General features: G+C 34.8%; 54 protein-coding genes and 1 tRNA gene (2 of these 55 only partly in view). 38 read left to right on the top strand and 17 right to left on the bottom strand.

What is annotated here, in order from left to right:
* From Q0893_RS02320 to Q0893_RS02285, 8 genes are all read left to right on the top strand, one after another.
* Positions 1–300, top strand: the 3' portion of a protein-coding gene (locus Q0893_RS02320; protein ID WP_298901163.1) for a hypothetical protein. The gene continues 231 nt to the left of window position 1, outside the view; only the last 300 of its 531 coding nucleotides appear in the window; its start codon lies beyond the left edge, outside the window; it ends in the stop codon at positions 298–300.
* A gap of 132 nt (positions 301–432) precedes the next feature.
* Positions 433–1,545 carry a WG repeat-containing protein gene (locus Q0893_RS02315; RefSeq protein ID WP_299272212.1) on the top strand — a complete coding sequence of 371 codons (1,113 nt, stop codon included), beginning with the start codon at positions 433–435 and terminating at the stop codon, positions 1,543–1,545.
* A gap of 43 nt (positions 1,546–1,588) precedes the next feature.
* A complete protein-coding gene (locus Q0893_RS02310) occupies positions 1,589–1,969 on the top strand; it encodes a hypothetical protein (RefSeq protein ID WP_298901166.1) in 381 nt (126 codons plus the stop codon).
* Positions 1,970–1,976: 7 nt separating this feature from the next.
* Entirely contained in the window at positions 1,977–2,498 is a 522-nt protein-coding gene (locus tag Q0893_RS02305) for an endonuclease V (RefSeq protein ID WP_299272653.1), read from the top strand.
* 299 nt (positions 2,499–2,797) lie between these two features.
* Positions 2,798–3,229, top strand: coding sequence for a TIGR02594 family protein (locus Q0893_RS02300; protein WP_366915877.1), 432 nt, complete (start codon positions 2,798–2,800; stop codon positions 3,227–3,229).
* A gap of 17 nt (positions 3,230–3,246) precedes the next feature.
* Positions 3,247–3,678 carry a phage holin family protein gene (locus tag Q0893_RS02295; RefSeq protein ID WP_299272210.1) on the top strand — a complete coding sequence of 144 codons (432 nt, stop codon included), beginning with the start codon at positions 3,247–3,249 and terminating at the stop codon, positions 3,676–3,678.
* Between the two features lie 91 nt (positions 3,679–3,769).
* Positions 3,770–4,378 (top strand): hypothetical protein, encoded by a 609-nt coding sequence (locus tag Q0893_RS02290; RefSeq protein ID WP_298901170.1) that lies wholly within the window; start codon positions 3,770–3,772, stop codon positions 4,376–4,378.
* 27 nt (positions 4,379–4,405) lie between these two features.
* Positions 4,406–5,044 carry a peroxiredoxin-like family protein gene (locus Q0893_RS02285; RefSeq protein WP_299272207.1) on the top strand — a complete coding sequence of 213 codons (639 nt, stop codon included), beginning with the start codon at positions 4,406–4,408 and terminating at the stop codon, positions 5,042–5,044.
* Between the two features lie 62 nt (positions 5,045–5,106).
* Here Q0893_RS02285 and Q0893_RS02280 read toward each other — a convergent pair whose 3' ends face one another.
* The 5 genes from Q0893_RS02280 to Q0893_RS02260 all read right to left on the bottom strand — a co-directional run bounded on the left by Q0893_RS02280 (position 5,107) and on the right by Q0893_RS02260 (position 12,659).
* Positions 5,107–6,972, bottom strand: a complete 1,866-nt coding sequence (locus Q0893_RS02280) for a M1 family metallopeptidase (RefSeq protein WP_298901172.1) — start codon at positions 6,970–6,972, stop codon at positions 5,107–5,109.
* A 16-nt stretch (positions 6,973–6,988) separates the two neighbouring features.
* Entirely contained in the window at positions 6,989–8,608 is a 1,620-nt protein-coding gene (locus Q0893_RS02275) for a S8 family peptidase (RefSeq protein WP_298901173.1), read from the bottom strand.
* Positions 8,609–8,615: 7 nt separating this feature from the next.
* Positions 8,616–9,476, bottom strand: a complete 861-nt coding sequence (locus Q0893_RS02270) for an MBL fold metallo-hydrolase (protein ID WP_298901174.1) — start codon at positions 9,474–9,476, stop codon at positions 8,616–8,618.
* Between the two features lie 130 nt (positions 9,477–9,606).
* Complete coding sequence (locus Q0893_RS02265) at positions 9,607–11,814, bottom strand: SulP family inorganic anion transporter (protein ID WP_298901175.1); 2,208 nt, start codon at positions 11,812–11,814, stop codon at positions 9,607–9,609.
* Positions 11,811–12,659, bottom strand: a complete 849-nt coding sequence (locus Q0893_RS02260; protein ID WP_298901176.1) for a universal stress protein — start codon at positions 12,657–12,659, stop codon at positions 11,811–11,813. Before Q0893_RS02260 ends, Q0893_RS02265 begins: the two co-directional genes overlap by 4 nt.
* Positions 12,660–12,795: 136 nt before the next feature.
* Between Q0893_RS02260 and Q0893_RS02255 the strand changes: the two genes are divergently transcribed.
* Positions 12,796–14,643, top strand: coding sequence for a sodium:proton antiporter (locus Q0893_RS02255; RefSeq protein WP_298901177.1), 1,848 nt, complete (start codon positions 12,796–12,798; stop codon positions 14,641–14,643).
* Positions 14,644–14,733: 90 nt separating this feature from the next.
* On the opposite strand, the gene Q0893_RS02250 is transcribed toward Q0893_RS02255, so the two are convergent.
* The 4 genes from Q0893_RS02250 to lepA form a co-directional block, all read right to left on the bottom strand.
* Entirely contained in the window at positions 14,734–15,477 is a 744-nt protein-coding gene (locus Q0893_RS02250; RefSeq protein WP_298901178.1) for a hypothetical protein, read from the bottom strand.
* 23 nt (positions 15,478–15,500) lie between these two features.
* On the bottom strand, positions 15,501–16,265 hold the full coding sequence (locus Q0893_RS02245) for a hypothetical protein (protein ID WP_298901180.1): 765 nt from the start codon (positions 16,263–16,265) through the stop codon (positions 15,501–15,503).
* Positions 16,266–16,366: 101 nt separating this feature from the next.
* Positions 16,367–17,872, bottom strand: coding sequence for a LytTR family transcriptional regulator DNA-binding domain-containing protein (locus Q0893_RS02240; protein WP_298901182.1), 1,506 nt, complete (start codon positions 17,870–17,872; stop codon positions 16,367–16,369).
* Positions 17,873–17,968: 96 nt separating this feature from the next.
* Positions 17,969–19,765: a translation elongation factor 4 gene (gene lepA / locus Q0893_RS02235; protein WP_298901183.1), complete on the bottom strand. Its 1,797-nt coding sequence runs from the start codon at positions 19,763–19,765 to the stop codon at positions 17,969–17,971.
* Between the two features lie 155 nt (positions 19,766–19,920).
* On the opposite strand from lepA, the gene Q0893_RS02230 reads away from it, so the two are divergent.
* Complete coding sequence (locus Q0893_RS02230) at positions 19,921–22,335, top strand: outer membrane beta-barrel family protein (RefSeq protein ID WP_298901184.1); 2,415 nt, start codon at positions 19,921–19,923, stop codon at positions 22,333–22,335.
* A 7-nt stretch (positions 22,336–22,342) separates the two neighbouring features.
* Here the strand turns inward: Q0893_RS02230 and Q0893_RS02225 are convergent, their stop codons facing one another.
* On the bottom strand, positions 22,343–23,458 hold the full coding sequence (locus tag Q0893_RS02225) for a hypothetical protein (protein WP_299272201.1): 1,116 nt from the start codon (positions 23,456–23,458) through the stop codon (positions 22,343–22,345).
* A gap of 45 nt (positions 23,459–23,503) precedes the next feature.
* Between Q0893_RS02225 and Q0893_RS02220 the strand changes: the two genes are divergently transcribed.
* From Q0893_RS02220 to dusB, 3 genes are read left to right on the top strand one after another with little or no spacing between them, the layout of a single operon-like run.
* The gene (locus Q0893_RS02220) at positions 23,504–24,748 is read left to right on the top strand and encodes a M28 family peptidase (RefSeq protein ID WP_299272199.1); all 1,245 of its coding nucleotides are present in this window, start codon (positions 23,504–23,506) and stop codon (positions 24,746–24,748) included.
* Complete coding sequence (locus tag Q0893_RS02215) at positions 24,749–25,138, top strand: DUF4345 domain-containing protein (RefSeq protein ID WP_299272197.1); 390 nt, start codon at positions 24,749–24,751, stop codon at positions 25,136–25,138.
* Positions 25,139–25,177: 39 nt separating this feature from the next.
* Positions 25,178–26,170, top strand: coding sequence for a tRNA dihydrouridine synthase DusB (dusB, locus tag Q0893_RS02210; protein ID WP_298901188.1), 993 nt, complete (start codon positions 25,178–25,180; stop codon positions 26,168–26,170).
* A gap of 1 nt (position 26,171) precedes the next feature.
* Here the strand turns inward: dusB and Q0893_RS02205 are convergent, their stop codons facing one another.
* Both Q0893_RS02205 and rbfA read right to left on the bottom strand, forming a co-directional pair.
* The gene (locus Q0893_RS02205; RefSeq protein ID WP_366915878.1) at positions 26,172–27,305 is read right to left on the bottom strand and encodes an FtsX-like permease family protein; all 1,134 of its coding nucleotides are present in this window, start codon (positions 27,303–27,305) and stop codon (positions 26,172–26,174) included.
* Between the two features lie 103 nt (positions 27,306–27,408).
* Entirely contained in the window at positions 27,409–27,804 is a 396-nt protein-coding gene (gene rbfA, locus Q0893_RS02200) for a 30S ribosome-binding factor RbfA (protein WP_299272195.1), read from the bottom strand.
* A gap of 125 nt (positions 27,805–27,929) precedes the next feature.
* On the opposite strand from rbfA, the gene mce reads away from it, so the two are divergent.
* Positions 27,930–28,331 carry a methylmalonyl-CoA epimerase gene (mce, locus tag Q0893_RS02195; protein WP_298901526.1) on the top strand — a complete coding sequence of 134 codons (402 nt, stop codon included), beginning with the start codon at positions 27,930–27,932 and terminating at the stop codon, positions 28,329–28,331.
* 60 nt (positions 28,332–28,391) lie between these two features.
* Positions 28,392–28,465 (top strand) — tRNA-Ile (locus Q0893_RS02190).
* A gap of 231 nt (positions 28,466–28,696) precedes the next feature.
* Here Q0893_RS02190 and Q0893_RS02185 read toward each other — a convergent pair.
* Entirely contained in the window at positions 28,697–30,739 is a 2,043-nt protein-coding gene (locus tag Q0893_RS02185; RefSeq protein WP_299272192.1) for an adenylate/guanylate cyclase domain-containing protein, read from the bottom strand.
* Between the two features lie 113 nt (positions 30,740–30,852).
* On the opposite strand from Q0893_RS02185, the gene Q0893_RS02180 reads away from it, so the two are divergent.
* The 6 genes from Q0893_RS02180 to Q0893_RS02155 all read left to right on the top strand — a co-directional run bounded on the left by Q0893_RS02180 (position 30,853) and on the right by Q0893_RS02155 (position 42,034).
* The gene (locus Q0893_RS02180; protein WP_299272189.1) at positions 30,853–32,694 is read left to right on the top strand and encodes a sigma 54-interacting transcriptional regulator; all 1,842 of its coding nucleotides are present in this window, start codon (positions 30,853–30,855) and stop codon (positions 32,692–32,694) included.
* Between the two features lie 175 nt (positions 32,695–32,869).
* Complete coding sequence (locus Q0893_RS02175) at positions 32,870–33,421, top strand: OsmC family protein (protein WP_298901192.1); 552 nt, start codon at positions 32,870–32,872, stop codon at positions 33,419–33,421.
* Positions 33,422–33,684: 263 nt separating this feature from the next.
* Complete coding sequence (locus Q0893_RS02170; RefSeq protein WP_299272184.1) at positions 33,685–37,161, top strand: 4Fe-4S binding protein; 3,477 nt, start codon at positions 33,685–33,687, stop codon at positions 37,159–37,161.
* Between the two features lie 186 nt (positions 37,162–37,347).
* Positions 37,348–38,094 (top strand): hypothetical protein, encoded by a 747-nt coding sequence (locus Q0893_RS02165; protein ID WP_298901195.1) that lies wholly within the window; start codon positions 37,348–37,350, stop codon positions 38,092–38,094.
* 145 nt (positions 38,095–38,239) lie between these two features.
* The gene (locus Q0893_RS02160; protein ID WP_299272181.1) at positions 38,240–41,266 is read left to right on the top strand and encodes a two-component regulator propeller domain-containing protein; all 3,027 of its coding nucleotides are present in this window, start codon (positions 38,240–38,242) and stop codon (positions 41,264–41,266) included.
* A gap of 18 nt (positions 41,267–41,284) precedes the next feature.
* Positions 41,285–42,034 (top strand): LytTR family DNA-binding domain-containing protein, encoded by a 750-nt coding sequence (locus tag Q0893_RS02155; RefSeq protein WP_299272178.1) that lies wholly within the window; start codon positions 41,285–41,287, stop codon positions 42,032–42,034.
* A 253-nt stretch (positions 42,035–42,287) separates the two neighbouring features.
* On the opposite strand, the gene Q0893_RS02150 is transcribed toward Q0893_RS02155, so the two are convergent.
* Positions 42,288–42,515: a hypothetical protein gene (locus tag Q0893_RS02150; RefSeq protein WP_298901198.1), complete on the bottom strand. Its 228-nt coding sequence runs from the start codon at positions 42,513–42,515 to the stop codon at positions 42,288–42,290.
* Positions 42,499–43,089 (bottom strand): riboflavin synthase, encoded by a 591-nt coding sequence (locus Q0893_RS02145; protein WP_298901199.1) that lies wholly within the window; start codon positions 43,087–43,089, stop codon positions 42,499–42,501. The genes Q0893_RS02150 and Q0893_RS02145 overlap by 17 nt, the downstream gene beginning before the upstream one ends.
* Before the next feature lie 60 nt (positions 43,090–43,149).
* Here Q0893_RS02145 and pdxA point away from each other — a divergent pair, with 60 nt between their 5' ends.
* The 17 genes from pdxA to Q0893_RS02060 all read left to right on the top strand — a co-directional run bounded on the left by pdxA (position 43,150) and on the right by Q0893_RS02060 (position 56,806).
* Entirely contained in the window at positions 43,150–44,196 is a 1,047-nt protein-coding gene (gene pdxA / locus Q0893_RS02140) for a 4-hydroxythreonine-4-phosphate dehydrogenase PdxA (protein ID WP_298901200.1), read from the top strand.
* Between the two features lie 72 nt (positions 44,197–44,268).
* Positions 44,269–44,811 carry a DUF177 domain-containing protein gene (locus Q0893_RS02135; RefSeq protein ID WP_299272650.1) on the top strand — a complete coding sequence of 181 codons (543 nt, stop codon included), beginning with the start codon at positions 44,269–44,271 and terminating at the stop codon, positions 44,809–44,811.
* A gap of 8 nt (positions 44,812–44,819) precedes the next feature.
* Positions 44,820–45,023 (top strand): 50S ribosomal protein L32, encoded by a 204-nt coding sequence (gene rpmF, locus Q0893_RS02130; protein ID WP_040279531.1) that lies wholly within the window; start codon positions 44,820–44,822, stop codon positions 45,021–45,023.
* Between the two features lie 180 nt (positions 45,024–45,203).
* On the top strand, positions 45,204–46,199 hold the full coding sequence (locus tag Q0893_RS02125; protein ID WP_298901201.1) for a beta-ketoacyl-ACP synthase III: 996 nt from the start codon (positions 45,204–45,206) through the stop codon (positions 46,197–46,199).
* A gap of 37 nt (positions 46,200–46,236) precedes the next feature.
* Positions 46,237–46,722, top strand: a complete 486-nt coding sequence (gene accB, locus Q0893_RS02120; protein ID WP_298901202.1) for an acetyl-CoA carboxylase biotin carboxyl carrier protein — start codon at positions 46,237–46,239, stop codon at positions 46,720–46,722.
* A 101-nt stretch (positions 46,723–46,823) separates the two neighbouring features.
* Positions 46,824–48,176 (top strand): acetyl-CoA carboxylase biotin carboxylase subunit, encoded by a 1,353-nt coding sequence (accC, locus tag Q0893_RS02115; protein WP_298901203.1) that lies wholly within the window; start codon positions 46,824–46,826, stop codon positions 48,174–48,176.
* A 188-nt stretch (positions 48,177–48,364) separates the two neighbouring features.
* On the top strand, positions 48,365–48,955 hold the full coding sequence (locus Q0893_RS02110; RefSeq protein ID WP_299272171.1) for a hypothetical protein: 591 nt from the start codon (positions 48,365–48,367) through the stop codon (positions 48,953–48,955).
* A 5-nt stretch (positions 48,956–48,960) separates the two neighbouring features.
* Positions 48,961–50,070, top strand: coding sequence for an FAD-binding oxidoreductase (locus tag Q0893_RS02105; protein WP_299272168.1), 1,110 nt, complete (start codon positions 48,961–48,963; stop codon positions 50,068–50,070).
* On the top strand, positions 50,070–50,519 hold the full coding sequence (locus Q0893_RS02100; protein ID WP_298901206.1) for a 3-oxoacyl-ACP synthase: 450 nt from the start codon (positions 50,070–50,072) through the stop codon (positions 50,517–50,519). Before Q0893_RS02105 ends, Q0893_RS02100 begins: the two co-directional genes overlap by 1 nt.
* A 56-nt stretch (positions 50,520–50,575) precedes the next feature.
* On the top strand, positions 50,576–51,715 hold the full coding sequence (locus tag Q0893_RS02095) for an NAD(P)/FAD-dependent oxidoreductase (RefSeq protein WP_367180626.1): 1,140 nt from the start codon (positions 50,576–50,578) through the stop codon (positions 51,713–51,715).
* A complete protein-coding gene (locus Q0893_RS02090; RefSeq protein WP_298901207.1) occupies positions 51,712–52,425 on the top strand; it encodes a methyltransferase domain-containing protein in 714 nt (237 codons plus the stop codon). Before Q0893_RS02095 ends, Q0893_RS02090 begins: the two co-directional genes overlap by 4 nt.
* A gap of 1 nt (position 52,426) precedes the next feature.
* Positions 52,427–53,479, top strand: a complete 1,053-nt coding sequence (locus Q0893_RS02085; protein ID WP_298901208.1) for a type III polyketide synthase — start codon at positions 52,427–52,429, stop codon at positions 53,477–53,479.
* On the top strand, positions 53,473–54,270 hold the full coding sequence (locus Q0893_RS02080) for an SDR family oxidoreductase (RefSeq protein WP_299272163.1): 798 nt from the start codon (positions 53,473–53,475) through the stop codon (positions 54,268–54,270). The genes Q0893_RS02085 and Q0893_RS02080 overlap by 7 nt, the downstream gene beginning before the upstream one ends.
* Before the next feature lie 3 nt (positions 54,271–54,273).
* Entirely contained in the window at positions 54,274–54,711 is a 438-nt protein-coding gene (locus Q0893_RS02075; protein WP_299272160.1) for a hydroxymyristoyl-ACP dehydratase, read from the top strand.
* Entirely contained in the window at positions 54,708–55,979 is a 1,272-nt protein-coding gene (locus Q0893_RS02070) for a beta-ketoacyl synthase (RefSeq protein WP_299272157.1), read from the top strand. Before Q0893_RS02075 ends, Q0893_RS02070 begins: the two co-directional genes overlap by 4 nt.
* A gap of 3 nt (positions 55,980–55,982) precedes the next feature.
* Positions 55,983–56,237 (top strand): acyl carrier protein, encoded by a 255-nt coding sequence (locus Q0893_RS02065; RefSeq protein WP_299272154.1) that lies wholly within the window; start codon positions 55,983–55,985, stop codon positions 56,235–56,237.
* Complete coding sequence (locus Q0893_RS02060; RefSeq protein WP_299272152.1) at positions 56,234–56,806, top strand: 4'-phosphopantetheinyl transferase superfamily protein; 573 nt, start codon at positions 56,234–56,236, stop codon at positions 56,804–56,806. Before Q0893_RS02065 ends, Q0893_RS02060 begins: the two co-directional genes overlap by 4 nt.
* A gap of 1 nt (position 56,807) precedes the next feature.
* On the opposite strand, the gene Q0893_RS02055 is transcribed toward Q0893_RS02060, so the two are convergent.
* Positions 56,808–57,515 carry a DUF434 domain-containing protein gene (locus Q0893_RS02055; RefSeq protein ID WP_299272149.1) on the bottom strand — a complete coding sequence of 236 codons (708 nt, stop codon included), beginning with the start codon at positions 57,513–57,515 and terminating at the stop codon, positions 56,808–56,810.
* A gap of 22 nt (positions 57,516–57,537) precedes the next feature.
* On the bottom strand, positions 57,538–57,671 hold the 3' portion of the coding sequence (locus tag Q0893_RS02050) for a hypothetical protein (RefSeq protein WP_299272146.1). The gene runs 478 nt beyond the window's last position; only the last 134 of its 612 coding nucleotides appear in the window; its start codon lies beyond the right edge, outside the window; the stop codon is at positions 57,538–57,540.

Here is a 57,671-nt window from a genome sequence, read left to right as displayed (position 1 = left end):
GGTCTTGATGAGCAAGGCATACCAAAGTATAAAGATATTAACACCAGAAAGGCGCAAGACATTGAACCAATGACTGTGGAATCTGAAATACTAAATGATGTCAGAAGTGTTACAGTGCGTTTTAAACAACCTCAATCAAATGTATTTATGTGGATAGAAACAGAGTTAGAGGGCCTGGATTATATTAAAGAAGGGGAAACTCAAATAACTTATCGCGTTACAGACAGTCCTATAGCCCACGTTGAAGCTATAGAGCAAGGTTTTACCATACATGTTAATAAAGACAAGATAATTTACTAACCCCGATAGCGCGGATTTGTAATCCGTGCCAATAAATGATTTATAAAAAGCACACATTTTAAATGTGTGCTTTTTTTAAAGCCAAATTGTCTTAATTTTAGAACGTGTTTATAATTTAAGCCTCAACAATTCATGACAGACGATTTTTTAGAGCAATACTACCAACAATCGCTTAACCAACCGGTACCTTACCGCAAAGGCAAACTTTGGGGCTACGCTAATATTTGGGGCGATATACTTATCGACCCACAATATGATAAGGTGGATTTTTTTTATCAAACAGAGCTTTCAGATCTAGACAGTTATCGCGCTCTAGTTAAAAAGAACGGACGTTTTTATGTCATTAATAAAGACAATATCAAATGCTCTAATCAGTACAAAAATGCTGAGGTTGTAGATCCTTATGATACCGAATTTGTCTTTTTCGAAGTGACCTCTAATAGCAATACAATTGGTGTGTTTTTTAAAGACCAACTTATTTTAGAGCCTATCTATGACGAAGTGGAAGCCGATAACCAATACCTAAAAGTAAAACGAGACGATAAATATGGGCTGGTAGATTATAACGGAGACTTCATTATCCCTCTCGAGTATGACGCTATTGAAGCTGCAACAGACGAAGAAGAATTAAGACTATTAACCCATTGGGACATAACGCTTAATGGGGAGACTTCTCGTGAATCTATCGTAAACAATACAGGAATAGGCATCACAGGCGAAGACATTTTTGACGATGACTTTTTTAGCACTATGGTTACTTCAATTACAAAAGAAAGCAATATTTTAAATCGTATTTCTAATGGTGATAAACATGGTGTACTCCTGATAAAATCCAATAAAACCATCAAGCCCGAATACGATGCTATAGAGGTCGCTTATAGAATGTTATACGAAGAACCAACTCAGGTTAAAGATTATAACGCCATGGGACAAAAGGTGTTGTTTATTGTTGAAAAGGAAGGTAAATTCGGACTTATAGATGAAGATTCAAACGTTATTTTACCTACGGAAATGGATAGCATAAATAACAATGGCTATGATGTTTTTAAATTAGAGAGAAACCAGCAAAAAGGCATGTACAACCATGCTAAAAAAGCGCTTTTTTTTACGGATTATGACGAGATATCTTTTCCAGAATTTATTGACCTAAACGCCAAAGAAGATTATAGAATATATAAGATTAAAATGGAAAACGGAGACTTTGATTATATTGGAGAAAACGGTATCAAATATTACGAGAATTAATAAAACTAATTAAATAGAACTCTTACGTATCACTATTAAAAATATGACCTATACATATACAAACAATTTTGGCGAAGAAGCAAAATTTAGTGATTTAAACCATTTGCAAGATGTTTTAAATAAACCCTATCACAGTTGGGAAGAAGGTTCAGGGGATTCGGCAATCCATATTGACGATCAGCAGCGTTTGATATTTTTTAAAATTAAAGAAGGTATATTTATTATGCAGCACCCAGACTATCTCTCACCTACGATTAATAATGATCCTATTAGTATGCATAAACATTATGTTGGAGGGCAAGAAATGAGTATCTCTAGCGCAAATCTATGTCACAAAACCATAGCCTATCAAATACTAAAAGACTTTATCGAAACAGGACAGCTGTGTGATGACTACGAATGGGCAGAAATAACCACAGAATAATAATTTAATCCGTAAAACAACAAAAATGTATCTCGCCTTAGACGTTCACTATAAAGATAACTACGCCAAAAGTGTAGGTGTCACCTTTTTAACCAAAGATGATGAGACACCTCAAGAAACACTTATTAGCACTTTAGAAGACATAGCGCCTTATCAACCAGGCGAATTCTATAAACGCGAATTACCTTGTCTGCTAGAGGTAATTTCGAAAGTAAATCGTAACGACTTACAGGCTATTTTGGTTGATGGTCATGTGTATGTCGATAATGATGGTCAGTTTGGTTTAGGTGGATATTTATATGAGGCATTACACAACCAGGTTCCAATTATTGGTGTGGCTAAACGTGCCTTTCATGCCAATAAAAATACCATTATAGAGGTGCTAAGAGGCACAAGCAACAATCCACTGCACATTTCAGCCATTGGTATAGATGTCGCCGAAGCTGCACAATTTATAAAAGAGATGCATGGTAATCATAGGCATCCAACACTTCTCAAAATATTAGACGGCATTACTAAAACCGCATAAAACAAATTACAAAATTTAACACATAATCTTTGTGAAATGTTTGTATATATTTTGTAATATGATTATATTTGTATTCGCTTTTCTAACAAGGTTTAACCTTAGTTAATAACAATTCGTGTTAAGTGGAAACTCGTAAAATCTAGATATATCCTATTCTGGTTAAGAAAAACATCAACAAAAGATATCTTAGATATAGAGTTTGGTCTACTTAAAATCAATTTAAACATATGTGTGAATATCAACACGATGTTTCTTGAGGTGAATACATTTTTATTCACTTAAATTAAATACCATTTTAAATGATGAATATGATCACTAAAGCGCTATCTGAGTATGGCGTTAAGGAAACTGTTGGCTCCAAAGACAACCTTAGAATTTTAAAATACTTTAATGAAATTGGTTTTGATGGCTCAAAACTTAAAGACGAAACAGCATGGTGTAGTGCGTTTACTAATTGGGTGGCTAAAACCTCTGGATATGAATATTCAGGGAAACTAACCGCAAGAAGTTGGTTGCGCATAGGCACATCAACAGCAACGCCAAACGTAGGTGATATTGTCGTGTTTTGGCGCGAATCACCTAAGAGTTGGAAAGGTCATGTTGGATTTTTCATTAAAGCCACAAAAAGCTATGTGTATGTTCTTGGAGGAAACCAACGTAACATGGTATGTATCAAGGCATACCCAAAACATAGAGTGCTAGATTATAGACAACTAGCACCAAAAGAATAACCTATAAAACAATAGATATGGAAAAAGTAATCAAATTTTTGTTTTGGTTGCTAGCACTCCTATCTCCTGTTACTGCAGTTATGGTAACAATGGTGTTTTTAATCATTGTCGATTTTATTACAGGCGCGTATGCCTCATTAAAAAATCAAATACCTATTCGTAGTTCTAGAATTGGGCACACCATTTCTAAATTCTTTATCTACAACCTCGTCATTTTAGCAGCGTTCTTTTTAGAAAAGCACATTGTTAATGAGGTGCCGTTTTTAAAGATTATTGCTGGATTTATCGCTATTACAGAGATCAAATCCATCTTAGAGAACTACAATACTATTTATGGTGTTAACCCTTTTAAAGCCTTAGTTAATGTAATCAAATTAACACCGCTTAAGGAAACCATAGAAACGCTTACAGAAGATGATGAATCGAAATCAAAACCCGATTCTGAGTAAAGTAACAAAACATTAAGCCTATGATGTCTCTAAGTGAGTTTTAGGAAGCAAAACCACTTAGAGACAGAGGCTTTCATTAAAACAGCAAATTATGAAAACACCACATATATCAACAGAAAAAACACTGCTATTAACGATTTTAGCGATTGTCATTTTTAATATGCTGCTTAGACAATGCAGTAAAGGCAATTCTAAAACCGAAGATAGCCCCCAAATAACTATTGTTAGAGATACTGTTTGGCAAACTAAAATAGACACCTTTAAAGTGCAAACCATAAAATATCAAACCGTTTATGTAGATCGAGATTATATTAAAACGGTATATAAAACCAGGCCGCAAACTAAAGATTCGTCTGCCTTTGTAAAAGCCAGAGCTTATAAAGATACGCTTAGTAATGATGACATCGATATTTTTAGTTACAACTTAGTAGACGGACAACTATTAGATAGTGAGATAGCATACAAACTGAAAGTGCCGAGAGAAATCACAGTGACTAAAACCATTGAATATCCAAAAACCTATAGAAGTGGTCTGTATCTCTTTTCTGAAATAGGAGGCAACCAAAACCGCTTTGATAATATCAGTTTGGGTTTACAATACAACCGAAAAGGAAAATGGTTTGTGAGTTATAGAGCAAACCTTAATCAATTACAAGAGCCTACACATAACATTGGTATTGGTGTAAGGCTATTTAAATAATAGAGACCAATGTCAAAAAGAAAATAGATGTCTCTTACCGAAATACTAAAAGCCCATGCAGATCAATCTGCTTTAAAATATCCTGAAGCCGTAAAGCTCATTATGCGTGATGCGATTGATCAATTATCGGCCTCAGAACTCACGCATAAAGCGTTAAAAACAGGAGATACGTTTCCGGAGTTTACATTATCTAATGCCAAAGGAATTGAGGTATCTTCAAGAAGTTTATTAGAACAAGGACCTTTGATTGTAGCATTTTATAGAGGAGGATGGTGCCCTTACTGTAATATCGAATTAAGAGCCTTACAGGATGCCTTGCCAGAGTTTAAAAGTAGAGGTGCTCAATTGGTAGCCATAAGCCCTGAAAGTCCTGATAATTCCTTATCTACGACCGAAAAAAACAACTTAGACTTTGAAGTGTTAACAGACACAAATAATGCCTTAGCAAAATCTTTAAATTTAGCCTATCAATTACCAGAAGATTTAGTAGCGCTATATGCTAATAGGTTTAAAATAGATTTAAATAAAAGTCAGCAAAATGATAATAATGAGCTGCCTATTTCGGCAACTTATGTTATAGATACTTCAGGAAAGATTAGGTATCATTTCATTGAAGAAGATTATAAATTACGAGCAGACCCTAAAGCAATTTTGAATGCATTATAAATGAAAAAGGAAATAAAAAAACCTCAGCTATTGCTGAGGTTTTTTTATGATATAAAGTTTATTTATTCAGAAACAGAGTAGGTATTATTGTCCTTATTGATATCTGCCATAAATTGATTAGGATCAATTTGTACAGCCTTTACAGGCTTCGAGGTTTCTAAACTATACGTTGGATACGCCCAAGCCCAATCGGCTTTTGTTGTTGCCGACGTTACTTTTTCTCCACGCATTTGACGCAACGGAATGTAAAAATCTTCGGTAGAACCGTCTGTATAAGTTACAGTTAGATCAATAGGCATTGGCATGAGGCCAATACGTTCTAAGGTTACCGTATTTCCATCAACACTTTTAACCGCATAGTCTATGGTGTTGGTCGTTTGACCAAAATCCATTAAATACCAATCCAATTCCATGCCTGATATTTTTTCGGCAGTCCGAATGATATCCATAGGTTTTGGGTGTTTAAACGAAAAATCGGCAAAGTACTTTTTGATGGTTTTCTTTAAATTGTCTTCACCCATTATATAGCCTAGTTGTGCTAAAAACACTTCACCTTTACTATAAGCTGATCTCGAGTACGCCCGATTAACAGCATAGCGATCGGCATGTGTTGTAAGCGGTTGCTCTAAACCAGATTTGGCTAAATTAATATAGCCATTATAACCACCAGTATAAGGATTGGTTCTGTTTGAATTTGTTAAAGCATGCAAAGCTTGGTCTTCAATATAGCTCGTGAAACCTTCATCCATCCACTCATGTTTAGATTCATTACTAGCCAATATAAACTGAAACCAGCTATGTGCCATTTCGTGAGCAGTAACACCAATTAAGCCATTAATGCTGCCTTCACCAACAATAAGTGTACACATTCCATACTCCATACCACCATCGCCACCTTGGATGACAGAATATTGTTTGTATGGATATTTCCCAACATGCTCACTGTAATAGTCCATTAGTCGTGCTGAAATAGGTTGGAGCTTTTTCCAGTTGTCTAATTTTTCTTGAGGCATTGTCTTTTTATAAAAGAAATGAAGCATTGGTCCATTGGCAACTTGTAATCGATCATGAATGTATTCTGGATCTGCTGCCCAAGTAAAGTCATGAACATTAGGCGCTATAAAATGCCAAGTGAGCTTTTTTCCTTTAGTAACAACTTCCTTATCTGTATAACCATGTCCAATGTCTTCGGGGTTTTGTAAGTAACCAGTACCACCAATAGTATAATTTTTGTCAATGGTAATTTTAACATCAAAATTTCCCCACACACCATGAAATTCCCTTGCTATATAAGCGTTAGCATGCCAACCTTCGTCGTCATATTCTGCTAATTTAGGATACCATTGTGCCATAGAGAGGGCAACCCCTTCTTTATTATTACGTCCCGAACGGCGAATTTGAACAGGCACCTGACCATCAAAAACCATATCAAAATCAACAGTTTCGCCTGGTTGAATCGGGGTATTGAGTTTAACCTCTAAAACAGTTCCAGAAAGTTCGTGTGATAGTGTTTTTCCGTTTTGTTTTAACGACTTTACTTTGATATAACCAATTTCATCTGGATTTAATTTCGCAATTCTACTTTCATAGATAGGATTTTCTTTTGTTCCAACATTAGTGGCCATTCTTCCATCTGGATCCTTTATACTTTGTATACGCGCATCCATTTCACTTCCTGGTTGAAACGCATTAAAGTACAAGTGATAAAACACTTTGTCTAAAACATCGGGTGAATTATTTGTGTATTTTATATTTTGAGTGCCCTTAAATTGATAGGATTCTACATCCATATCAATACTCATGGTGTAATCGGCTTGTTGTTGCCAATACCCATCTTTTTTATAGGTAATTGTGTTGTTTTGTGCGATGATTTCCGAAGAAAACAATATCATACAGACACACAATATTGAACCAATTTTAAATCTCATAATACTAAAATTTAATTTATTTAGAATTTGCAACTTGCGATGCCATGATTAATGCGTTATAAGCATTAACAATTTTCCCAGAAGTTGAAATTTCTGAAAGTGTTTTAGCGTCTTTATTTTCACCAACTGTCACTTTTGCTTTTATAGGAAGACCAGAATCCATAAGGATTTTTTTAACCTGAGCAGCAGTTAAACTTGGATATTGCGAACGAATTAAGGCCGCAACACCAGCTACATTTGGAGCGGCCATTGAGGTGCCGCTATTTAAATCGTATTCATTTTCAGGCATGGTTGAATAAATATCACTTCCAGGAGCAAATACATCTACATTTACTTTACCATAGTTTGAAAAACCAGAGACCATATCAGACCCATAATTTTGCGTAAGTGATCCTACAGTAATAAAATTATCTGCAACTTCAGGACCAGTACCAACAGCATCATTTGGGAAGTTTTTAACCACATCAATATCTGCACTATCGTTTCCTGCGGCATGCACAAATAACACATCTTTTTCTGCAGCATACACAATTGCATCTCTTACCCAATCACTATGTGGAGAGAATGATTTCCCAAAACTCGCATTGATGACCTTTGCGCCATTATCTGCAGCATAACGAATAGCTAATGCCACGTCTTTATCGTATTCGTCTCCGTTAGGTGTTGAACGAATGGCCATTATTTCTACGTTATTAGCCACACCATTCATCCCTTTTCCATTATTGCGCTCGGCAGCAATTATTCCAGTAACATGTGTACCATGACTTTCACTTTTTCGAGAGGGTCTAGGATTGTTGTTTCCATAACCAGGTTTATCATTTAAGTCATTTGGATTATCACCTGTTTTACGACCTTTTAAGTTTTTGTTGAGGTTAGCATTTAAACGCTCATTAATACCTTCTAAATCGCCTTTTATTTCTTTTCTGGCTGCAGCTAAAGACTCAATATCGTTGCTATAAATAAATTGAGCCACTTGTTTTGCTCGTCCTAAGGCTTCGTCTTCGGTTTTAATAGCAGCGACTTCTTTTTTTGTGTAATCAGCTTTTCCAAAGTGTGCTTTTAATTTATCATCGGCAGACACTACGGCTTGGTAAATTTGATCGTACTGTGCTTTATAACCAGAATATTTTTCATATTCAGTCTTGTACAAGGCTTCAGCTTCGGCATATCGTGGGTTACTTTTATCTCCAGATGCCAATAATCGTACATATTCTAATTGTTCGTCGTAGGCATCTCCTAAAAAATTCCAACCATGAATATCATCAACATACCCATTATTATCGTCGTCTTTTCCGTTGTTCGGAATTTCATCTTTGTTTGTCCAAAGAACATCATCTAAATCTTCATGGTCTATATCTGTTCCAGAATCAATAACAGCCACAATTACTGTTTGCCCCTTTTTTCCTTTAATGATGTCTTTATAAGCTTTATCGACGCTCATTCCAGGAATGGTGTCTTTTGCCAAATCTAAATGCGACCAAGTGTTTTGCTCTTGTTCGGTAAATTCAGATTCTTTAATAGGTGATGTATCTATATTTTCAACAGGAGTAGAAAGCACGCCTGTTGTTGATCCACAGCTCAACATAATAGTTGAAATGAATATTGAATAGATTACGGGTTTAAATACATTTTTCATAGTCATATTAATTAAAAATATCGTTTGTAGTATAAGTGTCTTTTAGTCGAACACCTTTTTCGGTGTGTTGAACGCTTATAATCTCATTATGAGCATCGTGCTCCAAAAATAAATAGAAATTTTGATCTGCGGCTAGGTTTAAAAAGCGCTCTTTTTCATCTAAAGTTAATAAGGGTCTAGTATCATACCCCATTACAAAAGGTATAGGTAAATGCCCTACTGTAGGCAGTAAATCTGCCATAAAACAAATGGTCTTTCCTTGGTAATGAATCATAGGAATCATTTGTTTTTCGGTATGACCATTAGCAAAAAAAATATCGAAACCTAATGCAGAGTTTTTTAGTATATCAGTTTCTGGGAGTCTGGTGAACTTAAGGTGCCCACTGTCCTCCATAGGTAATATATTTTCTTTTAAAAATGAAGCCTTTTCACGACGATTGGGCTGAGTTGCCCATTTCCAATGGTTTTCGTTACTCCAAAAGTGTGCATTTTGAAAGGCGGGTTCATAGCCAGTTTTGTCTTTATTCCATTGAATACTTCCGCCACAATGATCAAAATGCAAATGAGTCATGAATACATCTGTGATGTCGTTGCGATGAAACCCATATGCTTTTAGCGAGTTATCTATAGAGTCATTACCCCAAAGATGGTAGTAGCCATAAAACTTGTCACTTTGCTTATTTCCCATACCTGTATCGATTAAAATTAATCGGTTTCCATCTTCAATAAGCAAACAGCGTGCCGCTATGTCTATCATGTTGTTGGCATCGGCAGGATTGGTTCTTGTCCATAATGATTTAGGGACAACACCAAACATAGCGCCTCCGTCGAGTTTGAAATTTCCAGCATTAACAGGATATAAATTCATGGATGCAAATTAATAAATAAGATAATGAACACGATAGGTTTTAGCAGTTTATTATGAATTGAATAGTAATGCAATAGCAATACGATATTAACTTATGAGAGTTGTTGTGACGAGTGTCTGGTTTCTAAAATTAAAGAATATCAGATGAAATCACAGATTTTAGTCGTTTTCCAAAATCTAAAAGCGCTTTTATTTCTTTTGTACTTGCTAAACGTTGCTTACTAAAAATAAGTAAACTATTTCCATTAGACTCTATATGATAATATGGATTGCTCTCAAAGAAATGAACTAAATCGTCATTAAAAAACTGTTTAATTGTACCTGTGTTTTCACCTACTAAATGAAAGCGTTTCGAAAAGTCTTGATGTTGTTCAAAGTTAATATCAGAAAACCCAGCTATAGCATATACCTTGTCTATTAAGGTCTCTCTGTCTAATGAGAAAACAGGAATAGACGTATTTAGATCAATGTGTAACATTGATGCTCTTACGACTTCTTTAGCGATAAATTCACCTTCCGAAAACTCGATATCAAACAACTTAAATTGATTGGTGCTATCGATTAACTCATTATAAATATGCTTTGGTTGTTTCGTTTTAAAAAACAAGAAAGGGCTTAAAAAATCGGTGTTTTTATTCTTATCGGCACTATATGAGAGACTGTAATCTTTAGCTATTGTTTCTAGGTTTTCTTGTCTTTTGGTTAGGTTGTATCCAAAGAGTTTAGGTACTGCAGCAAGTTTCCTTAAAGCAAACGGGTGTTTAGAATCGGCATCATGCATGTCTAATCCAATAATATCAAAATGCCCTCCTTTTTTTGCAAATGCACTTTGATAGTTATGAAGGTTTTCCATGACCGTGTGATCAACGAACTCACACATAGAGAAATCTACGATAACATCATTATCTTCTGAAATAGCATCTAATTTTTGTTTCAGTCTATAAAAGTTGGCGAAAGAACAGAAATGCTTGACACTCACATAATAGTTGGATGTTGCGTCTTCTTCTTTAAACATTAAGACATTTGGTTTTACCCAGTGTCTTAAAAATAGTGTTACATTTTTGTTGATGATAAAATGGATGATAACAGTAACAAGTACACCTGCCGAAATCCCAATGATTAACCCAAGTTTTAAGGTTATTAAAAGCGTAACAAAAAAGATAATAAGTTGCTCTTTCCCTACGGAAAAGATCTTTTTAATTAAATCAGGTGACGCCAATTTATAACCTGTATATACAAGAATAGCCATTAGGGCAGGCAAAGGAATTCTTGTCATTTGTGTGCTAAAGAGTACGATAAAAACAACAAGGAAAAAGGCATGAGAAAAGTTAGCCGATCTATTGGTTCCGCCATTATTAACATTTACTGAACTTCTTGCAATAACTGTAACCACATTTAAACCACCTAAAAACCCACTTCCAATAGTTCCTAAACCTAAGGCTTTTAAATCTCTATTAACGTTTGAGCGTCTCTTTTCAGGGTCTAATTTATCTACTGCTTTAATACTTAACAAAGACTCGATACTCGCAATTAGTGTTAACGATATAACACTTCCCCAAAACGCCAAGCCACCAATATTTGCAAAAGAGACTTTTGGTAATTGCGTTGTGATTTCAGAAAATGTAGGAATCGCAGGAACCATATATTCTCTAGCAATTGGGTTGTCTTGATGTAACACCATTTCAAAATAATAGCTAAAGCCTATCGATAAAATAACAATCCACATTGGAGCAGGAATGAGTTGTAAGTATTTGTTTCTTATTTTAGAATAGAAAACCATGATAAACAAGCTTAAAATACCAGCTGCTGCCGCATAAATTAAGCCTGTGTTTTCATAATGTAAAGCATCTTTTATTGTGTAAGGAATTTCGATGAGGTAGCTTATCGGACTATCTCGAACAATTTCATGACCAAACATTATATGAAATTGTTTTCCTAAAATGATAAGCCCAATGGCAGCTAACATACCCTGAATAGCTGATGAGGGGAAAAAATCGGCAAGGTTGCCCATACGTAAAAACCCAAGAAGCATTAGCAAAACTCCCGAACAAATAATAGCAGCATATGCCGCTTCCAACCCTAAAGTACTAATAGCTCCAAGTGTTACAATAACCAAGCCGTTTCCTGGGCCTGTAATCGTTACATGACTACCTCCTAAAATAGAAACAATAACACCTCCAACGATAGCTGTAATAACTCCCGCGATGGCAGGTGCATTACTAGCCATAGCAAGGCCTAAACCTAATGGCAAAGCAATAAGACTTACTACAAACCCTGAAAAGATATTTTTAGGGAGTTGCTTAAAAAAAAGGGCTGTATTGTTTTTCTTTGGCGTCATCTAATTATTAAAACATCAGTTGGTAATTCAGATAAAATATATTCGATATCATGTGGAAATAAACGATCCCAAAAACCAGATTTCATTGGTGCATTCATCACTAATAAGTCGGCTCTTATAAATTGAGCATAATGCCCAATACTATAACCTCTTTTTCCAAAAATAGATTGTGTTTTTGTCTCTAAATCTTTTTTATAGGCATCAGGAACTTCAGAAATAATATTTCTTACACGAGACTCTTCCCTATGTTTAAGACGTTCTTTAACGATTGCCGATTTCCGAAGTGATTTATCATCATCTACGCTAACAGCAACTTCTTGTTTTGTAATTTCTTCTACGATTGTAATGCGCTTAGATCCTAATTTGTGTGACACAAAATAGGCGGTAGAAATTGTCTGTTTTGTTTTCGGGTCATCAAGACCATTAACCACTATGTGTTTACAAGCAATACGCTCTACAGATGGTTTAATGAGTAACAAAATAGAACATTTTGCTTGCCTTGTTATTTTTCTAGCGATAGTTCCTAAATAGTACTGTACAAGATTTTCTTTTTGAAGCGCTCCTAAAATTAAAAGGTCTACTTTTTTTTCTTCGGAAATAGATAGAATAACATCAACAGGGTCTCCTGTTTTAAAAACCATTTCATAGTTGAGGTTTTGATCTATAAAAGGCTGAAGTATATCTAGAAGCTGTTGTTCTTTTTCTTCAGACAATTCGCCAACATGAATAAGCACCAGAGTGCTCTCAAAAAGCAAGGACAATCGTGCCGCTTCATAAATATTAGCCTTCAGGTTGGGAGAAAAAGCAACTCCTACCCCAATGGTATGGAAAATTTTGTCAGTCAAGGGCTATAAAAATCAATTCGGGCGGTAAGGTAATATTTTTTTTGGGCTTACTGAAACAATAAATGCTTACTCGTATTTTTATTGTTTTTGAAGTTGTTAAAATTGATTTACCTTTAGGTTTCAAAATTTTGAATTTATGTTAGAATTAGCAGGAATTATTATCTTAGGAATATTGGCGCAATGGGTAGCTTGGAAATTTAAAATACCAGCAATTTTACCGCTAATTTTAATTGGGCTTTTAGTTGGACCAATTGCAGCCGAATTTTTATCTGGAGATGGCACAAAATGGATTGAGCCTATATGGAATCAAAAGGAAGGGTTGTTTCCTGGAGAAAGCCTATTCTATTTTGTATCTCTTGCCATTAGTATTATTCTTTTTGAAGGCGGACTTACATTAAAATTAAGTGAAATAAAAAATGTTGGTCCAGTAATTACCAAACTCATAACAGTAGGGTCTCTTGTCACCTTTTTTGGTGCTGCAATAGCCGCTCATTTTATATTTAATTTAAGCTGGGAGATTTCGTTCTTATTTTCTGGGTTAATTATTGTTACAGGACCAACAGTAATTACACCTATTTTAAGAAACATTCCTTTAAAGAAAGACATTTCGGCTGTATTAAAATGGGAAGGTATTTTAATTGACCCAATTGGGGCTTTAGTTGCTGTATTAGTGTATGAGTTTATAAGCGTAGATGCAGGTGGAGAATTTACCAAGACTGCACTAATTGAATTTGGAAAAATTGTACTTTTTGGTTCTACATTTGGTTTTACGTTTGCGCATGCATTAAACTTTATATTAAATAAAAAACTAGTGCCACATTATCTTATGAATGTATTTTCATTAGCTGCAGTATTGGGTGTTTTTGTGTTGTCTGATGCATTTGCTCATGAGTCTGGTTTATTGGCAGTTGTAGTTATGGGAATGGTTTTAGGAAATTCAAACTCTCCCTACCTAAAGGACATTTTATACTTCAAAGAGTCTTTAAGTGTACTGCTCATATCAATATTATTTATACTTCTGGCAGCGAATATTAACTTTGATGAACTCTTACTTATTTATAATTGGAAAACAGCATTACTTTTTGCAGCAGTAGTATTTGTAATTAGACCTCTAGGGGTGTTTTTAAGTACACATGGTTCTAAGTTAAAATTAAATGAAAAGCTATTTATAAGTTGGGTTGGTCCTCGTGGTATTGTTGCCGCAGGTATTGCTTCCCTTTTCGGACTTAAATTAGCAAGTAAAGGTGTTACTGGCGCCCAATATATTACACCTTTAGTGTTTATGATTGTGCTTGGTACAGTTTTATTAAATGCAACTACAGCAAGATTATTTGCAAAATGGGTAGGCGTTTTTCTTACTAAATCTAATGGAATACTAATTGTTGGAGCTTCAAAAGTATCCCGCTTATTAGGGCATTACTTAGAGTCAAACGGCAGACATGTAGTACTTATTGATAGCAACGAAAGTAATATCGCAAAAGCTAAAGAATTAGGTTTAGAGGCATTGAGCACTAATATCTATTCAGATACATTAATGGATAATATAGAATTAAATGATGTTGGATATCTTATGGCACTCACAGGAAACACAGATATAAACAAATATGCCATCAATAAGTTTAGTAAACAGTTTGGAGAAAATGGATCGTTTAGATTGGTCTCAAGAGAAGAGGTCTTAGATGAAAACAACATCCCTCATGAAGGGTTATTTTCGCATACCGATGATTATAACTCACTCTCTGAAGTCGCAAAGCGACACCCATCAATACAAGAAATAAGTATTAATGATAAAGAACACTATAACGCATTAATTGATATCACTAACACCAATAAAGACATGATTCCATTGTTTGTTAAAGACGGTGACAATGAGATTCATATTATTTCGTCTTATAATAAGGAAGTGGATACTATTGGTGAAAATTCTAAACTTGTCTATTTAGGAAAACCTTTCGATATAGAAGAGGTGACCCACGAAGAATAAGTATATGGTAAACCCTCGCTTTAAAAGTCAAAAGCAAGGGTTCTCCACAAATTATGATTATCTATAATTAACCATAAATTTTCTTTTCGTTTACTTCTCTTCAGTCATGACTTTATCTAATTCATCAAGAACCCATCTTAATGTCGCAGACACCATGTTGTCTTTATTAATACCTATCCTAAAATTGTCTTGATCAAACTCGGTTCCGTTAGCCTCGAATGTTCTACTCAAATAAGACACCACTGGAACTTCAACACCGAGAGACGCTTTATTGCATAGCCTAATGTTTACACCTGTATATAGGCTAGCTCCATAACCCGTTACATCTTCTTCAAATCCAGAAAAATCACGAGTTCCTGTTTCATAGTAAGCATTGGCACCATAAATAAGTTGCACTTCATTAAATGCTGTTAAGCGATCAAAGTAAGTATACTTAGGACCAACTCTAAAAATACTTTCATCAAAATTATCAGCACTTGCGTTATGATATGTTGCATAAGCTCCTATGTAACCTGCACCATTTGGGTTTTGTCTATCACCTGTGATTCTACGTAAATATTCAGCACCAACACAGAATGATGTTTCACTGTTACCGTCATTATCACTCCACCCAAATCCAGCACTTCCACCAATAGTATTATTTGCCCATGCAACACCTTCATCAAATGTGTCAACAACATCATCGTAGCCAAAATCAACACCACTAGACCACTTAAGCGGAGCATCGTCATCGTGATCTAAGGTAGCTAAATTGTAAAGCCCTTGGGCTTGAATTGTCATAAATCCTCCTAAGCAAAATAGGAGCATGATTAGTTTTAAATTGATTGTTTTCATAATATGTGGTTTTAAAAAATTGATTACTTGCGGTTGCGGTTTCCAAAGGTGTATACCAATGATAATGCGAGAATGTTATTTTTGTTTATTAACCCAAAGGTTGAATCGCTTTTTGTTTCACTACCTTCTGTTTTGATGGTTTGTTCTTCATAAGTCAATACATTGGTTTGAACCATTAAAGACCATCGCGTTGTTAGTAAAATATGGAGTCCAATAATTAATCCGGCAGTTAAGACATTGAGATCATTTTTAAAACCATCATTAAACTTGTTTTTTCCGAAAGCGTATTTTGCAAAAATCCCATACTGCAAAAACACTTGCTGGAACTGTTTTGCTAATAGAGAAACCATGAGTAATTTTAAAGAGACGTTAAGCAAATTGGTGTTTAGGAAATCGCCATTAATACTGCTGTAACCTATTCCAAAAGCGCCATAAAAAGCAGCGTTTTGAACTAATGCCAATCTAAGATAATATTCAGCATGCATACACCATAGAGTCTCTAAATCGGTAAAACCAAACCCCACGCCAAATGCTATCATATTAAGAGCATATGCTACAGCATTTTTTTGAGCTTCGAATTGTGTAATACTTTTAGGTGCATTGGAAATGTCATATTGTATTTCGTCGTCTAGGTTAATTTCATAAGTTCTTAAATCGATGGTTTCAGAAGAAAGAGATAGCGAATTATATTCAGTATTATTTTCAAAGATATTTTGAGCCTCAACTCGTGTTGTTATGCTCGATATAAATAGGAGCAACACCATTGCTAATAAATGCTTGGTTTTCATAATATGTGAATTTTGGTTTAGATTAAAGTTATATGATAGAACACTTCAATGCTCCAAAATGTGATAACTAACACAAAAAACAACATGTTTAACCCAAGGTATTAGGCAATGTTTGCCTTATAGGTTCTGGAAAGGGGGATTTCTATATTGGATTTTAAAAACAGAGATTTACTATTTAATGCATCTATGAAGTTTTTATTTATGACATACGATCGATGTACACGAACGAAATTTGGCGGTAATGCATTAAGAATATCTTTAAGTTTATTTCTATCAATGATGGTCTTGTCGTCTGTAACAAATTCCAAATAATTTCCATCAGATTTTATGTATTTTAATTTATCTAAATAGATCTTAGACTTATTGTTTAGAATAACAGCAATCTCTTCAACTTTTTTAGCAATTTGTTCCTTTTCGTATTCAACGGTTTTAAGTCGCTTTATGGATCCCATCAATTTTTGCCCTAAAAACACCGCAATTAATGTTGCTAATAATGCCAATAAGGTCCATTTCCAGATATTCTTTTCATTGGTGGAAATAAGTAATTCTTTAGCCTGGTTTTCTTGTTTAAGCAACAGGATTTCTTTGGCTTGTTTTTCGGTTTCAAACTTCGAAGTGATTTCGGCAATACGTTCGCGTTCTTCTAATAAATTGAGGGAATCTCTTACTGTATTTATTGTTGTAGAAACTCGTAGCGCATTTTTATAATCGCCTATGTGCTCGTAGGCGCGATATAACAAGTCGTTAATTTTTAGTTTAAACTGTCGCTTCTCAGAATTCTTAAGAGCTTTATTAAGATATTCGATTGCCAAATTGTAGTTTTTTAAATTGAAATAGGCTTCTCCAACATAGGCATAGCTTTTGTCTTTATTAGCCATATAGTTTATGCGATCTTTAATTTTTACAGACTCGAGATTATACTTGATAATGTTTTCATAATCTTGGAGTTCAATATAACTCTGTGCCATATTGTAATAAATAATAGCGGCCAATCTCGAGTTACTTTTATCTTTAATTCCAGAAAGCAGTTTTTCTGACATGATTAACTTTTCTTGTTCGTCATGCGTGGTAGGCAATATGTTTTCTCCTTTTGCCGAATGATTATCTGCTCCAGAAGCTAGGGATTTATTATAAAAATAATCGGCTAAATCATCCCTATTAAGTTTGCTGTAGATAACACCAATTTGTAAATATGCTTTTCGAAGCCCTTTATCAACAGCGCCTTTTTTGTAATGAATTATGGCGTTAAAGTAATGTTCTAGAGCCAAATCATAATTTTCTTTTAGGTACTTTATAGATCCGAAATTATAATAGGTGTCACCTTTTAATCCTTCGGGAAGCGAGTCTAAGTGATTAAAATTGTATTGAAAGAGTTGCTCTGCCTCATCATACTTTTTTTGAACAAGAAGATAGGTGTTTTTATAAACAATAGACCTCGCAATTAAAGTGACATCATTAAGCACAATACTTTTTGCATAGGCGATTTCGGCATAATGCAAAGCACTGTCTTGATTTGTTTTATGAAACTCTTGAGCTTTGTTTAATAATGTTCTTATTTCAGATTTTGGTGTGACTTGAGCCAAACCAAAAAAAGAAACAAAAAGCATAGCGATAAGTATGAAGTTTCCCCAATTCCTCATACCTAAAAATACAAAAACGGAAGTAAAGTTCTTCCGTTGATGGTATAATTTTTATTTTAATGGCTAGTCGTTAAGTTTTAATACAGCCATAAATGCTTGCTGAGGTATTTCGACGTTACCTACTTGACGCATTCGTTTTTTACCTTTTTTCTGCTTTTCTAAAAGTTTACGTTTACGTGAAATATCTCCACCATAACATTTTGCAGTTACATCTTTACGTAGGGCTTTTACAGTTTCACGAGAAATTATTTTTGCACCAATAGCTGCTTGGATTGGAATATCAAACTGTTGTCTTGGTATCAATTCTTTTAACTTTTCACACATTTTTTTACCAATATTATGTGCATTGTCTGCATGAATTAAAGCTGAAAGCGCATCTACTGTTTGTGCATTTAATAAAATATCTAAACGAACAAGTTTAGAGGTTTTCATTCCTATTGGAGAATAATCAAATGATGCATAACCCTTAGATACTGTTTTTAAGCGATCGTAAAAATCGAAGACGATTTCTGCGAGTGGCATTTCAAAAGTTAATTCAACACGTTCTGGGGTGAGATAAGTTTGATTCATAATCATGCCTCGTTTCTCAATACAGAGTGACATCACATTACCAACAAAATCAGCTTTGGTGATAATAGTTGCTTTAATAAAAGGCTCTTCAACACGATTGACTGTTGTAGGTTCTGGTAAATCAGAAGGGTTGTTTACAACAAAAGCTTCGTCTGGGTTTTTATTAGTATACGCATGATACGACACGTTAGGAACTGTTGTAATTACAGTCATATCGAATTCGCGTTCAAGGCGTTCTTGTATAATTTCCATGTGTAGCATTCCCAAGAATCCACAACGAAACCCAAAACCTAAAGCGGCAGAACTTTCTGGTTGGAATACTAAAGATGCATCATTTAATTGTAATTTTTCCATAGAATTCCGAAGTTCTTCGTAATCTTCGGTATCAACGGGATAAATTCCAGCAAACACCATAGGTTTTACATCTTCAAACCCTTCTACGATGTTGGTTGTAGGGTTTTCAAAATCAGTTATGGTATCACCAACTTTTACTTCTTTAGCCGTTTTAATTCCAGTAATCAAATATCCAACATCACCAGCTTTTACAGTTTTCTTTGCAACTTGATTCAGTTTAAGAGTGCCAACTTCATCTGCAAAATATTCTTTACCTGTAGCGACAAACTTAATTTTTTGCCCTTTTTTAATTTCACCATTAAAGACTCTAAAATAGGTTTCAATACCTCTAAAAGTATTGTATACTGAGTCAAAAATCAAGGCTTGTAAGGGCGCGTCTGGATCTCCTTTCGGTGCGGGAACACGTTCAATAATCGCTTTTAAAATATTATCAACACCAAACCCTGTTTTTCCGCTAGCATGAATAACTTCTTCAGGATCACAGCCTAATAAGTCCACGATATCATCTGTTACTTCTTCAGGATTGGCGCTTGGTAAATCAACTTTATTAAGAACAGGAATTATTTCTAAATCATTTTCTAAGGCTAGATATAAGTTAGAAATGGTTTGTGCTTGTATGCTTTGTGCGGCATCTACTATGAGCAGAGCTCCTTCACAGGCAGCGATAGATCTAGACACTTCATAAGAAAAATCAACGTGACCAGGAGTGTCAATAAGATTAAGCACATACTCTTGTCCCTCAAATGTATATTCCATTTGAATGGCATGCGACTTAATTGTAATACCGCGCTCACGCTCTAAGTCCATACTATCTAACAACTGATCTTGTTTTTCGCGAGCGGTTACTGCGCCTGTAAAGTCAAGTAAACGGTCTGCAAGTGTGCTTTTTCCGTGATCTATATGTGCAATAATGCAAAAATTCCTAATGTGCTTCATAACATCCTAATTCATCTCAATAAAGATTTGCAAATATAGTTGATTTATTATGCATAAAACGCTATAAATGTTTACAAAAACCCTAATAAGTGTGGTAAAACCGTAAAAAGGATTTAAAAACAAATGTTATATTGCAGGCAAAACCCTAATTAATTTTGAAAACCCTACTCAATATTTTACTATTATTTGTATGCTCTTTTTTGAGTTATGGGCAGAGTCTATCCGTTTCTGGGATAGTCATTGATGATAAAAACGCACCTATAGAATTTGCAAATGTTATTTTATTAAATGCAGATGAAAGTGAGATTTTAAAGGGAACTTCAACAGATGAAAACGGAACTTTTAATTTCAATAACCTCGAACCTAATACTTATGTTATTAAGGTGAGTTTTATTGGGTTCAATAATTATCAGCAAAAAATTATACTTAATGGTAATTTAGACTTAAGAACGATTCAACTAACAGAAAGTGTAGAGGGTTTAGATGAAGTCAATATTACTGTAAAAAAGCCAACATTAAAACGAGAGGCAGATCGCCTCATTTTCAATGTTGAAAACACAGCTTTAGTAGAAGGAAATATATTAGATGTATTGAAAAGCACACCTAGTGTTTTGGTGCTTGGAGATGAGATAACCGTTAAAAACACCAGCCCAACAGTATATATAAATAATAGAAAAGTACATTTATCATCTGAAGACTTAAACCAATTGCTTGAAGGTTCTTCTGCAAATGCGATAAAATCTGTTGAGGTTATTACAAATCCTTCGGCACGATATGACGCTGAAAGCGGCGTTGTTTTAAATATTATAATGAGTAAAAACCTCATTACTGGTTATAGAGGAAGCATTTCAACGAGATACACACAAGGTGTTTTTCCTAAATATAATGCAGGAACAAGCCATTTTTTCAAAAACAAAAACCTCAGTTTTAATGTAAATTATAATTATGCCAAAAACAAAATAAACAGAGGAGGAGATGAAAGTATTAATTATTTAGATAATGCGAATGCAATAGATGAAAACTGGCGCTCAATTACAAATCGAAATACATGGTCTGAAACTCATAATCTAAATGCCAATTTTGACTATTTTATTAGTGACAATAACACATTGAGCTTATCATCCAATGCATTGTATGTACCGTATTTTAAATATAAAATTGTAAACAACACGACAATTAGAGATAATACGGGGGATTTTTTATCCAGATTTAGTGCAGATAACCTCTCTAGACATGACAAGTACAACTTAGGTTTTGATTTAGATTTTAACCACAATTTTACTAAAGGGCAATTAGCATTTAATGCACATTTCACGGCCTATAATTATCAGAGAGGTCAAGGGGTGGTAAGTGAATTTTTTGATGTTAATGATGATTTTTTAAATAGATCTGCATTTAACACTAATGCCAATCAAGACACCCAAATCTTTACAACTAAATTAGATTACAGTTTACCGTTGAGTGAGAATTCTACGTTCGAAACAGGTATCAAAATGTCTAATATTAAAACAGAAAGCGACATCATGCAATTTGATGTTGATATTAATACAGGAGATGAGACCATAGATATTCAAAATTCGGATGCTTTTGATTATGACGAACGCATTTATGCAGGATACCTCAATTATGCATCAAGTACTGATGATTATAATCTTAATGTTGGTTTGAGGGTAGAACAGACTAATTTAGAGGGACAGTCTCCTTTAACTAGCATCTCTAATACTCAGGATTATTTAGAGTTATTTCCTAACCTGAGTTTTCAGTATAATATTTCAGATGGATATAATGTTTATGCAAATTACAAACGAAGCATTGCTAGACCAAGTTATACTGATTTAAATCCGTTTCGTTTTTTCTTTAATGACAATTATGTAGTCACAGGAAACCCTAATCTAGTTCCGACGTTTTTAGATCATTATGTTGTAGGAGCTACATTGTTTGATTTCTTGACAGTAGAAGCATATTATCAAAATTATGATGGTGCAATTTCTGAAATCCCTAGACAAGATAATGACACAAACATTATTGAATATACTTCAGTTAATTTTGATAAAACAGTTGAATATGGTTTCGATTTTTTAGTCGATTTTAATATTACTGATCACTGGAACACTTATTTTGTAACTTCTTTCTATAATATCGATGAAGAAACCGATTTTGGCAATGGATTTGTGAGCCAAAGCCAATGGTCTAACTATTCTAATATTACGAATACGATTTCATTATTAAAGGATAGAAGTTTAAGTCTATTTTTGGATGTAATATGGATTGGTGAGAACCTTCAGGCGTTCCAAATTGTAGAAGACCGATTGTTTAGTCAGATAGCGATTTCAAAAACAGTTTTTAATAAACAGGGCACTATTACTTTAACAGCAGGAGATTTATTTAATATGCAAGATGAGAAATCGCGAGTGCGGTATCAAAACCAATTTAATTTCACCAATTCAGATCTCGATACGCGTATTGTTACTCTTGGGTTTCGTTATAGATTTGGAAACACTAGGTTAGAAACAAATGAAAGGGCTATTGATCTTGAAGAACGTGATAGATTAAATAAAGAAGGAAATTAACACCTAATTAGTCTTGCCATTCTGCAATAAATAAATTAGTATCTCTCCCACCACCATTATTGCGATTGGATGAAAACGCTAAATACTTTCCGTCATTAGAAAACACAGGAAATGCATCAAACGTCTCACCATGCGTTACGCGTTCCAGGTTTTTGCCATCAAGATCTATTAAATAGAGATTAAATGGAAAACCACGCTCTGCCTCAAAATTAGAAGAGAAAAGAATTTTCTCCCCAGACGGATGAAAAAACGGACTCCAATTGGCATTCCCCAAATCTGTTAATTGTCTCAAATCACTACCATCTGCATTACAGATGTAAAGCTCCATTTCTGTAGGCTCTACTAAACCTTCGGCAAGTAAATCTTTATAGGCTTTAATTTCTTCTTCAGTTTTTGGGCGTGATGAACGGAAAATTAATTTTGTCCCATCTGGCGAAAAGAAAGCGCCACCATCATAACCTAATTCGTTGGTAATTTGTTTAACATCACTACCATCAATATTCATAGTATACAATTCTAAATCACCACTTCTTGTTGAGGTAAAGACTATTTTGTCACCTTTTGGAGATACGGTTGGTTCTGCATCATAGCCAACTTCATTGGTTAATTGTTTTACAATGTTACCTTCTAAATCTGCAACAAAAATGTCATAACTATCATAGATAGGCCAGATGTATTTTCCGTTCTTGCGCAAAGGTGTATCAGGGCAGGCTTCATCACCAAGATGCGTAGAAGCGTAAATGATGTGCTTGTTGTCAGGCAAAAAATAAGAACATGTTGTACGCCCCTTTCCTGTACTTACCATGGGAGGCACAATACTATCCATAAATGTTTCATTTGCATTCATCAGGAACATTTGATCACAACCAACTCCCCATGCCTTGTTATTAGATTGAAATATAATTTGTTTGTCATCAAAACTCCAGTAAGCCTCTGCATTATCTCCTCCAAACGTAACTTGTCTAATAGACTTAAAGTGCTTTTCTCCTGGGTATATTAAAGAATCTTTTGTGGTTTCAACAACTTGAATTTGTGTTTCTTTCTGAGCTTCTGGAGCCGTTTTTGAATCACTTTTACAATTAAAAAGTAAAACACCTAAGATTAGAATATATGCGTATTTCATCTGATAAATATTAACTAAATTTGTGTAAAATTAAGATATATAGCTATGAAAAACCTAATTGTGGTTCTTTTTTTGATGGTTTTGTTCTCCTGTAAAACAGATTCTAAAGAGGAAACCAGAACGATTTCTATTGAAGAGGATGTTGTTTTTTTGGCATCTGATGAACTTGAAGGAAGACAAACAGGAACCGACGGTGAAAAAGCTGCTGCCAACTACATAGCAGAACGCTTTAAAAACTTAGGACTACAGGCTAAGGGAACAAATGGTTATTTTCAAGCCTTCTCATTTAAGCCTCAAACAGATCCGCATCAGAAAGTTAACTATACTGTAAAGGATGGTGATAGTACTATTACAGGAACAAATGTTATTGGGTTTTTAGATAATAATGCCGAGAACACTATTATCATTGGGGCACATTACGATCACTTAGGCTATGGAGCAGAAGGGTCATTATATAGAGGAGAAACGCAAGAAATCCATAATGGCGCAGATGACAATGCAAGTGGTGTTGCTGTAATGTTAAGCCTTGCCAAGAAGTTGGCAACAACTAATTCTGGAAACAATTACTTATTCATGGCATTCTCTGGAGAGGAAATGGGCTTGTTGGGCTCTAATTATTTTACAAAAAATGCTACGATAGATTTATCCAAAGCAAACTACATGATTAACATGGATATGGTGGGACGATTGAAGCAAGATAGTACGTTAGCTGTCTATGGTGTTGGAACATCACCAATTTTAAAACATGTAATTAAGGCAAATAACTCTAAGTTTAAGATCATTGAAAATGAATCTGGTGTGGGCCCAAGTGATCATACCTCTTTTTACAATAGCGATATTCCCGTAATGCACTTCTTTACAGGCCAACACGAAGATTACCATAAGCCCGGTGATGACACACCGAAACTTAACTATGAAGGGATGGATATGATATCAAGCTATATTTTCGAGATCATTTCAGACCTTGATGACAATGGAAAATTACCGTTCAGAACAACAAAAAATGAAAGCGACGACGTGCCTGTGTTTAAAGTTGCTTTAGGTGTGATTCCCGATTATTTGTTCGACGGAAAAGGGATGCGGATTGATGGTATTACAGAAGATAAAGCTGCTCATAAAGCAGGTCTCGAAAAAGGTGACATTGTTATTAAACTAGGGGATAGTTTGGTGACCAATATGAATAGTTATATGCGCGCACTTTCGAGTTTTGAAGAAGGAGATAAAACGAAAGTTGTTGTGAAACGTGGCGACATTGAAGTTGAAAGAGATATCGAATTTCAAAAGTTTTAAGTGCTAAAAACCAAGAACGATTTTATTAATAAAATTCACTTGATCATTTCGGTGGTCATTGTTATTCCTGTAGCAATTATATATGCTTTTTTCCCTGAGACTCAATTTGAATTGTTACCTAAAACGATTGATGAGCATAATTTTTATAAGGCTATTACAGGACTTTATTTAGGGTTTTCAATGTTGTGGATTATAGGTTTAACTAACACCAAATATCTTAAAACAGCACTAATTACTAATGTTATTTTTATGCTTGGCCTTGGCTTTGGAAGATTGCTTAGTATTAGTATAGATGGCTTTCCAACCTCAGGTTATATCTTTGGAACAGTTGCCGAATTAGGTCTTGGCATTTATGGACTCTGGGTTTTAAAAAGAGAAGCGCTTGACTAAAACTTAAAAAGCTGTAATTTTGCGCAAAACAAAATAATTTTGGTAAAGATAGGTGACATAGAACTTCCTGATTTTCCATTGCTTTTAGCTCCAATGGAAGATGTAAGCGACCCGCCGTTTCGTGCTTTGTGCAAGGAGCAAGGTGCCGATGTGGTCTATACAGAGTTTATTTCGAGTGAAGGTTTAATTCGTGATGCTGCGAAAAGTGTTATGAAACTTGATATCTATGAAAAAGAACGTCCTGTTGGTATTCAAATCTTTGGAGCCAATATGGACAGTATGCTTCAAACTATTGATATTGTTGAAAAATCGAATCCAGATATAATTGATATCAATTTTGGGTGTCCTGTAAAGAAAGTTGTGAGTAAGGGAGCAGGAGCAGGGATACTAAAAGATATTTGTCTTATGGAAAGTTTAACTGCCGAAATGGTTAAACGAACGAAACTTCCTGTAACAGTAAAAACGCGACTGGGCTGGGACCATGATTCTATTAAAATTGTTGAAGTAGCAGAGCGCCTTCAAGATGTAGGTTGCAAGGCTATTTCAATTCATGGACGAACGCGTGCTCAAATGTATAAAGGAGAAGCCAATTGGAAACCAATTGCTGAGGTGAAAAATAATCCAAGAATGCATATTCCTGTATTTGGAAATGGCGATGTAGATTCACCAGAAAAAGCCGCACTTATGCGCGATAGTTTTGGTTTAGACGGTTGTATGATTGGTCGTGCGACAATTGGAAACCCTTGGTTTTTTAAACAAGTCAAACACTTTTTTGAAACAGGGACTCATTTAGCGCCTATATCAATGGCAGAACGTGTTGAAGCCGCAAGACGACACCTACAAATGTCTATCGATTGGAAAGGAGAAAAACTTGGTGTTTTTGAAACAAGACGTCACTATACCAATTACTTTAAGGGTATTCCAAATTTTAAGGAATATAGAATGAAAATGGTGACTAGCGATGACTCAAAAGATGTATTTGCTGCTTTTGATGAGGTTCTAGAAAAGTTTGGTAGTCATCAATTTATATAACTTATCCTTTTACTAAATCTTTGGTAATGCGTTGAGATGCTAACTTCGAAGCCAAAACTCCTAAGACTAAAATGGTAAGAATCACTACAATAAAGTTGATGATTTTTAACTCAACAGGATACGCCAATGATGGTGTAAGCATAATGAGTTCAAATTGTTTTTGAAGAAATACAATAACAAATCCCAGAGATAAGCCTATTATTCCTGCTAGAATTGTCATTAAACTTCCTTGTAAAAAGAAAATACGCCTGATGTCTTTTGTCGTTGTTCCAAGATTAAACAACGTATGAATAGATTCCCGTTTATCTAAGATCATCATAATTAGCGCACCAATAACATTAAATAGAGCAATGATAATCACCAAAGTAAAAATAAGGTAAACCGCTACATTTTCGGTATTGAGCATTTTATAAAGCGCATCATTAAGTTGCGCTCTATTCTTAACGTCAATTTTAGTTCCTAATGCGTTTTTTAATGCTTCTGAAACTACAGTTTGGTCGGCTTCCTCTGTTAATTTAAACTCCAGAGACGATACTTGGTCTTCAGCATAATTCAATAAATACCTAGCGGTTTCAATATTAGAAAAAATATACTCGTTGTTCAATTCTTCGTTAATATCAAGGATACCAACATTATAGGCATTTACAGAAGTGAAAGCTCCAGTTACTGAAGTGATTTGTCCTTTTCCAGGTTTAGGCACGTAAATTTTTTGATGCCTTGTTAAATCTAATGTGCCATATGAGAGTTTTCGAGAAACGCCACCACCAGATACAATTTGATCAGTGCCTCGTTCGAGCCAATTTCCGTAGTAAATCATTGAGTCTATAGATGTAACTGTTGTGAAGTTTTCATCTACACCTTTTAAAGTTACGATTTGATGTTTGTTGTCAAACTCTAAGACAACGCGTTCTTCAATAATTTTTGAATACCCCAAAACCCCATCAATAGATTGAATGGCGAGTGCATCGTTTTCTGAAAGTATAAACGACTTGCCCTTAGAGGGGATAACTTTTAGATCTGGATCAACAAAGGATGAAAACTCTAAACTAAAGTTCTTTAGTCCAGCAAAACCAGAAAGCACTATAAACAAAGCTGCAGAGGCAATTACCGTTCCTGAAGCGGCAATAATAGTCATAATGTTTATAGAATTATTGCTGCTTTTTGAAAACAGATATCGTTTTGCTATGTAAAGTGAAAAGTTTATAATAAAAGGTGTTTTGAAGGTTTTGAAAACCCAATTATTTTTTCTTTCGTTTATCTAACAAATCTTGGTCTTTAATTGGGTTGTCTTCTCCTTTAAGTGAACGCTCTATACCTTCAATATAGTCTAAGGAGTCATCAATAAAAAATTCGAGGTTTGGCATTCGACGTAATTGATGTTTGGTGCGTTGAGCCAATTCATGTCGAATTAATGGTGTGTTAGAACGAATACCCTCAAGTAATGCTTGGGCTTCTTTGTTTGGGAAAATGCTCAAATATACTTTTGCGATGGATAAATCTGTTGTAACGCTTACCTTGCTTACCGAAATAATAACGCCTCTCAAGCCACCATCTATTGCTGCTTTTTGTAATACCTCGGCTAAATCTTGTTGGAGAATACCTCCTATTTTTTTCTGTCTTTGTGTTTCTTCCATAGTTACTATAATAAGTAATCATCTGCAAAAGTAGATGATATTTAAGGATTATCTTATTTTTGATGGCAAAATTCATACCTTATTATAAGATTTCCGTTTTAAAAGGAAACCCAAAATACATTTACATGAAGAAAATTGAACATATCGGAATTGCCGTAAAAGACCTCGAAGCGTCTAATGCATTGTTTGCTTCACTCTTTGGAAAGAAGCATTACAAGATTGAAGCCGTAGAGAGCGAAGGCGTTATGACGTCGTTTTTTAAAACAGGACCGAATAAAATAGAGCTATTACAAGCCACTAATGAAGACAGTCCGATAGCAAAATTTATTGAGAAGAAAGGTGAAGGAATCCATCATATTGCCTTTGCAGTAAAAGATATAGAGAAGGAAATCGAACGTTTAAAAGGCGAAGGATTTAAAATGATACACGAAAAACCAAAGAAAGGCGCCGATAATAAATTGATTGCATTTTTACACCCAAAAGCGACAAATGGCGTTCTCATTGAGTTGTGTCAGGATATTGACTAAGAATATTGATACAAATTTCTTGCAGTCTTTGAAAATATGTAGTAATATTGCACCCTTATTGGTCCCATAGCTCAGTTGGTTAGAGCACCTGACTCATAATCAGGTGGTCCTTGGTTCGAGCCCAAGTGGGACCACACTTAAAACCCTTCATTGCGAAGGGTTTTTTGTTTCGTATCCAATTACATTTAGATACTTTTATTTATGAGGGACTTTTAATAAATCGTAAATAAACGCCAATTAATATAACTTCTACTAAAATAAATAGGATAACCATAACACTTTAAAATTTTAGACTTATATATAAAACAGGCTGTTAAGAGAAAACCCTAAAAAATCGTTTAGTTTTAACAAATTTGATGACGATTTCAATTCATGTCTATCCCATGAGATTTTAAGATGTTTTGAAATTCTTTGTTCGTTTGAAGGTGATCAAAAAACTCATCATATTCTCTTTTTAAAGTTCTTGTTTGCTTATTTCTTATCGTATCTAAATGAAAAAAGACACTGTCATTATTTTTTAATGCAGAATACACAACAGCCAATTGATGACTTTTCTCTCCAGGATGTGCATTTTTACGAATAGAATCTATTGTACGATAGGCCTTAAGGGTGTCACCAGTTTTAACATAACAATAGCCCAGAAAACGATTGAATACGTTTTCTACTTTTACAATTTCTTCGAGATATGGAATTGCCTTCTTAAATTTTTTTTGATCCATAAATAATCTAAAATAAGACCTGTTGATGACAAATTGATTGCTGTCATCATCTCTATTTTGAATTTTATCCATAATTGTTTCAGCGCGCTCATATTCTTCATTTGCTAATAAAGCATTAAAGTAACTATTGGCTGTTGGAAAAGATAAAGGGTCTAAGCGATAAGCGATTTCGGCTTGCTCTAATTGTTTTTTATACTGTCCAGTGTAAAAGAAATATGTAGAATATTGGTGTCTGGCAGTTAGATCATTAGGTGATAGTTTGATGGCTCTTTTAAAGGCTATTTCGGCAGCATCATGGTTTCCTTCAATATTATTTATTAAGCCTTTTACAGAATATATTCTTGAAATCTTATCATTTATTTTTTCTGCTTTATCTAAATAATCTTTTGCCAAATTAGAGGCTTCAACGGGATCTCTTCGGGAGTAGTAAGTTTCTAAATATATGGAATTGGCGATTTCGGCATAAGCTAAAGCGTAATTAGGATCTAAGGCAATAGCTTCCTTATACAATAAGATACTCTTGGCTAAGCTCTCAGTATTGCGTTTATCCGCTTCATTTCTCCCTTCTAAAAACAACTTGTAGGCGTCTATGTTTTGAGTTGGAATAACAGCCAAACCTTGAGCTTCCTCAAAAGATAAATTAATTTCTAGGGCATCTACAATTTCTTTAGAAACCTCTGTTTGTAGGCTAAATATATTGGTTAAGGTTTTGTCGTAATTTTCGGCCCATAAATGTTCATCTGAAACGGCATCAATGAGCTGAGCAACGATTCTAATGTCATTACCATATTTTCTTATACTTCCTTCTAAAATATAAGACACTCCTAGTTCTTTTGCAATTTCAGGAATGGTCTTTTTAGTATTCTTGTACTGCATTACAGAAGTTCTAGAAATCACGTGCAAATCCTTAATTTTAGACAATTGTGTTAAAATATCTTCAGTAATCCCGTCTCTAAAAATTTCGGCGTCAGATTCAGCGCTTAAATTTTCAAATGGTAAAACAGCAATAGATAGTGCTTTAGAGTTTCCATGAGCAGTATTAAAATGTTGAAAAGCAAATACACCTGCGATTGTAAGGGCTATAAGAAGCATCGCAATTATCAACCATTTAGTTTTGGAGTTTGATGATGAATTTGTGGCAGAAGACCCTTTTAACTTGCCTTTGACATCCTCAGGTTTTGGAACCACTAAGTTGTCATTGGATATAGCAAATATCGGCATTGCGCCATCAACATTTTTTAATTCATAAGCATCTAAAAATTGAGCGTCTATGTCTTGATGACTTCTAATTTGATCGTGAACTTTATCTGAAATTAGAACACTTCCAGCAACAGCACAAGATTCTACGCGAGATGCTACGTTAACGGCATCGCCAATAATGTCCTCATCAGAATAGATAATATCTCCAACATGAATCCCAATCCGAACAGGAATTTTAGGATCTTCTAAAAAGGCTTTTTGTAATTCTATAGCGCATTTCACAGCTTCAACACTACTCGTAAAAATACTTAAGGTGCCATCTCCAAAATACTGAATAATCTTACCATGAAATGCATCTGTAGTCATTTCAAATGTACTGCGATGTCTGTCTCTAATATTCAGAGCCTCTTTTTCATCGCGCTGCATTAAAGCTGTGTAGTCTTCAATGTCTGTAAACATTATGGCGGCCAAAAGCCTTTGCTGTGACATTTATGGATTAATTACGTTAGGTGCTACTAAGTTAATTAAAATTGTTTTGTCATGAGACCAATGCACATTTCTGAAATAATAATTAATATCTTTAACTAGAAATTTATCAAAAAATGCCAGAGCTTAATCTCGTTAATTTTTTATCCAAAGTCTCATTCTTCTCAGAGGTATCAAAAAAATCTCTAAAGAATTTAGTTGCGAACTCTACTGAGGAATCTTTTAGAAAAAATGAAATCATTATAGCTAAAGAAACTATTGGTGATGCTATGTATGTTATTATTAACGGCACAGTTAAAGTTCATGATAACGATCATCAATATGACACCTTGTTGCAAGGAGAATGCTTTGGCGAATACGCCTTGATAGATAACAAAAAACGATCGGCATCTGTAACCACAATAGAGCGTACAAAGGTTCTTAAAATTGAACGTATAGATTTTCTAAATTTGATGACCGAAGATGGCGGGTTTGCACAGGGCATTTTGGCTGTTATGATTAAGCGGCATAGAGAATTGGATGCTATTCAAGAACGGTTAGCAAGGTCTAAACTGGAACTTGAATTAGAGAGCTCTAGAACAACCGGACTCGTGCAAGGCGCTATGGATGCTATTATCATGTTTGACAGTAATTTTAGAATTGTTCTTACAAACCCATCGGCGAATAAATTACTTGAAAATGATGATACACTACAGCGCAATGTGCTTTATTTTTTTGATGAAGATAGCGCTGAGGTCATCGAATCACTAATAGATGAAGCTCAGCACAATAAAGCAAAAACCATTAATAATTACATTCCAAATATTGTAAAAGTTATAGGGTCTAATGAAACTGAAACCTTAAATGAAGGAACTATTAGTAAGTTTGGAAATGAAACTGAAACGTTCTACACGCTTATTCTTAGGAATATAGAAGAACGATTAGATGCCGAAAACCAAATTAATTTTTTAACCAATCAAACAGAATATCTCAATAAAGAGATTAAGGAACTTACAAGCGGTTATGGCATTATTGCCGAGGATGTAAAAATGCAAAATGTTTTAAGTCTTATTAAGCATGTAGCTCCTACAGATGCCACAGTCTTAATAAATGGAGAAACAGGAACAGGGAAAGAGCTTGTATCTAGAGCTATCCATGAAGCTAGTAATAGAAATGACAAACCTCTAATACGTATAAATTGCGGGGCCATTCCAGCGAATCTTATTGAAAGTGAATTATTCGGACATAAAAAAGGAGCGTTTACTGGAGCGACAGCAGATAGGAAAGGACGTTTTTTATTGGCCGATCAAGGCACAATATTTTTAGATGAAATAGGTGAAATGCCTATAGATTTACAACCTAAATTGCTACGTGTTATTCAAGAAGGAGAATTTGATCCTGTTGGAAGCTCTGAGACGGTTAAGGTTAATGTCAGGATTATTGCTGCGACACACAGAGATTTATTACAACACGCCAACGACGGTAAATTTAGAGAAGATTTGTATTATCGTCTTAATGTATTTCCAATTGAAGTACCAGCCTTAAGAGATCGTGGTAATGATATCTCTTTGATAGCAAATGAAATGATACGTCATTTTTCAAAGAAATTGAATAAAAATATTGTAGATCTAACAGAGGCAGACAAGTCTTTATTAATGTCATATCAATGGCCAGGCAATGTTCGAGAACTTCAAAACTTAATCGAACGTGCTATAATCATCTCTAAAGACGATAGAATTAATATTAAGGAGGTGATTCCAAATGAGATGTCTTTTAGTAATGCGCAACAAGACCCTATACGGGAGAAAATTTATACTTCAAAAGAGTTGTCTAATTTAGAAAAAGAGAACATTTTAAAAGCTCTAAAACAAACACGCTGGAAAATTTCAGGAACACATGGCGCTGCCGAACTACTTCAACTTCCTGCGACCACATTGGCATCAAAAATCAAGGCTTTTGGTTTAGAACGCCCTATATAATTCACGAAATATCGTAAAAATAAAAACGAAATATCGTTAATTAACGAGTTTGCGTTTACAGAAACATAATACAAATTAGTTGTAAATTGTTGATTATCAATATTTTATAATGTTTGGCATGACGTTGGCTTTAAACCAGTCAAATTAAAATGTTTAACAAATAAAATTTAAAACAATGATTACAACAGCAAACATTAAAAACGGAGTAAATGTAGACCAATTAGTAGACACTATTGGAGCAGTTCAAACCAATCCAGAATTGGCAAAATTTCAATTTAGATCTAAAAATGATTGGATTACAGGAGGACATTGCGTGTCTAGTATTAAAGGATTTTACGGTGTTGGCGCCGAAGATGAATCTCGCCAAGAAACATTCACTATGGAGTGCGATCATCCAAACGTATTATTAGGTAATGACAAAGCACCAACACCACCAGAAGTAGTATTACACGCTTTAGGATCTTGCCTTACAGCAGCAATGACTTATCATGCTGCGGCCAATGGAGTTGATATTGAAAGTGCAACATCTACTTTAGAAGGTGGATGCGATTTACATGGTTTCCTAGGATTGGACCCAGAGGTACGTAAAGGTTTTGATGGTATCAAAATGGTACTTAAAGTAAAGTCTGATGCATCTGCAGAGCAATTAGAAAATTTCGCAAAATTCTCACCTGTATTTGATATGCTTTCAAATCCAACTCCAGTTTCAATAGAAATTGTAAAGTAACAACAGTTTAAAAAGGCTGTTTTCACATAAACAGCCTTTTTAAATGTCAAAAAACAGAAAAATGACAACTATAAAATTAATGCCATCATTGGCTTCAAATATGGAGAACCTTTACACAGGCAGATTGTATTCGTGTGTAAAATCTTCTCGAGGAGAAAAGTGGCACAGTAGAAGACGATTTAAAAAATGAGCATCACAACACATTAAAAAAGGATTATTGATACGTTGATAGTCCTTTTTTTAACGGCAATTTTATACCAACAATGAAAACAAAATCACAACAAATTATTACAGCAAATCAAGCTGTAGCCCATATAGCTTACAAAACCAACGAAGTGTTTCCTATATATCCAATTACACCCTCTTCTGAAATGGCAGAATTGGTTGAAGAATGGAACGCAAAAAAACAAACAAATAATTTTGGGACATGCCCTACGGTTTTTGAAATGCAAAGTGAGGCTGGTGTTGCTGGCGCTATGCATGGCGCTCTCCAAACGGGCTCATTAACATCAACATTTACAGCATCCCAAGGTTTGTTGTTGATGTTACCTAACATGTATAAAATTGCTGGTGAATTAACACCAAACGTGATCCATGTTGCTACAAGAAGTATTGCCACACATGCGTTGTCTATTTTTGGCGACCACAGCGATGTTATGGCTGTAAGAAGTTCAGGCTATGCTATGCTTGGCGCATCATCTGTTCAAGAGGCGCATGATTTTGCCTTAATTTCCCAAGCCGCTACATTAGCGTCTAGAGTTCCTTTTGTTCATTTTTTTGACGGTTTTAGAACGTCTCACGAAACAGCTAAAATTGAAATAATCCCGAATGAAACAATTTCTAAAATGATGAATTCTAATCAAATTGATTCGCATCGGAACAGAGCCTTAAACCCTAATAACCCTATTTTGAGAGGCGCCTCTCAAGGTTCCGATGTGTTTTTTGAAAGTAGAGAAGCAATTAATACGTTTTATAATGCATGTCCTAATAGCGTTCAAACTGAAATGGATAAATTCGGTAAACTCACAGGAAGAGCATACCAATTATTTGATTATGTAGGCCACCCAAAAGCGGAACAGGTTATCGTAACAATGGCATCATCTACAGAAACAGTCGAGAAAACGATAAAACAATTAAATAGTGCAGGAGAAAAATACGGATTAATAAAAGTGAGATTGTTCAGACCTTTTAGTACAAAACACCTTATTAAGTCTCTACCGTCAAGCTGCAAGTCAATTGCGGTTTTAGATCGAACAAAAGAACCTGGAGCTTCTGGGGAGCCACTTTTTTTAGATGTCTGTCAGTCGCTTTTAGAAGCATTCCAAAATAAAGAACTGCAAGAACTTCCTAAAATTGTTGGAGGACGTTACGGGTTGTCTTCAAAAGAGTTCACACCAGCCATGGTTAAATCAATCTATAACAATTTAAAAAAGACATCTCCAAAGCATAACTTTACCGTTGGTATTTCAGATGATATCACAGGCTTGAGTTTATCAATCGACCATGATTTTATATTAGAAACAAAGGCTTTTGAAGCCATATTCTATAGTAAAAAACCAAACTCAGAGGACAACGAACTCACACCTTTATCACACTTAATTGGTGCTAATAAAACAAACTACGTTCAAACATATACCGAACTAGACTATAAAAAATCACAATCAAGACTGGTTAATCACTTTCGTATTGATGCCGCTCCCATCAAGGCACCATATCTAATTTCTGATGCTGATTTTATCGCTTGCCAAAATGCACACTTCACCGAAAAAGACAACGCATTACAACGCATAAAACCTCAAGGGACATTGCTAGTTAATTCTTCACAATCGTCTAAGTCTTTTTGGCAATCGCTTTCAGCAAAGACACAAGAAACAATTGTTAATAAGGATATCGTATTATATATAGTAAACCTCAAAAACTTAAAGCCAAGCTATAGCGTAGGAACTTCTAAAGTTTCAGCATTTGATGCTTGCTTCTTGTTTTTAAATGCAGGTTTTGTCTATTCCAATAATTTGGCTCAGTTAATGACAAAAATTATAAAAGTAGATACGTCAAATCAAACTAATTTTTCCGTTGAGAAAACAGATTTTCATAAAGAACAATCGTCTACGCTTTTCAGAAAATTACTTAACGGCAAAGATGATGTCATTTTAGTTAGTGATGTTCCTTATGATGGTACGTTTCAAACCAACACCTCTATATATAACACCAAGAGAGATGCTGAAATGATAGCCCAATGGAATCCAGATGCATGTATTCAATGTGGCGCTTGCAGCATGGCTTGTCCGCTAGGCGCACTCCGCATGAAAGTGTTTAATAATGAAGCCTTAGAAAAAGCACCATTGGGTTTTGAAGCTATAACTTCGGAAGTCTTTGATCTTATGAACCTTAGTATTCAAATCAATAACGATCAATGTAACGGATGTAATAATTGTGTTGAGGTTTGTGATGTTGATGCTATTCAGCTAGAGACGAAAAGAAATAAGGCAAATAACAGTTGGAGCTATTTTAAAACCTTACCAGAATTTGATCGAACAAAAATAGATGTGACTAAAGTAAATGAGCAGCAATTGCAAGAGCCGTTATTTAAATATGCTACAGGAGATGATGGCTGTGGTGAAGCACCTTATTTGAAATTATTGTCTCAATTATTTGGAGACCGCCTACTGGTAGCAAACGCTACAGGAGCGAGTTCTATTTTTGGTGGTGCTTTACCAACAACGCCTTGGTCTAAAACAATACATGGAAAAGGGCCAGCTTGGTCTAATTCTTTGTTTGAAGATAATGCCGAATTTGGTTTAGGCTTTAGATTGTCATTAGATCATCAGGAAAGTGAAGCTAAACGATTACTTAAAGGCATGATGAATACTATTGATTTTGATTTGGTCCATGATATTATTTCAGCTAGTCAGCACACTGAAATTGAGATTATTCAACAAAGAAAACGTGTAAAACTGCTAAAGACTATTTTGAGTTCCATAAACACTAACGAGGCAGATACCCTTTTAAAAGTTGCCGATAGTTTGGTTAAAAAAAGTGTGTGGTGTGTTGGTGGCGATGGTTGGGCCTATGATATTGGCTTTGGAGGTTTAGACCATGTTATAGCATCTGGAAAAAATGTGAATATCCTAATTTTAGATAATGAAGTGTATTCTAATACAGGTGGGCAAATGTCTAAAGCGACACCATTTGGAGCTAAAGCGAAATTTGGTTTTAGTGGAAAAGTGAAACAGAAAAAAGACTTGGGTTTAATGGCAATGACCTATAATGATGTTTATGTAGCATCTGTAGCTATTGGAGCCAATCAGGAACAAACACTTAAAGCGTTTATCGAAGCTGAAAATTATGATGGCCCTTCAATAATTATTGCTTACTCACATAGTAAATCTCATGGTATTGATATGAAAAATCCAAACCAATATCACAAGGCAGCAGTGAATTCTGGACAGTGGTTATTATATAGAAACGATCCAAGACGTATTACTGAAAATTTAAACACATTACAATTGGATTCCGATTTGCCAAATATGAGAATTCAAGATTATTTAAAAATGGAAGGTCGTTTTTCTACATTGTTTAATAGAGACCCAAAACAATTTGATGCTATAATGCAATACATTCAAAAACAAGTAGACCTTAGGTTCGATACGTATATGGCTAAGGCATATGCAGCGCCAGTTAATAGAAACAAATTACGTCGTAACCATAGTATGAAACAGCAGCTAGCTTATGGGAGTTAATCCCATTTGTTTTCGAAACGAATTAAAGAGACCTTATTAAATAATAAGGTTTTTTTTTATTCCCATCCCATTTTCTAAACGAATTCTAAACAACTCTTAACGAATTCTAGAAGCACCCAAATTTAGGTGTAATGCCAACATATCTTTGAAGTATCAAACAAGTATAAACCCATAAAACAGAATACTATGAAAACTTTAAAGCACACCCAAACAGAAAACAAAACACAATCCAGAGTCTCTAAACTCTTTCAAGCAATTATGATTTTAGCAATGTTATTTATCGCTTCAGATATCTATGCGCAAACCAATGAAGTAGAATTTGATGTTTACACCAATTCTGCAGCCAATGCAACCCAATATTTACTTGGTGATGATGTTGCCTTGAGAGATTGCGCCTCGGTACACTGTGAAAAACTAACAACCGTAAATATTGGTACTCGCGTAAGATTGTTAGCGAAAAGTGAAAACGCACAAACCATTAACGGCGTAAAAAGCAGATTTTATAAAATAAAAATGGGACCTCAAGTAGGTTGGATCTGGGGAGGACTCATTTCACAAAAAACAATGGTAAGCCAAATGAACCCTGAAATTAAATTTGTCTTTGGTGAAGCAGGAGTAGATTATAAAGGATACAAACGCTTTCAATTAAGAGCAGTGAGAAATGGTGTTGAGATTGATAAAATATTTTTGAAGTCTGAAACATTAAGCCATGAATTGGTAAGTATGTTAGACAAGCAAGACAACAAATATGGTACAGATGTTATTACATTATGTAGTAATGAAGGTGAAAGCTGCGATACAACAGAGAGTAAATCATATGTTGTATTTAAAAACAACAAGCTAGCGCAAACCACAACTTTGGTAGCCTTAGAAAAAGTTAAATTTCAAAAAGCGAATTATGCTTTCTCTTGTGAACTTGATAATGAAAAATAAAATTAGTTGATGTTGTGATTCATGTTTTTAGCGCTGTACCTCTTTTTAGAGTACAGCGCTTTTAGGCGTTTCATAAAATTGTATATACTTCAATTACAAAAACTCCGTTCAAAATTGTAAGTTGCATAAAATCTTAAACTCAGGGTTGAAATTTAAAATAACACATATAACAATCGTACTTTTCTTGAGCATGTTCTTCGTTGGAAATGCTCAAAACAAGCAATTGCGAGCGTTTACTTTAGAAGATGGATTGCCGCAGTCTCAAGTCTATGCCATGACCCAAGATAGTAAAGGGTATTTATGGTTAGGTACTCAAGGTGGCGGGTTGGCGCGTTTTGATGGTAATGATTTTAGAGTGTTTAATGAGGCCAACGGATTGCTATCTAATTATATAAATGCGCTTTTAACACAAAACAACACACTATACATTGGAACAAAACGCGGACTTAGTATTAAGCATAAATCTAAGTTTACAAATATTGAAACGCCCGAAATAAATAAGATCTCTCTCATAAAAAATGACCTATTTGTATTAACACATCAAGGGATATATAAGGTTAAAGAAAATAAAACGGTAGAAAAAATAAAGGTGCACCCCGAAATTGATATACTCCAAATTAAGGACATGATGTTTTTTGATGGTTACTATTGGATTGCCACTCAAGAAGGTCTATGGCAATTAAATGAACTTAGTGCATCTGCCAGTACTTTTGAAAAATTAGAACGTAATGATTTTGCCGCATTAGCAGGTTTTGATCATAAGGTATTCGCATCTACATTTAATGATGGTACTTTAGTATTTGATTCGAAAAATGTTGACGATGTGGTTCTTATTAGAGAACCGCTGCGTATTAATGATACAGCTATTTTAAATACTGATGAACTTTGGATTGCAACTGACAATGATGGGATTTCTGTTATTGATACTTCTACGAATTCCGAATTGTTTACGCTAACAGGCATTAACGGGTTGTCTGTGCCTAATGTTAAACAAGTGCTTCAAGACCGTCAATCTAATATTTGGATCGCAACCTCAGGAGGTGGATTGTATAAATATTTTCAAAATAATTTCAAACATTTTAATACCGATACAGGCCTCAATGGCAACCGTGTTTATGCAGTTCATCATAAGAATAATGCCATTTGGATATCAACTTCAGAAAAAGGACTCATGCGAATTGATGATTTTGGAATTCATGATGTTGACATTCCAGAAGCATTTTCCCAAGTTAAAATAAAAACCATAACGAGCGACTTAAATGGAAACATTTGGGCAGGTTCTGAAGGAAGAGGTTTATTATTTCACGGAAAAGTGATTTCTGATTCTATCATACCAGATTCATTAAAAATTCGAAAAAAAGCATTTCCAAGAACAATTGAAGTTAATAGAGTACTAAGTACCGAAAACGGATTTCCATTAGACGATTGGATTCGAAAAATTCATATAGATAAAAACACCATATACGCAGCAACATATTCTAGTGGCATTGTGAAGTTTAGATATGACGCTCAGAGGGATAGTTTAACCGTTTTAAAAGTATTTGGCACTCAAGATGGGATTCAAGATCTGTACATTAAAGACATGGTTAAAGGTGATAATGGACAGCTTTGGTATGCCACTCGAAATGGTGAGTTGGGTTACATCCAAAATAATAAGGTGACGCACCTTGGTGCCGTACTAGATTTAAAAACACCAATTAACAGCATATTATTTCATAACAAAACGTTGTTTTTGGGAACTGCTGGAAAAGGCATTTGGTGGTCTAATGATGATACTTTTAGCACATTTAAAAAACTCAAAGGCGCAAAAAAAGGATCTTCAGAAAATATCTATCAACTCATTTTTGATAACCAAGGCTATCTCTGGGCAGGAACAGAACGCGGTGTTGATAAGCTAGAGTTAGATAAAGATAATGAGATTAAAGATGCCTTTTTCTTTGGGCGAAATGACGGTTTTTTGGGTATCGAGACTTGTCTAAATGCGGTAGATAAAGACGCTAATGGTCACTTATGGTTTGGCGCTTTGTATGGTCTTACCGAGTACAGGCCAACAGAAACCGACCAAGAAACTAAAAAACCGAAACTCTTTTTAGAAGATGTCAAAGTCGCGAATAAAAGCGTAGACTCTATCCAATTAATATCATGGACAAATACAGATAAGGTTTTAAAGCTAAACCCTGATCAAAGACAAGTTAGTTTTTCATTTAAAACAGTTGATATAGATCACCCAAATGGTGTTGAGTATCGCTATAAGTTAAACGATAATGATTGGAGTCCATGGTCATCAAAAGAAACTCAGGATTTTTCAGAATTAAATTTTGGAACACATGACTTTTCGGTACAATCTCGAAATCATCGCTGGAAGGAAAGTGAGCCTTTGCGTTTTTCGTTTTACATAGAGAGCCCATTATTAAAAAAAGCATGGTTTCAATGGACTATTTTAGGTTTAGCTATTTTAGGTTTAGCGGCTATCGCACATCAATATATTAAGCGTATAAAACGCAGAACAACTAAAGAAAAAGAGCGTTTAGAATTAGAAAACCATTTGCTTACGTTAGAGCAAAAAGCATTGCGATTGCAAATGAATCCACATTTCATTTTTAATGTACTTAATGGTATAAAGGCAATGGCACCAACAAAGCCAGACAAAATGAATGAAACCGTAAATAGCTTTGCAACTTTACTTAGAGAAACTTTAGTAAACTCTAGAAAGGATACCATTAGTCTAGATCAAGAAATAAAAACACTGAAACATTATGTTGAGGTTGAACGCTTAATGGCCGAAAAGCAGTTTGACTACGCTATTGAGTTAAATACAGATTTGGATGCCGAAGAAATATTAATTCCGCCAATGCTCATTCAGCCTTTTGTAGAGAATGCTATTCGTCATGGTATTTTGAAAGGATCAAGAGCGGGTAAATTAAGAATTCAGTTTGACACAACTGATGACCTTTTAAAGGTAAGTATTACGGATAATGGTATTGGTATTTATAGTTCGCAGCAGCAAAAACCCAAAACAGATCATCAATCTATGGCCCTTACAGTTACGAGAGAGCGTTTAGAATCGATCTCAGGTAAGAACGCATTGGAGATTTCAGAAATAAAAAATAGTGATGGAAGTATAGGTGGCACTGCCATTGTATTTACGATTCCATTAGAGACAGATTACTAGTAAACAAGAAGATTAATTATGCTAACAGCAATTATAGTAGAAGACATGAAGGATGCTATGGAGCTTTTAAAAAGTGACATTCAAAATCACCATCCAGAGATTAAAATTATTGATACAGCACAAAGCGTTGTTGAGGCCGCGAAGGTTTTGAGAAAAACACAACCAGATATCTTATTTCTTGACATTATGTTAGGTGATGGAACAGGATTTGATGTTTTGGAAATTTTCCCAGAGTTAAAATCGAAGATTATTTTTGTAACGGCCAGTGATGAATTTGCTATCAAAGCCTTCAAATTCGCTGCTATTGACTACGTGTTAAAACCTTATGCAAATGAGGAGTTGGCTCACGCTATTAATCGTGCTAAACAACAGATACAACCAAGCAAAGAGCGACTGGACATTCTAAAGGAGACCTTATCAGCACCAGAAAAGAAACCAGATAAAATTTCCCTTCATACCTTAGATAAAATCATCATTGTTAATTTAGATGATATTGTGCGTTGCGAGTCAGACAGTAATAACACTATGTTTCATTTGCAAGACCAACGAAAAATTTTTGTAACCAAAACATTAAAATATTTTGCCGATATGCTAAAGCCTTACGGGTTTTTAAGAATTCATCAGAGCCATTTGGTTAATTTACAATGCATAAGCGCCTTTATTAAAACAGATGGAGGCTATTTGATGTTAAAGAATGGAGAAAATGTGCCGGTTTCGGTTAGAAAAAAAGCAGAGGTTATTGAAATTTTAGACCAAATGCATCGCTAAGTTTGATTTTTTATTAAAAACTCATGAGCAAAAATCAAAGAAAAACTCGCAGTAGTTTTGTAATGTGCATAGTAACAATAATTTAAAGTGAAAAACATACTGATTTTCTTTTGATTATGATAAAAAAGCATATATTTGATTTTAATATAAATTTAACGCAAAAGGCAAAAAAAGCGCTTTTCGTCGATTTTTTTTGCGTTTTATGGATGTTTTTTTGCTATTTAATTTTGTTGAGACCTTTTTTTTTATACATTTACGCCGTAATGAGAATACAAAACAAGAAAATCATAGCCTCGATCTTATTTGTATTAATAAGTTTTGTATGTGCAGCGCAAGGTGGCGATCCGCCCCCACCTATGCCACCTCCACCTCCAGGGTTACCTATAGATGGCTTTACAACTATAGCCGTAATTTTAGGAGCGTTTTTTGGTATAAAAGCGACGCTTAAAAACTCTAAAGAAGAGCTATAGCCTAGCTTCATATAGCTTTTGTATATATTTCCCTAAAACATCAAACTCTAAATTAATTTTAGAACCAATTTTAAGGTGCTTAAAATTAGTATGCTCGTAAGTATATGGAATAATAGCAACGCTAAACGTTTTTTTTCCTGAATTAACGACAGTTAGACTTACGCCATTTACAGTTGCCGACCCTTTTTCTATAGTTACGTTTCCGAGGCTGTCATCATAGCTAAACGTAAAAAGCCAGCTGCCATTTTCTTCTTTAATGTCTTCGCAAATTCCAGTTTGGTCAACATGCCCTTGAACAATATGGCCATCTAACCTATCTCCCAGTTTCATGGCACGCTCAAGGTTAACGTCATCCCCAATTTGCAAATCGCCAATGTTAGTTTTGTCAATAGTTTCCTTTATAGCTGTTACTGTGTACTGTTGTTCAGAAATATGTACGACTGTAAGACAAATACCATTATGAGAAACGCTTTGGTCTATTTTTAATTCTGAAGTTATCTGACTTTGTATTGTCAAATGAAGATTATCATGCTCTCTTTTAAGATTGGTCACAACGCCAAGATCTTCGATAATTCCTGTAAACATAGTGTCGAATAATTGGTTAAATTTGCAATTGTAAAATTACGGACTATAGATAACATCTTAATGGAAAAAGCTAAAAAAATAAAACTTGGAATTTCAATTGGTGATCTTAATGGTATAGGATCTGAAATCATTATTAAAACCTTTGAAGACAACCGCATGTTAGAATTTTGCACACCTGTAATTTTCGCATCCATTAAAACAATGTCCTTTTTCAAAAGACATTTTAAAAGCGCAATAAATTTCCACGGCATTAATCATACAGATCAAATTGTTCATGGAAAAGTTAATGTGGTTAATGTATGGAAGGAAAATGCAAACATAAACTTTGGAGAAGAGGATGTTAAAATTGGAACATATTCTGTTAAGTCGCTCGAGGCAGCGACCGAAGCCTTGAAAAAAGAAGCTATTGATGTATTGGTTACAGCTCCAATTCATAAACACAATATCCAATCTGAACAATTTAAGTTTCCAGGACATACTAATTATCTCGCAGAAAAATTGGGAGGTAAAAGTTTAATGTTTATGGTTACAAACACGTTGAAAGTAGGATTACTTACAGATCATGTTCCGGTCAAAGACGTTCCTAATCATATTACGGCCGAGCTCATAAATGAAAAAATAGAAACAGTTTACAATTCCTTAAAACAAGATTTTAGAATTAATAAACCAAGGATTGCAGTATTAGGTATTAACCCTCATGCTGGAGATAATGGTGTCATTGGTAAAGAAGATGATACAATCTTACGACCGACCTTACTTGAGATTAAGGAAAAAGGGAAACTGGTTTATGGACCATATTCGGCAGATAGTTTCTTTGGTTCAGGAAATTATAAAAACTTTGATGCTATAATAGCGTCTTATCACGATCAAGGTTTAATCCCATTTAAAACAATAGCATTCGGTCATGGTGTAAACTACACCGCAGGATTGAATAGAGTTAGAACATCACCAGATCATGGAACAGCCTTTGAAATTGCAGGGAAAGGTGAAGCAGATAATGGTTCTTTTAAGGAAGCTGTGTTCACAGCCATTAAAGTTTTTAAGAACAGAGGAGAGTATTCTGAATACTCGAAAAACCCTTTAAAAAAGGCGCCAAAAAAGATATAAACATTTTTTGTTTATAACCAACGATTAATAAATTAAAATTTATATATTTGCAGGCTCAAAATGAATGCGATGATGAAGCCCTTAAAGGAATTTACGATACCATTTATTGGTCTCAAGGTTGGAAAGCACCATTTTGATTATCAGATTGATAAAAAGTTCTTTGAACATTTTGAGTATGATGATTTTAATGATGTTAACGTTAAAGCAGAGTTGTTGTTTGAAAAAAAGACAACCTTGTTGGAGTTACATTTTGAAATTTCTGGCATTGTAAACGTTAATTGTGACCTTACCAATGAACCCTATGACCAAAGTGTTGAAGGAACGTTTAAGTTGGTGGTCAAATTTGGTGACGATTACAATGATGAATTTGAAGATATATTAATTATTCCTCATGGGGAATACGAAATTAATGTGGCACAATATATATATGAGTTAATCATATTATCAATGCCAGCAAAACGAATTCACCCAGGAGTTGAAGATGGCACCTTAGATTCTGAGATACTTAAAAAACTAGAAGAGCTAAGTCCAAAAGGCTTAGAAGAAAAAGAAGAAACATCAGAGGATATTGATCCTCGCTGGAATACATTAAAAAAACTATTAACGGATAAATAACATATAAAATGGCACATCCTAAAAGAAAGATTTCTAAAACAAGAAGAGATAAGAGAAGAACACATTATAAAGCATCTGTTCCTACTATAGCTACTTGTCCTACAACAGGAGAGGCTCACCTTTACCATAGAGCACATTGGCACGAAGGTAAGTTATATTACAGAGGTCAAGTTTTGATTGACAATTCTGAAAAAGAAGAAAACTTAGCATAAGTATTATGCACGCATATAATAAAACGCTCAGCAATGAGCGTTTTTTTTATGTTTAATTTCTCAAAGTCTTAAAAACGACTTATTTTGCGTCGTATTCGTTCAAAATTTAGTAAATTCATTAATGTTTTGCCTTTTTTTGACGATTTTTGCCTTTTTAGGACTGTTTTTTAAAAAATTAGTATGAGTAAAATCACAGCTGCAATTACAGGAGTAGGAGCTTATTTGCCTGAGTATAAGTTGACCAACCAAATTTTGGAAACTATGGTCGATACCAATGACGAATGGATTACTACACGGACAGGTATAAAAGAGCGTAGAATCCTTAAAGAAGATGGAAAGGGAACCTCTTTTTTAGCTATTAAAGCTGCTCAAGACCTTATCAATAAGAAAGGAATTGACCCCAAAGATATAGAATTAGTGATAGTTGCTACGGCAACTCCAGATATGAAAGCCGCTTCTACTGCTGCTTTTACTGCAACTAATATAGGAGCGACCAATGCTTTTTCTTTCGATTTAGAAGCGGCATGTTCTAGCTTTCTTTACGGAATGTCTGTAGCTTCACGTTATATAGAATCTGGAAAATATAAAAAAGTATTACTCATTGGAGCAGATAAAAATTCTTCAATGATTAACTATAAAGACCGAGCAACATGCATCATATTTGGAGATGGTGCGGGCGCAGTATTATTTGAACCAAATAATGAAGGGCTAGGTTTACAAGATGAACTTTTAAGAAGTAACGGAGAGGGACGAGAATTTCTTCATGCACAATATGGAGGATCGTCATACCCATCAACACCTGAAGCCATAGCTGAGGGAAAACATTTTGTATTTCAAGAAGGAAAAACAGTATTTAAGAACGCTGTCTTTAATATGGCAGATGTTACAGAGCGTATCTTAGAACGCAACAACTTAACCAATGACGACATCTCTTGGTTAGCGGCACATCAAGCGAATAAAAGAATTATTGAAGCCACGGCTAACCGCGTATCTTTGGATCCAGCGAAGGTAATGATGAATATTCATAAATATGGAAATACAACATCTGCTACATTACCATTGCTCTTGCACGATTACGAATCACAATTAAAAAAAGATGATATAATTATATTCGCAGCCTTTGGAGGCGGATTTACTTGGGGCTCTATTTATTTTAAATGGGCCTATAATTCCTAACCGACTTTTAACTAACTAATTAAAAAGACTAATAATTATGGATATTAAGGAAATTCAAAACTTAATCAAATTTGTAGCCAAATCTGGCGCTAGTGAGGTTAAATTAGAAATGGATGATGTAAAAATCACCATCAGAACTGGTTCAGATGACAAGGGAGACTCAACCACTTATGTTCAGCAAATTCCTGTAAGTCAACCTGTAGCTCAAGCTATGCCAGCAGCAGCTCCAGCACCTGCTCCAGCAGCACCAACAGAAGCAGCACCAACTTCAGACGACTCAAAATATATTACTATCAAATCGCCAATTATCGGTACATTTTATCGTAAGCCATCTCCAGACAAACCAGTGTTTGTTGAGGTAGGTAGTACAATAGGAGAAGGAGATGTATTATGTGTTATTGAAGCAATGAAGTTGTTCAACGAAATTGAATCAGAAGTATCAGGTAAAATTGTTAAGATTTTAGTAGACGATTCTTCTCCAGTAGAGTTTGATCAACCATTATTCTTGGTAGATCCATCATAACCGTTTAAAAATTCCAATTCACAGCGCATCGTATTGATGACCCAAAACCTAATATGTGGTTTTTTGGTACTTGGAATTTGAAATTTTTAATTCAAGAAGTTATGTTTAAAAAAATATTAATAGCCAATAGAGGAGAAATAGCACTACGTGTTATTAGAACCTGTAAAGAAATGGGTATCAAAACAGTAGCAGTGTATTCTACGGCAGACGCTGAAAGTTTACACGTGAAGTTTGCAGACGAAGCCGTTTGTATTGGTCCACCATCAAGTAGTGATTCTTACCTTAAAATATCAAATATTATAGCAGCAGCAGAAATTACAAATGCCGATGCTATACATCCTGGGTATGGATTTTTATCCGAAAACGCTAAGTTTTCAAAAATTTGTGAAGAACACGATATTAAATTTATTGGAGCATCTCCAGAAATGATCGATCGTATGGGAGACAAAGCCAATGCAAAAGCAACAATGCTAGAAGCAGGCGTACCATGTGTTCCAGGAAGTGAAGGCGTTATAGAAGATTTTGAAGAGTGTAAAAAATTAGCAGAAGAAACCGGTTATCCAGTAATGCTTAAAGCATCTGCTGGTGGTGGTGGAAAAGGAATGCGTGCTGTTTGGAAACCAGAAGATCTTCAGAATGCTTGGGAATCTGCACGAGCAGAATCTAAAGCGGCCTTTGGTAATGATGATATGTATATGGAAAAACTCATTGAAGAGCCAAGACATATCGAAATTCAAGTTGTTGGAGATTCAACAGGTCGTGCTTGTCATCTTTCTGAGAGAGACTGTTCTGTACAAAGACGTCACCAAAAATTAACAGAAGAAGTACCTTCTCCATTCATGACCAAAGCCTTACGTGATAAAATGGGAAAAGCTGCTGTAAAAGCCGCTGAATTTATCAAATATGAAGGCGCAGGAACAGTGGAGTTTCTTGTAGATAAGCATCGTAATTTTTACTTTATGGAAATGAATACGCGTATTCAAGTAGAGCATCCAATTACAGAACAAGTAATAGATTTCGATTTAATTCGTGAACAAATTCTTGTAGCTGCAGGTGTGCCTATTTCTGGTAAAAACTATACACCAAACTTACATTCAATAGAATGTCGTATCAATGCCGAAGATCCGTTTAACGATTTTAGACCATCACCTGGACGTATCACTACGCTGCATGCACCAGGAGGACATGGTGTTCGTTTAGATACTCATGTATATGCAGGATATGTGATTCCGCCAAATTACGATTCTATGATTGCGAAGTTAATTACTACCGCACAAACACGTGAGGAAGCTATCAATAAAATGAAGCGTGCTTTAGAAGAATTTGTTATCGAAGGTATCAAAACAACGATTCCGTTTCATAGACAACTTATGGAGCATCCAGATTATTTAGCTGGTAATTATACCACTAAATTTATGGAAGATTTCGTCATCGAACGAACTCCAGAAGATTAACAATTCAACTCCGAAATTTATATTTCGGAGTTTTTTTTCTCTTATTATAGTGTTCTTTTATCTCGAAGTGTCGAGACAAAAGGCAGGCTCTCGCAAGTCGCTCTCTACGAGGAGCTCCAACAGTTGCTCCATCCTTAACACAACCCGATATTTCTTGTTATATTTAAGAGAGCTAATAACCATCTTTAATGTTTAAGACTAAAGAATCTATTTTTATATTTCTTCTGTTTTTATTGTTCTTTCCTACTTATGCCATAGTCAACAATACTATTTTGTTTTTGTTTGATTATACGTTTACTGGAGGTGAAGTCTCAAAACTGTTTAGCTATAATTATACAGGTAATCTACTTGGTTGTTTAGGAGTGGCGAAATATATAGAACTATCAAGTTCATTTAATTTTTTTCAAAAAAACGGCGTTCTAATGATTACATTTTTAGTTTCGGTTGTAACATTTTTAATGATTCTCAAAAGAAAGACATCAAAAAATTATCACATCAAATGGCTGTTGATTTTCGTGTTTTCATTATTTCTATTTACAGGCTTAGAGTTCTTATATCACTTTATTTTTTATACAACACAAGTGGATGTTGACTATATTAAGGTCGTTTTTTGGCTATTGGCATTCAGTATAATAGCCACTATTTTGGCGGCTGTTTTGTTTATTAGATATTTCAGTAAGAAAGAAAAATTGCAAATTTTCCTGCTAGTTATACCAGCTTCGTTTTTAAGTGGTTATTTTTGGTATATGTATGTAGGACCAGCAGTTCTGCCAATTTAAATTCTATGAATCTATCCTATTGGGAAACAAAATCATGGCTCACTAATATCGATTATACAATCGTAGGAAGCGGTATTGTTGGGCTTAATTGTGCTCTAGAATTAAAGCAACGGTTTCCAAAAGCGAAAATTTTAATTGTAGAGCGCGGAACTTTACCTCAAGGCGCTAGTACTAAGAATGCAGGCTTTGCGTGCTTTGGAAGTTTAAGTGAAATCATAAGTGATCTTAAAACACATACAGAAGATGAAGTGTTCCATTTGGTAAAAAAACGAATTGATGGTTTGAGTTTACTAAGGCGTATCTTAGGAGATGAAACCATCAATTATCAAGAGTTAGGAGGCTATGAGTTGTTTTCGAAAGAAAGCAACCTATTAGACGAGTGCCAATCTAAAAAAGGAGCTATAAATACACTTTTAAAGCCACTATTTAATGCTAATGTATTTCGTTTTGAACCTAATCACTTCAAATTTAATAATTGTCATAACAGTTTAGGTTTTAATCAATTTGAAGGCCAGATCGATACAGGGAAAATGATGATGTGTTTAACACGGCTTGTATTAAAATCGGGAATAAACATACTTAACAATATTACTGTTGAGGATTTTTATGAAGAGTCAAGTATAGTGCATGTAAAAACGGATAGATTCGCGTTTAAGACTTCAAAACTGCTTATCGCTACAAATGGTTTTGCATCTAAATTAGGTATTTCCGAAGTAAAACCAGCGCGTGCTCAGGTACTTATAACAAAGCCAATTAGTAAACTTCACATCAAAGGCACGTTTCACTTAGACCAAGGATATTATTACTTTAGAAACATCGATAATCGTATCTTATTTGGAGGAGGAAGAAACCTTGATATGAAAGGCGAAGAAACCACCAATTTAGGTCAGACTCAACATATTCAGGATGCTTTGGAGACTTTATTAAAAACAACAATTTTACCTAATACTTCATTCGAAATTGATCAAAGATGGAGCGGTATTATGGGCGTTGGTCATCAAAAAAAACCAATCGTTCAGCAACAAAGCAATAATGTGTATTGTGGTGTTCGATTAGGAGGAATGGGCGTGGCAATTGGAAGTTTGGTTGGGAAAGAATTAGCTAACTTATTGTAATGAGTATTAAAGAAGAACTTTATAATTTATGCCAAGCATTTATTGATGAACGCTTACAAACGATTCAAAAAACGATTAATGAAATTCAAGAATCGTTACGCTCTGAAACTAAAAGTTCTGCAGGAGATAAGCATGAAACAGGCCGAGCAATGCTACAACTAGAACGAGAAAAGGCAGGGCAACAGCTAGCTGAAATTCAAAAAATCAATCAACTCTTATTAAAAATAGACCCTTTAAAATGTTCAGAAATCATTGGTTTAGGAAGTCTTGTAATGACAACTCAAGCGAATTATTTTATAAGCGTTAGTGCAGGTGAACTGAAAGCTCAACAACAGTCATTTTATGCTATCTCAGCACATACACCCATTGCTCAGTTGCTATTAGGAAAAACCACTGGGAGCGATATTCAATTTAGAAATCAGGAATTTAAAATTATTGAAGTACTCTAATTTTTATCCCAATCAATTTCGGCTTATCTTTAAAGACATTGTTTTAGAAAAAGAAATTGAATACAATACCCTCAACATTTGATGTCATTGTGGTTGGTGGTGGATTAGCTGGTTTGTCTAGCGCAATTCACTTATCAAGACAACAACTTAACGTGCTAGTCATTGAGAAAAATAGTTATCCCAAACATAAGGTTTGTGGTGAATATATTTCTAATGAAGTATTACCTTATTTCAATTATTTGGGTATAGATGTTTTTGCACTTGGTGCTAAAAAAATTGACAAATTTCAATTATCTACAACTAAAAATAAACTTATTTCTACGAGTTTACCGTTAGGAGGCTTTGGTATTAGTCGTTTTTGTTTAGATCATGCTTTAGAACAAAAAGCAATAGATTCCGATGTTAGTTTAATACAAGATACTGTAGATGATGTTCGGTTTAATAATGAGCAATTCACTGTAGTTACAAAAAACCAAAAACAGCTTAAATCGAAGTTTGTGATTGGAGCCTATGGCAAACGATCCAACCTTGATGTAAAACTCAATAGGCAATTCATAAAAACTAAATCTCCTTATTTGGCTGTTAAAACCCATGTCAAAGGAAGTTTCCCAAACGATATGGTAGCGCTTCATAATTTTGAAGGCGGCTATTGTGGTGTTTCAAAGGTAGAGGACGATAAGATTAACTTGTGTTATATAACAAATTTTGAATCCTTTAAGGCATTTAAGAACATTGAAGAATTTCAAGAGAAAGTTATTTTTAAAAACACCTACTTAAAACAAGTTTTTAAGACCACAACACCACTTTTTGAACAACCATTAACGATAAGTCAAATCTCTTTTGACCATAAGAAACCAATAGAGAATCATATCATTATGTGCGGAGATACAGCAACACTCATTCATCCGCTATGCGGCAATGGAATGAGTATGGCCATACGCAGTGCTCAAATAGCATCAACACTTATTGTTAAATTTTTTAATTCGGAAATCACCAGTAGAGATGCACTAGAAAAGCAGTATCTTAGAGAATGGAACACAACGTTTAAATCGCGATTAAAAGTTGGTCGAATAGTTGCTAATTTGTTTAATAGGCCTCATTTGTCGGCGTTTTTAATGAAAGGACTACAATGGTTTCCGGGTATTTTACCACAAATAATTAAACGAACACATGGTAAATTAATGCAGATTGAATGAGCATATTTGTTAGTACAAAATATAGAAGTGAAGCCAACGAGATTATGGACGATTTGGATTATAATGGGCCTATACTTCATGATGCGCTTGATAAGCTAGCAAAGATTAATAAATGGTTGGGTGGTAATAAGGTAACCCTTAGCGGACTTAAAAAAGCACTTAAAGAACACCCCAAAGAACAGCAGATTACTATTATTGATTTAGGCTGTGGAAGCGGAGATATGCTGAGGTTTGTTTCGCGTTTTGGAAAACAAAATGGATATAATTTTCGATTATTGGGCATAGATGCAAATAGGCACACAGTAGATTATGCTAGAGCGTCATCAGTAGCTTATGAGAATATTGAATTTAAGGCTCTAGATATTTTTTCAGAAGAATTTAAACAACTAAACTACGATATGGTATTAACCACATTGTTTTTACACCATTTCAAAGAGGATGAGTTAATAGCGTTCTTAAGACCTGTTTTGGAGAAAGCAAAATGGGGTGTTGTAGTTAACGATTTACATAGACATAAATTAGCATATTACTTATTTAAACTATTATGTATAACAATCAAAAATAAAACGATAATTGAAGACGGTTTAACCTCGGTTTTGAGAGGGTTTAAAAAACGAGAGTTGGTGGCGATATCGCAGCGATTAAATGCCGATTATAAAATTCTATGGAAATGGGCGTTCCGTTTTCAATGGATATTAAAACAAAAATAATATGAGTGTAAGAATAACAGCAGTAGCCAAACAACTACCTAAGTACACTAGAGAGACTGAAGCTATTATTCCTTATTTAAAACTTTGGCTAACTGGTCAGGATGAACGTTTTCAGCGCAAGGTTGTAAAGTTGTTTGAAAACGCTGGAGTAGATAGAAGATACTCAATTATGGATGCCGAAGCGGTGTTTACCAAAACCTCTTTTGAAGAAAAAAATGACATTTATTCGCGTGAAGTTATTAGACTAGGTGAACAATCATTAATAAAAGCACTTGATAAAGCACATCTTAAACCAACAGATATAGATTATATTATAACCGTAAGTTGCACTGGAATTATGATTCCATCTTTAGATGCCTATTTAATCAATAAGCTCAATATGAAACAAGATATTGTTAGGCTTCCAGTGACAGAAATGGGATGCGCCGCTGGTGTTTCTGGAATCATTTACGCCAAGAATTTTTTAAAAGCAAATCCTAATAAACGTGCTGCAGTTATTGCTGTAGAATCGCCAACGGCAACATTTCAACTGGAAGATTATTCTATGGTAAATATTGTAAGTGCTGCCATTTTTGGAGATGGCGCGGCGAGTGTGATTCTGTCGTCATATGATAATGAAAAAGGCCCGACAATTAAGGATGAAGCGATGTATCATTTTTATGATGCCGAAACGATGATGGGTTTTAAATTGGTAAATACAGGATTGCAAATGATTCTAGATAAAGCAGTTCCTGAAACCATTGCCGCACATTTTCCAAAAATTGTACATCCTTTCTTAGAACGCAACGGAATAACAATAGAAGCTATTGATCATTTGATATTTCATCCTGGAGGAAAGAAGATTGTACAAACGGTTGAGGACTTATTTGGATCGCTTGGGAAAAATATTGATGACACCAAAGCAGTGCTTAAATTATATGGAAATATGAGCAGCGCAACTGTACTTTATGTGTTAGAGCGCTTTATGGATAAACAATTGCCTAAAGGTGATCGAGGTTTAATGTTAAGTTTTGGTCCTGGTTTTTCGGCACAACGCATTTTATTAGAATGGTAAAAGAATTTCAAGATAAAAATTATTGGGCCCTTATTTTAGGAGGTTCTAGTGGGTTGGGTTTGGCTACAGCTAAAAAACTCGCTAAACATGGGATGAACATTTGTATTGTTCATCGTAACCCAAGAAACCAAATGGATGCTATTGAAAACGAATTTCATAAAATTAAAGCAGAAGGCATTCAGTTTAAATCTTTTAATGTTGACGCTTTTAAAGCTGAAAATCGAAATAAGATCATTTCAGAATTAACAACAATTCTTGGAAAAGAAGGGCGAATTAGAACACTAGTTCATAGTGTTGCTAAAGGGAATTTAAAACCCATGATAGATGATGAAAAACCTACGTTAAAAAACGATGATTTTAATCTTACAATTAATGCTATGGCTATTAGTTTATATGATTGGACAACATCTGTTTTTGAAGCAAAACAGTTTTCAGAAGATGGAAGGATTATTAGTTTTACTAGCGAAGGAAATACTAAAGCTTGGAAAAACTATGCGGCTGTATCAGCAGCGAAAGTAGCTTTAGAAGCCATAACCAGAAATATTGCTTTAGAGTTTTCGCCTTATGGCATTAGAGCCAATTGCATTCAAGCTGGAGTAACTGATACAGTGTCATTAAGAATGATTCCTGGAAGTGAACAAATTAAAGCACATAGCTTAAAAAGAAATCCGTTTAAACGATTAACGCAACCTGAAGATGTGGCGAATGCCGTATATCTTTTATGTAAAGATGAGGCCGCATGGATCAATGGTTGTGTGATTCCTGTAGATGGAGGTGAGCATATAAGTTAATTGATGAATTCTAAACAAATCATATCATTATTGCCCTATCAAGACCCCTTTTTGTTTGTTGACGACTTGACTGAAATATCTTCTAAAGGGATTACTGGGCATTATACGTTTAAAAAAGAAACCCATTTCTATAAAGGTCATTTTAAAAACAACCCTATAACTCCAGGTGTGATTCTCACCGAATGTATGGCCCAAATTGGTTTGGTGTGTTTAGGAATTTATATACTGAAAGATGAGTTTGTAGAAAATACCAATCCAAAAATTGCTTTGACTTCAAGTCAAGTCGATTTCTTTTTACCAGTATATCCAGGAGAAAAAGTGACAGTTGTATCAGAAAAAGAAGTCTTTAGATTTAATAAGTTAAAATGCAATGTAAAAATGTACAATGAGAAAGGTGATTTAATATGTCGAGGAAAAATCTCAGGAATGATTAAAGCATGAAAAACAGAGTTGTCATAACAGGATTAGGCGTTGTTGCACCAAATGGTGTTGGTCTTGAAGCGTTTTCAAAAGCTATAAAAAAGGGTGTTTCCGGAATTACGTTTCATCAACAATTAGCCGATTTAAAATTTTCATGCTGCATAGGAGGAATACCTCAAATTTCCGAAGAAAAAAAACTTGAATACCTTACGCCCTTGCAACTAAGAGGTTTTAATAGTTCTGGTATTTTATATGGATGCATTGCAGGAATCGATGCGTGGAAAGATGCTGGATTATCCATAGACAAAGACAGTGAATTAGATTTTGATAGCGGAACTATTTTTGGGACAGGAACATCTGGAGTTGAGAAATTTAGAGAAGCCATCTATAAACTTGATGATCATCTGGTTAAACGTTTAGGTAGTACTGTTGTGGTACAGACTATGGCAAGTGGTATTAGTGCATTTCTTGGTGGTATTTTAGGTTTTGGGAATCAAGTAACAACGAATTCTTCGGCATGCACAACAGGAACCGAAGCAATTCTCATGGGCTACGAACGCATCAAAAGTGGTCAAGCGAAACGGATGTTGGTTGGGAGCTGTAGTGATCATGGCCCATATATTTGGGGTGGATTTGATGCCATGCGCGTGATGACTTATAAGCACAATGATATGCCTAAAATGGGTTCAAGACCAATGAGTGCTAGTGCTTCTGGATTTGTACCTGGGTCTGGAGCAGGTGCTTTAGTTTTAGAGTCTTTGGAGAGTGCTTTACAAAGGAATGCCACTATTTATGCTGAGGTTTTAGGCGGACATATTAATTCTGGAGGACAAAGACTAGGAGGAACAATGACTGCCCCAAATGCTGAAGCTGTGCAACGATGCATAAAAGAAGCGGTTATTAATGCTGATATTTTGGCCAGTGATATTGACACCATTAACGGTCATTTAACGGCAACTTCTAAAGATAGCTTAGAGATAGATAACTGGACAAAAGCCTTAGACCGAAAGGGAGAAGATTTTCCTTATATCAATTCCTTAAAATCTATGGTTGGCCATTGTCTTGCTGCAGCAGGAAGTATTGAATCTGTAGCGACAATATTGCAACTAAAAGAACAATTTGTTTTCCCAAATATTAATTGCGAAGACGTCCATCCTCAAATCTCCCAGATGATTTCTGAAGATAAAATTGTGAAACAACACCTAAGAACAACGTTAAATATTGCTGCGAAAGCTAGTTTTGGTTTTGGCGATGTGAATGGTTGTATTATATTTAAGAGATATAATTAAGCTATGACAAACGATCAATTAATTGCTAAACTAAAAACTATTGTTGAACCCTATATTCAGGATGAAACAGCCTTTGCAAATCTTTCCGAGGATACCGATTTTATTAATGATTTAAAAATTAACTCTGCTAATTTGGTCGATGTGGTTTTAGATGTTGAAGATGAATTTGACATTAGAATCGAAAATGAGGACATGGAAAAAATGATTTCAGTAAAAGCAGCCATGGCTATTGTTAATGAAAAGCTATCGGCAAAATGATTGGTAACGATATTGTTGATTTAAAACACATGAATAATACATGCCATTGGCAACGCCCTCGTTTTTTCGATAAGGTGTTTACCTCAGAGGAGCAAGAGTTTATTTCAACTTCGGAAAACGAGCAGCTTATGGTTTGGTTACTTTGGAGCATGAAAGAAGCGGCTTATAAAGTACATGTGCAGCAATTTGGCAAACGATTTTTTAACCCAAAACGATTACAATGCCAGATCATTTCCGAAGGTAAAGGAAGTGTTGGAATTGATGATCAAATGTATTTTACATGTTCGACAATTACTGATGATTATGTTTATACTGTCGCTACAAAAGACTTAAATGAACCTTTCAATACTGCGGTTTTTAAATCTGAAATATCCACCTATACTGTCCAGAGCGACGCATTGAAACAAGAGGTACTTAGAACGATATCTAAAACAAAATCGATACCCATTGACACATTAAGTATCAAGAAGAATACACCCGGAATTCCAAAGGTTTTTTATAAGTCAGAACAATATTCAATCGATATGTCATTAACGCATTGCGGGCGATTTTCGGGGTTTGCGTATTAGTTTATTTGCTATAAATTATAGTAGCTTCTGGAAGACATTCTTCAATAATGTGCTTACCCAAATTAAGCCAACGCTTGGCACGATCTAAGACCCAAGCATCAGAGCTTACTACAATATGTTCGCTTTCAGCTAAGCGTTTATCAGGATTATTATCTAGTATTATTTCCCAATTGAAATCATGCGATTCAGCCAATGTTCTTAATATGGTTTTAAGTCGACCACTATTAGAAACAGGTTTGTCAAAAATCCAAATCACTGTATTGTTTTTAAGAAGTTGACCAACAGTAATCAAAGCCTTTTCTGTTTGTTGCACACGTTTGTAGGTGCCGTGAACACCAGATAAATCCCTATAAGCATGGTCTAAACCTTTAAAGAGGTAAGCTCCAGACAAGGCACTTTCTAAAATAATGAGGAGATTAAATCCGTCAATACTAATGGTTTCTGAGGCTATATTTTCGAATGGAATCATGTGAGCTTCTCGTCTTTCTATTTGTTCTTGTGAAGCACTCATGCCTTGAACTGCTTGTTGTTGCCTAACATTTAATCGGTGTTTATTTCCAACGAGTTGCAATGACGATTTTTCGGCATAGCCTCTAGAGAGCAAATAGTGCATATCTGTAATCGCATCTTTAAGTTTCTGATGAATTTTATCAGAACCAAAAAGCTGGTCATCATTACTATTTTTTCCTCTGTTTCTTGTTTTAGACATTAAAATCAATTTAAGAGGTTCCCTATTTCGGTTTAAGTTTAGAAATATCTCCTCTGTATATATTAACAGGAAATATGGTTTTATCTATGACCTGATGTTCCATATCTTCCATTGGAAATATAGGGCGTTTGGTTTTAGAATTAATAACTTTCAAAC

This window comes from uncultured Psychroserpens sp. (genome assembly GCF_947494225.1).
Taxonomy (GTDB): domain Bacteria; phylum Bacteroidota; class Bacteroidia; order Flavobacteriales; family Flavobacteriaceae; genus Psychroserpens.
The sequence above is the reverse complement of the archived record's forward strand: the minus strand, read 5'-3'. Positions and strand labels throughout refer to the sequence as shown.

Excerpts from the sequence above, each read along its gene's own strand:
- Q0893_RS02250 (WP_298901178.1), bottom strand. The coding sequence starts at position 15,477 with ATGAAAACAATCAATTTAAAACTAATCATGCTCCTATTTTGCTTAGGA.
- accC (WP_298901203.1), top strand. The coding sequence starts at position 46,824 with ATGTTTAAAAAAATATTAATAGCCAATAGAGGAGAAATAGCACTACGT.
- Q0893_RS02290 (WP_298901170.1), top strand. The coding sequence starts at position 3,770 with ATGAAAACACCACATATATCAACAGAAAAAACACTGCTATTAACGATT.
- Q0893_RS02150 (WP_298901198.1), bottom strand. The coding sequence starts at position 42,515 with ATGAAGCTAGGCTATAGCTCTTCTTTAGAGTTTTTAAGCGTCGCTTTT.
- Q0893_RS02055 (WP_299272149.1), bottom strand. The coding sequence starts at position 57,515 with ATGTCTAAAACAAGAAACAGAGGAAAAAATAGTAATGATGACCAGCTT.
- Q0893_RS02300 (WP_366915877.1), top strand. The coding sequence starts at position 2,798 with ATGATGAATATGATCACTAAAGCGCTATCTGAGTATGGCGTTAAGGAA.
- accB (WP_298901202.1), top strand. The coding sequence starts at position 46,237 with ATGGATATTAAGGAAATTCAAAACTTAATCAAATTTGTAGCCAAATCT.
- mce (WP_298901526.1), top strand. The coding sequence starts at position 27,930 with ATGAAGAAAATTGAACATATCGGAATTGCCGTAAAAGACCTCGAAGCG.
- Q0893_RS02310 (WP_298901166.1), top strand. The coding sequence starts at position 1,589 with ATGACCTATACATATACAAACAATTTTGGCGAAGAAGCAAAATTTAGT.
- Q0893_RS02245 (WP_298901180.1), bottom strand. The coding sequence starts at position 16,265 with ATGAAAACCAAGCATTTATTAGCAATGGTGTTGCTCCTATTTATATCG.
- Q0893_RS02295 (WP_299272210.1), top strand. The coding sequence starts at position 3,247 with ATGGAAAAAGTAATCAAATTTTTGTTTTGGTTGCTAGCACTCCTATCT.
- Q0893_RS02280 (WP_298901172.1), bottom strand. The coding sequence starts at position 6,972 with ATGAGATTTAAAATTGGTTCAATATTGTGTGTCTGTATGATATTGTTT.
- Q0893_RS02135 (WP_299272650.1), top strand. The coding sequence starts at position 44,269 with ATGAAGCCCTTAAAGGAATTTACGATACCATTTATTGGTCTCAAGGTT.
- Q0893_RS02220 (WP_299272199.1), top strand. The coding sequence starts at position 23,504 with ATGAAAAACCTAATTGTGGTTCTTTTTTTGATGGTTTTGTTCTCCTGT.
- lepA (WP_298901183.1), bottom strand. The coding sequence starts at position 19,765 with ATGAAGCACATTAGGAATTTTTGCATTATTGCACATATAGATCACGGA.
- Q0893_RS02100 (WP_298901206.1), top strand. The coding sequence starts at position 50,070 with ATGAGTATTAAAGAAGAACTTTATAATTTATGCCAAGCATTTATTGAT.
- Q0893_RS02080 (WP_299272163.1), top strand. The coding sequence starts at position 53,473 with ATGGTAAAAGAATTTCAAGATAAAAATTATTGGGCCCTTATTTTAGGA.
- rbfA (WP_299272195.1), bottom strand. The coding sequence starts at position 27,804 with ATGGAAGAAACACAAAGACAGAAAAAAATAGGAGGTATTCTCCAACAA.
- Q0893_RS02065 (WP_299272154.1), top strand. The coding sequence starts at position 55,983 with ATGACAAACGATCAATTAATTGCTAAACTAAAAACTATTGTTGAACCC.
- Q0893_RS02110 (WP_299272171.1), top strand. The coding sequence starts at position 48,365 with ATGTTTAAGACTAAAGAATCTATTTTTATATTTCTTCTGTTTTTATTG.
- rpmF (WP_040279531.1), top strand. The coding sequence starts at position 44,820 with ATGGCACATCCTAAAAGAAAGATTTCTAAAACAAGAAGAGATAAGAGA.
- Q0893_RS02285 (WP_299272207.1), top strand. The coding sequence starts at position 4,406 with ATGTCTCTTACCGAAATACTAAAAGCCCATGCAGATCAATCTGCTTTA.
- Q0893_RS02180 (WP_299272189.1), top strand. The coding sequence starts at position 30,853 with ATGCCAGAGCTTAATCTCGTTAATTTTTTATCCAAAGTCTCATTCTTC.
- Q0893_RS02075 (WP_299272160.1), top strand. The coding sequence starts at position 54,274 with ATGAATTCTAAACAAATCATATCATTATTGCCCTATCAAGACCCCTTT.
- Q0893_RS02170 (WP_299272184.1), top strand. The coding sequence starts at position 33,685 with ATGAAAACAAAATCACAACAAATTATTACAGCAAATCAAGCTGTAGCC.
- Q0893_RS02175 (WP_298901192.1), top strand. The coding sequence starts at position 32,870 with ATGATTACAACAGCAAACATTAAAAACGGAGTAAATGTAGACCAATTA.
- Q0893_RS02060 (WP_299272152.1), top strand. The coding sequence starts at position 56,234 with ATGATTGGTAACGATATTGTTGATTTAAAACACATGAATAATACATGC.
- Q0893_RS02255 (WP_298901177.1), top strand. The coding sequence starts at position 12,796 with ATGTTAGAATTAGCAGGAATTATTATCTTAGGAATATTGGCGCAATGG.
- Q0893_RS02105 (WP_299272168.1), top strand. The coding sequence starts at position 48,961 with ATGAATCTATCCTATTGGGAAACAAAATCATGGCTCACTAATATCGAT.
- Q0893_RS02205 (WP_366915878.1), bottom strand. The coding sequence starts at position 27,305 with ATGACTATTATTGCCGCTTCAGGAACGGTAATTGCCTCTGCAGCTTTG.
- Q0893_RS02240 (WP_298901182.1), bottom strand. The coding sequence starts at position 17,872 with ATGCTTTTTGTTTCTTTTTTTGGTTTGGCTCAAGTCACACCAAAATCT.
- Q0893_RS02315 (WP_299272212.1), top strand. The coding sequence starts at position 433 with ATGACAGACGATTTTTTAGAGCAATACTACCAACAATCGCTTAACCAA.
- Q0893_RS02270 (WP_298901174.1), bottom strand. The coding sequence starts at position 9,476 with ATGAATTTATATCCTGTTAATGCTGGAAATTTCAAACTCGACGGAGGC.
- Q0893_RS02225 (WP_299272201.1), bottom strand. The coding sequence starts at position 23,458 with ATGAAATACGCATATATTCTAATCTTAGGTGTTTTACTTTTTAATTGT.
- Q0893_RS02090 (WP_298901207.1), top strand. The coding sequence starts at position 51,712 with ATGAGCATATTTGTTAGTACAAAATATAGAAGTGAAGCCAACGAGATT.
- Q0893_RS02155 (WP_299272178.1), top strand. The coding sequence starts at position 41,285 with ATGCTAACAGCAATTATAGTAGAAGACATGAAGGATGCTATGGAGCTT.
- Q0893_RS02085 (WP_298901208.1), top strand. The coding sequence starts at position 52,427 with ATGAGTGTAAGAATAACAGCAGTAGCCAAACAACTACCTAAGTACACT.
- Q0893_RS02275 (WP_298901173.1), bottom strand. The coding sequence starts at position 8,608 with ATGAAAAATGTATTTAAACCCGTAATCTATTCAATATTCATTTCAACT.
- Q0893_RS02265 (WP_298901175.1), bottom strand. The coding sequence starts at position 11,814 with ATGACGCCAAAGAAAAACAATACAGCCCTTTTTTTTAAGCAACTCCCT.
- Q0893_RS02185 (WP_299272192.1), bottom strand. The coding sequence starts at position 30,739 with ATGTCACAGCAAAGGCTTTTGGCCGCCATAATGTTTACAGACATTGAA.
- pdxA (WP_298901200.1), top strand. The coding sequence starts at position 43,150 with ATGGAAAAAGCTAAAAAAATAAAACTTGGAATTTCAATTGGTGATCTT.
- Q0893_RS02145 (WP_298901199.1), bottom strand. The coding sequence starts at position 43,089 with ATGTTTACAGGAATTATCGAAGATCTTGGCGTTGTGACCAATCTTAAA.
- Q0893_RS02165 (WP_298901195.1), top strand. The coding sequence starts at position 37,348 with ATGAAAACTTTAAAGCACACCCAAACAGAAAACAAAACACAATCCAGA.
- Q0893_RS02070 (WP_299272157.1), top strand. The coding sequence starts at position 54,708 with ATGAAAAACAGAGTTGTCATAACAGGATTAGGCGTTGTTGCACCAAAT.
- Q0893_RS02125 (WP_298901201.1), top strand. The coding sequence starts at position 45,204 with ATGAGTAAAATCACAGCTGCAATTACAGGAGTAGGAGCTTATTTGCCT.